The sequence below is a fragment of the Comamonas sp. GCA5 genome (assembly GCF_036541385.1).
GTDB classification, from domain to species: Bacteria; Pseudomonadota; Gammaproteobacteria; order Burkholderiales; family Burkholderiaceae_C; genus Comamonas; species Comamonas aquatica.
Window position 1 is genome coordinate 56,890 of record NZ_JAZHFR010000002.1, and the last position, 55,750, is coordinate 112,639.

General features: G+C 64.3%; 55 protein-coding genes, 4 tRNA genes and 1 pseudogene (2 of these 60 running past the window's edge). 42 read left to right on the forward strand and 18 right to left on the reverse strand.

What is annotated here, in order from left to right:
• A protein-coding gene (thiD, locus tag SJH88_RS00900; protein WP_274753345.1) for a bifunctional hydroxymethylpyrimidine kinase/phosphomethylpyrimidine kinase crosses the window boundary here: on the reverse strand, positions 1-863 show its 5' portion. The gene continues 4 nt to the left of window position 1, outside the view; only the first 863 of its 867 coding nucleotides appear in the window; it begins with the start codon at positions 861-863; its stop codon lies beyond the left edge, outside the window.
• A gap of 274 nt (positions 864-1,137) precedes the next feature.
• On the opposite strand from thiD, the gene SJH88_RS00905 reads away from it, so the two are divergent.
• The 5 genes from SJH88_RS00905 (at position 1,138) to SJH88_RS00925 (ending at position 5,482) form a co-directional block, all read left to right on the forward strand.
• Positions 1,138-2,241 (forward strand): FAD-dependent oxidoreductase, encoded by a 1,104-nt coding sequence (locus tag SJH88_RS00905; RefSeq protein ID WP_274753346.1) that lies wholly within the window; start codon positions 1,138-1,140, stop codon positions 2,239-2,241.
• 36 nt (positions 2,242-2,277) lie between these two features.
• On the forward strand, positions 2,278-2,475 hold the full coding sequence (gene thiS, locus SJH88_RS00910; RefSeq protein ID WP_045267014.1) for a sulfur carrier protein ThiS: 198 nt from the start codon (positions 2,278-2,280) through the stop codon (positions 2,473-2,475).
• A 79-nt stretch (positions 2,476-2,554) separates the two neighbouring features.
• Complete coding sequence (locus SJH88_RS00915) at positions 2,555-3,361, forward strand: thiazole synthase (RefSeq protein WP_042412950.1); 807 nt, start codon at positions 2,555-2,557, stop codon at positions 3,359-3,361.
• Positions 3,354-4,274 (forward strand): thiamine phosphate synthase, encoded by a 921-nt coding sequence (thiE, locus tag SJH88_RS00920; protein WP_274753347.1) that lies wholly within the window; start codon positions 3,354-3,356, stop codon positions 4,272-4,274. The genes SJH88_RS00915 and thiE overlap by 8 nt, the downstream gene beginning before the upstream one ends.
• Before the next feature lie 158 nt (positions 4,275-4,432).
• Entirely contained in the window at positions 4,433-5,482 is a 1,050-nt protein-coding gene (locus SJH88_RS00925; RefSeq protein ID WP_042412953.1) for a porin, read from the forward strand.
• Positions 5,483-5,755: 273 nt separating this feature from the next.
• On the opposite strand, the gene SJH88_RS00930 is transcribed toward SJH88_RS00925, so the two are convergent.
• From SJH88_RS00930 to uvrC, 11 genes are all read right to left on the reverse strand, one after another.
• Positions 5,756-6,268, reverse strand: coding sequence for a hypothetical protein (locus SJH88_RS00930; RefSeq protein ID WP_274753348.1), 513 nt, complete (start codon positions 6,266-6,268; stop codon positions 5,756-5,758).
• Between the two features lie 163 nt (positions 6,269-6,431).
• Positions 6,432-7,409, reverse strand: a complete 978-nt coding sequence (locus tag SJH88_RS00935; protein ID WP_274753349.1) for an MlaD family protein — start codon at positions 7,407-7,409, stop codon at positions 6,432-6,434.
• Positions 7,410-7,440: 31 nt separating this feature from the next.
• A complete protein-coding gene (locus SJH88_RS00940) occupies positions 7,441-8,241 on the reverse strand; it encodes an MlaE family ABC transporter permease (protein WP_274753350.1) in 801 nt (266 codons plus the stop codon).
• A 132-nt stretch (positions 8,242-8,373) separates the two neighbouring features.
• Positions 8,374-8,449: transfer RNA gene (locus SJH88_RS00945), tRNA-His, on the reverse strand.
• 55 nt (positions 8,450-8,504) lie between these two features.
• Positions 8,505-8,580, reverse strand: a tRNA-His gene (locus SJH88_RS00950).
• Between the two features lie 65 nt (positions 8,581-8,645).
• Entirely contained in the window at positions 8,646-10,547 is a 1,902-nt protein-coding gene (locus SJH88_RS00955) for a SurA N-terminal domain-containing protein (RefSeq protein ID WP_274753351.1), read from the reverse strand.
• Between the two features lie 316 nt (positions 10,548-10,863).
• Positions 10,864-10,939, reverse strand: a tRNA-Val gene (locus SJH88_RS00960).
• Between the two features lie 59 nt (positions 10,940-10,998).
• Positions 10,999-11,074: transfer RNA gene (locus tag SJH88_RS00965), tRNA-Val, on the reverse strand.
• 18 nt (positions 11,075-11,092) lie between these two features.
• On the reverse strand, positions 11,093-11,365 hold the full coding sequence (locus SJH88_RS00970) for an HU family DNA-binding protein (protein WP_043387285.1): 273 nt from the start codon (positions 11,363-11,365) through the stop codon (positions 11,093-11,095).
• A 297-nt stretch (positions 11,366-11,662) separates the two neighbouring features.
• Positions 11,663-12,232 (reverse strand): CDP-diacylglycerol--glycerol-3-phosphate 3-phosphatidyltransferase, encoded by a 570-nt coding sequence (pgsA, locus tag SJH88_RS00975; protein WP_045267020.1) that lies wholly within the window; start codon positions 12,230-12,232, stop codon positions 11,663-11,665.
• Between the two features lie 65 nt (positions 12,233-12,297).
• Positions 12,298-14,241 (reverse strand): excinuclease ABC subunit UvrC, encoded by a 1,944-nt coding sequence (gene uvrC, locus SJH88_RS00980; protein ID WP_274753352.1) that lies wholly within the window; start codon positions 14,239-14,241, stop codon positions 12,298-12,300.
• Between the two features lie 200 nt (positions 14,242-14,441).
• Between uvrC and earP the strand changes: the two genes are divergently transcribed.
• From earP to SJH88_RS01020, 8 genes are all read left to right on the forward strand, one after another.
• Positions 14,442-15,542 (forward strand): elongation factor P maturation arginine rhamnosyltransferase EarP, encoded by a 1,101-nt coding sequence (gene earP, locus SJH88_RS00985; RefSeq protein ID WP_274753353.1) that lies wholly within the window; start codon positions 14,442-14,444, stop codon positions 15,540-15,542.
• A 162-nt stretch (positions 15,543-15,704) separates the two neighbouring features.
• Positions 15,705-16,259: an elongation factor P gene (gene efp, locus SJH88_RS00990; RefSeq protein WP_042412962.1), complete on the forward strand. Its 555-nt coding sequence runs from the start codon at positions 15,705-15,707 to the stop codon at positions 16,257-16,259.
• Between the two features lie 347 nt (positions 16,260-16,606).
• Positions 16,607-20,446, forward strand: coding sequence for a trifunctional transcriptional regulator/proline dehydrogenase/L-glutamate gamma-semialdehyde dehydrogenase (gene putA, locus SJH88_RS00995; RefSeq protein ID WP_274753354.1), 3,840 nt, complete (start codon positions 16,607-16,609; stop codon positions 20,444-20,446).
• Positions 20,447-20,553: 107 nt separating this feature from the next.
• Positions 20,554-21,675 carry a branched-chain amino acid ABC transporter substrate-binding protein gene (locus tag SJH88_RS01000; protein WP_154163414.1) on the forward strand — a complete coding sequence of 374 codons (1,122 nt, stop codon included), beginning with the start codon at positions 20,554-20,556 and terminating at the stop codon, positions 21,673-21,675.
• Between the two features lie 128 nt (positions 21,676-21,803).
• Entirely contained in the window at positions 21,804-22,733 is a 930-nt protein-coding gene (locus SJH88_RS01005) for a branched-chain amino acid ABC transporter permease (protein WP_274753355.1), read from the forward strand.
• Positions 22,730-23,821, forward strand: coding sequence for an ABC transporter permease subunit (locus tag SJH88_RS01010; protein ID WP_274753356.1), 1,092 nt, complete (start codon positions 22,730-22,732; stop codon positions 23,819-23,821). Before SJH88_RS01005 ends, SJH88_RS01010 begins: the two co-directional genes overlap by 4 nt.
• Complete coding sequence (locus SJH88_RS01015) at positions 23,818-24,675, forward strand: ABC transporter ATP-binding protein (RefSeq protein WP_274753357.1); 858 nt, start codon at positions 23,818-23,820, stop codon at positions 24,673-24,675. The genes SJH88_RS01010 and SJH88_RS01015 overlap by 4 nt, the downstream gene beginning before the upstream one ends.
• A complete protein-coding gene (locus tag SJH88_RS01020; protein WP_274753358.1) occupies positions 24,668-25,399 on the forward strand; it encodes an ABC transporter ATP-binding protein in 732 nt (243 codons plus the stop codon). The genes SJH88_RS01015 and SJH88_RS01020 overlap by 8 nt, the downstream gene beginning before the upstream one ends.
• 107 nt (positions 25,400-25,506) lie before the next feature.
• Here the strand turns inward: SJH88_RS01020 and SJH88_RS01025 are convergent, their stop codons facing one another.
• Together SJH88_RS01025 and acs are read right to left on the reverse strand one after the other, a co-directional pair.
• Positions 25,507-25,989: a LapA family protein gene (locus tag SJH88_RS01025; protein WP_274753359.1), complete on the reverse strand. Its 483-nt coding sequence runs from the start codon at positions 25,987-25,989 to the stop codon at positions 25,507-25,509.
• Positions 25,990-26,163: 174 nt separating this feature from the next.
• Positions 26,164-28,158 carry an acetate--CoA ligase gene (gene acs / locus SJH88_RS01030; protein ID WP_274753360.1) on the reverse strand — a complete coding sequence of 665 codons (1,995 nt, stop codon included), beginning with the start codon at positions 28,156-28,158 and terminating at the stop codon, positions 26,164-26,166.
• A gap of 197 nt (positions 28,159-28,355) precedes the next feature.
• Here acs and SJH88_RS01035 point away from each other — a divergent pair, with 197 nt between their 5' ends.
• The 6 genes from SJH88_RS01035 (at position 28,356) to SJH88_RS01060 (ending at position 36,295) form a co-directional block, all read left to right on the forward strand.
• A complete protein-coding gene (locus SJH88_RS01035; RefSeq protein WP_274753361.1) occupies positions 28,356-28,982 on the forward strand; it encodes a TIGR00645 family protein in 627 nt (208 codons plus the stop codon).
• A 543-nt stretch (positions 28,983-29,525) separates the two neighbouring features.
• Positions 29,526-30,860: a glycine betaine/L-proline ABC transporter ATP-binding protein ProV gene (proV, locus tag SJH88_RS01040; RefSeq protein WP_274753362.1), complete on the forward strand. Its 1,335-nt coding sequence runs from the start codon at positions 29,526-29,528 to the stop codon at positions 30,858-30,860.
• Positions 30,853-31,962 (forward strand): glycine betaine/L-proline ABC transporter permease ProW, encoded by a 1,110-nt coding sequence (gene proW, locus SJH88_RS01045; RefSeq protein WP_274753363.1) that lies wholly within the window; start codon positions 30,853-30,855, stop codon positions 31,960-31,962. The genes proV and proW overlap by 8 nt, the downstream gene beginning before the upstream one ends.
• Positions 31,963-32,038: 76 nt before the next feature.
• Positions 32,039-33,055 carry a glycine betaine/L-proline ABC transporter substrate-binding protein ProX gene (proX, locus tag SJH88_RS01050; RefSeq protein WP_210929064.1) on the forward strand — a complete coding sequence of 339 codons (1,017 nt, stop codon included), beginning with the start codon at positions 32,039-32,041 and terminating at the stop codon, positions 33,053-33,055.
• 124 nt (positions 33,056-33,179) lie between these two features.
• Positions 33,180-33,869, forward strand: coding sequence for a DUF3334 family protein (locus tag SJH88_RS01055; protein WP_043387255.1), 690 nt, complete (start codon positions 33,180-33,182; stop codon positions 33,867-33,869).
• 167 nt (positions 33,870-34,036) lie between these two features.
• Positions 34,037-36,295: a sensor domain-containing protein gene (locus SJH88_RS01060; RefSeq protein WP_274753364.1), complete on the forward strand. Its 2,259-nt coding sequence runs from the start codon at positions 34,037-34,039 to the stop codon at positions 36,293-36,295.
• Between the two features lie 73 nt (positions 36,296-36,368).
• Here SJH88_RS01060 and SJH88_RS01065 read toward each other — a convergent pair whose 3' ends face one another.
• Both SJH88_RS01065 and SJH88_RS01070 read right to left on the reverse strand, forming a co-directional pair.
• Positions 36,369-36,902, reverse strand: a complete 534-nt coding sequence (locus tag SJH88_RS01065; protein WP_274753365.1) for a YgjP-like metallopeptidase domain-containing protein — start codon at positions 36,900-36,902, stop codon at positions 36,369-36,371.
• A 56-nt stretch (positions 36,903-36,958) separates the two neighbouring features.
• Entirely contained in the window at positions 36,959-37,594 is a 636-nt protein-coding gene (locus SJH88_RS01070; RefSeq protein WP_274753366.1) for a DUF6806 family protein, read from the reverse strand.
• Between the two features lie 824 nt (positions 37,595-38,418).
• Here SJH88_RS01070 and SJH88_RS01075 point away from each other — a divergent pair.
• Positions 38,419-38,619, forward strand: a complete 201-nt coding sequence (locus SJH88_RS01075) for a hypothetical protein (RefSeq protein WP_042412989.1) — start codon at positions 38,419-38,421, stop codon at positions 38,617-38,619.
• 61 nt (positions 38,620-38,680) lie between these two features.
• Here SJH88_RS01075 and SJH88_RS01080 read toward each other — a convergent pair whose 3' ends face one another.
• Positions 38,681-39,712: a phage portal protein gene (locus tag SJH88_RS01080; RefSeq protein WP_274753367.1), complete on the reverse strand. Its 1,032-nt coding sequence runs from the start codon at positions 39,710-39,712 to the stop codon at positions 38,681-38,683.
• Entirely contained in the window at positions 39,712-41,595 is a 1,884-nt protein-coding gene (locus SJH88_RS01085) for a terminase large subunit domain-containing protein (protein WP_420921702.1), read from the reverse strand. The genes SJH88_RS01080 and SJH88_RS01085 overlap by 1 nt, the downstream gene beginning before the upstream one ends.
• Positions 41,596-41,747: 152 nt before the next feature.
• Between SJH88_RS01085 and SJH88_RS01090 the strand changes: the two genes are divergently transcribed.
• The 22 genes and pseudogenes from SJH88_RS01090 to SJH88_RS01190 form a co-directional block, all read left to right on the forward strand.
• On the forward strand, positions 41,748-42,605 hold the full coding sequence (locus SJH88_RS01090) for a GPO family capsid scaffolding protein (RefSeq protein ID WP_274753368.1): 858 nt from the start codon (positions 41,748-41,750) through the stop codon (positions 42,603-42,605).
• 48 nt (positions 42,606-42,653) lie between these two features.
• Positions 42,654-43,679 (forward strand): phage major capsid protein, P2 family, encoded by a 1,026-nt coding sequence (locus tag SJH88_RS01095; RefSeq protein ID WP_274753369.1) that lies wholly within the window; start codon positions 42,654-42,656, stop codon positions 43,677-43,679.
• A 64-nt stretch (positions 43,680-43,743) separates the two neighbouring features.
• Positions 43,744-44,487, forward strand: a complete 744-nt coding sequence (gene gpM / locus SJH88_RS01100) for a phage terminase small subunit (protein ID WP_274753370.1) — start codon at positions 43,744-43,746, stop codon at positions 44,485-44,487.
• 105 nt (positions 44,488-44,592) lie between these two features.
• The gene (locus SJH88_RS01105) at positions 44,593-45,078 is read left to right on the forward strand and encodes a head completion/stabilization protein (RefSeq protein WP_183303708.1); all 486 of its coding nucleotides are present in this window, start codon (positions 44,593-44,595) and stop codon (positions 45,076-45,078) included.
• A gap of 3 nt (positions 45,079-45,081) precedes the next feature.
• Complete coding sequence (locus SJH88_RS01110) at positions 45,082-45,291, forward strand: tail protein X (RefSeq protein ID WP_183302934.1); 210 nt, start codon at positions 45,082-45,084, stop codon at positions 45,289-45,291.
• 2 nt (positions 45,292-45,293) lie between these two features.
• Positions 45,294-45,500 (forward strand): hypothetical protein, encoded by a 207-nt coding sequence (locus SJH88_RS01115; protein ID WP_183303709.1) that lies wholly within the window; start codon positions 45,294-45,296, stop codon positions 45,498-45,500.
• Positions 45,497-46,045 (forward strand): lysozyme, encoded by a 549-nt coding sequence (locus tag SJH88_RS01120; RefSeq protein ID WP_274753371.1) that lies wholly within the window; start codon positions 45,497-45,499, stop codon positions 46,043-46,045. The genes SJH88_RS01115 and SJH88_RS01120 overlap by 4 nt, the downstream gene beginning before the upstream one ends.
• The gene (locus SJH88_RS01125) at positions 46,042-46,602 is read left to right on the forward strand and encodes a lysis system i-spanin subunit Rz (protein ID WP_274753372.1); all 561 of its coding nucleotides are present in this window, start codon (positions 46,042-46,044) and stop codon (positions 46,600-46,602) included. Before SJH88_RS01120 ends, SJH88_RS01125 begins: the two co-directional genes overlap by 4 nt.
• The gene (locus tag SJH88_RS01130; RefSeq protein WP_274753373.1) at positions 46,586-47,089 is read left to right on the forward strand and encodes a phage tail protein; all 504 of its coding nucleotides are present in this window, start codon (positions 46,586-46,588) and stop codon (positions 47,087-47,089) included. The genes SJH88_RS01125 and SJH88_RS01130 overlap by 17 nt, the downstream gene beginning before the upstream one ends.
• A 3-nt stretch (positions 47,090-47,092) precedes the next feature.
• Positions 47,093-47,251, forward strand: a pseudogene (locus SJH88_RS19730) (phage virion morphogenesis family protein); the annotation flags it as partial.
• An 83-nt stretch (positions 47,252-47,334) separates the two neighbouring features.
• Complete coding sequence (locus SJH88_RS01135) at positions 47,335-47,724, forward strand: phage virion morphogenesis protein (RefSeq protein ID WP_274753374.1); 390 nt, start codon at positions 47,335-47,337, stop codon at positions 47,722-47,724.
• Between the two features lie 75 nt (positions 47,725-47,799).
• Positions 47,800-48,492 carry a phage baseplate assembly protein V gene (locus tag SJH88_RS01140; RefSeq protein WP_274753375.1) on the forward strand — a complete coding sequence of 231 codons (693 nt, stop codon included), beginning with the start codon at positions 47,800-47,802 and terminating at the stop codon, positions 48,490-48,492.
• The gene (locus SJH88_RS01145; protein ID WP_274753376.1) at positions 48,492-48,791 is read left to right on the forward strand and encodes a GPW/gp25 family protein; all 300 of its coding nucleotides are present in this window, start codon (positions 48,492-48,494) and stop codon (positions 48,789-48,791) included. Before SJH88_RS01140 ends, SJH88_RS01145 begins: the two co-directional genes overlap by 1 nt.
• A 34-nt stretch (positions 48,792-48,825) precedes the next feature.
• A complete protein-coding gene (locus tag SJH88_RS01150; RefSeq protein WP_274753377.1) occupies positions 48,826-49,674 on the forward strand; it encodes a baseplate assembly protein in 849 nt (282 codons plus the stop codon).
• The gene (locus SJH88_RS01155) at positions 49,667-50,287 is read left to right on the forward strand and encodes a phage tail protein I (RefSeq protein WP_274753378.1); all 621 of its coding nucleotides are present in this window, start codon (positions 49,667-49,669) and stop codon (positions 50,285-50,287) included. Before SJH88_RS01150 ends, SJH88_RS01155 begins: the two co-directional genes overlap by 8 nt.
• Positions 50,284-51,837, forward strand: coding sequence for a phage tail protein (locus SJH88_RS01160; protein ID WP_274753379.1), 1,554 nt, complete (start codon positions 50,284-50,286; stop codon positions 51,835-51,837). The genes SJH88_RS01155 and SJH88_RS01160 overlap by 4 nt, the downstream gene beginning before the upstream one ends.
• On the forward strand, positions 51,834-52,376 hold the full coding sequence (locus SJH88_RS01165) for a hypothetical protein (RefSeq protein WP_274753380.1): 543 nt from the start codon (positions 51,834-51,836) through the stop codon (positions 52,374-52,376). Before SJH88_RS01160 ends, SJH88_RS01165 begins: the two co-directional genes overlap by 4 nt.
• Positions 52,377-52,515: 139 nt before the next feature.
• Positions 52,516-53,709 (forward strand): phage tail sheath protein, encoded by a 1,194-nt coding sequence (locus tag SJH88_RS01170; RefSeq protein WP_042413015.1) that lies wholly within the window; start codon positions 52,516-52,518, stop codon positions 53,707-53,709.
• A 30-nt stretch (positions 53,710-53,739) separates the two neighbouring features.
• Positions 53,740-54,249, forward strand: a complete 510-nt coding sequence (locus SJH88_RS01175) for a phage major tail tube protein (protein WP_183304000.1) — start codon at positions 53,740-53,742, stop codon at positions 54,247-54,249.
• A 75-nt stretch (positions 54,250-54,324) separates the two neighbouring features.
• On the forward strand, positions 54,325-54,660 hold the full coding sequence (locus SJH88_RS01180; protein WP_274753381.1) for a phage tail assembly protein: 336 nt from the start codon (positions 54,325-54,327) through the stop codon (positions 54,658-54,660).
• A gap of 14 nt (positions 54,661-54,674) precedes the next feature.
• On the forward strand, positions 54,675-54,803 hold the full coding sequence (locus SJH88_RS01185; RefSeq protein ID WP_183303991.1) for a GpE family phage tail protein: 129 nt from the start codon (positions 54,675-54,677) through the stop codon (positions 54,801-54,803).
• 6 nt (positions 54,804-54,809) lie between these two features.
• On the forward strand, positions 54,810-55,750 hold part of the coding region annotated (locus tag SJH88_RS01190; protein WP_274753382.1) for a phage tail tape measure protein (this coding region is incomplete at its 3' end). Its footprint extends 1,501 nt past the window's final position; 941 of 2,442 annotated nt are visible.

Consider the following 55,750-nt stretch of genomic DNA (forward strand, 5'->3'; position numbering starts at 1 on the left):
CCCCTGAACACCAGTTGGGCCTGCGGCGCAAAGCCGTGGTTCAGGGGGCCATGACCCCGCCCGGTGTACACCTCGGCCCCGGCGGCGATGGCCCCCAGGATGTAGCTGCGGGCGCTTTCCACCGCCGCCGGCAGCGGCAGACCACGCGCCAGGTAGGCAGCAATCGCCGAGGACAGGGTGCAGCCTGTGCCATGGCCGTTGTGCGTGGGAATGCGCTGCGAACCCAGCTCCTGGCGCGCGCCGTCGCGACCGGCCAGCAAGTCCACCACCCAGTCCCCTGGCAGGTGCCCGCCTTTGAGCAGCACCTGCTGCGCGCCCATGTCCAGCAAGGCCTGGGCGGCGGACGCCATGTCCGCCACATCGGCGATCTTGCGGCCAATCAGCCAACCGGCCTCATCCAGGTTGGGGGTGATCACGCTGGCCAGCGGAAACAGTTCACGCACCAGCACGGCCACGGTTTCATCGTGGATCAGCTTGTCGCCACTGGTGGCCACCATCACCGGGTCCAGCACCACGTTCGCAATCCCGTAGCGGCGGATGGCATCGGCCACCACCTGCACGATCTCGGGTGCATGCAGCATGCCGATCTTGACGGCGTCCACCCCGATGTCCTGCACCACGGCGTCGATCTGCGCCTGCAGCATCTCGGGCGGAATGCCATGGATGCCGCGCACGCCCAGCGTGTTCTGGGCGGTGATGGCGGTGATGGCCGTCATGCCGTAGCAGCCCAGGGCGCTGAAGGTCTTCAGGTCGGCCTGGATGCCGGCGCCACCGCCACTGTCCGAGCCGGCGATGGAAAGCACGCGCGCATAGCGCGGAAAACGGGGGGATGCACTGCCGTGTGGCAGGGGTTGCGTAGTCATGGCAAAAATTATGACCCAAGCCAAGGCTTGTTCACGCACTGGCGCCGCTGTTCCTGCCCTTGTGCTGTAATTGCCGCTTGCGGACGAAACAGGGGTGTCCCGCTGCCACCGGCACCGTGCCGGCGCAGTGCGCGACTGAGAAACACCCTAGGGCCCTGCGCCCCGTTACCCGATCCAGGTCATGCTGGCGTGGGGAGTTTCCACAGAGCAGCAGCCGCACGGCTGCGATGCCCGTTTTGTCCTTGGCGACACTTACCAACGGGAATTCCTCACCATGCTCGCTTTGACCACACCTTCGCACATTGCCATCCTGGGCGCCGGCCTGATGGGCCGTCTTCTGGCACTGGAGCTGGCGCGCGAGGGGCATCGCGTCGAGGTGTTCGAAGCCAAGGGCCCCGAGGGCGATGGCGCCGCCGCGCGCGTGGCCGCCGCCATGCTGGCCCCGCTGGCCGAATCGGCCATCACCGAACCCGGTGTGGTGCGCATGGGCCAGTACGGGCTGACCCGCTGGCCCCAGCTGATCGCCCAGCTGGACGCCCCCGTGTACTTCCAGCAGAACGGCACGCTGGTGGTCTGGCACCGCCAGGATGCGGCCGATGCGCAGCGCCTGTGCGGCCTGTTCGAGAAGAACCGCCGCCTCAACCCCAGCCTGCCCGCGCTGGAGAACCTGGATGCCCAGCGCCTGCCCCAGGTCGAGCCCGCCCTGCAAGGCCGCTTCAACCAGGGCGTCTACCTGCCCGGCGAAGGCCAGCTGGACAACCGCCAGCTGCTGGCCGCGCTGGAGCAGACACTGACCCGCCTGGGCGTGGCCCTGCACTGGCACACCCCGCGCGAGACCACCGACTTCCAGCCCGGCACCAGCGGCCAGCCCGACCTGGTGCTGGACTGCCGCGGCCTGGGCGCACGCACGCAGTGGAGCGCGCTGCGCGGCATCCGCGGCGAGGTGGTGCGCGTGCACGCCCCCGAGGTGACGCTGCAGCGCCCCACGCGCCTGGTGCACCCGCGCTACCCGCTGTACATCGCACCCAAGCAGGACCACATCTTCGTCATCGGCGCGACCGAGATCGAATCCGACGACATGGGCCCGGCCAGCCTGCGCTCGGTGATGGAGCTGCTCAGCGCGCTCTACACCGTGCACTCCGGCTTTGCCGAAGCGCGCATCCTGGAAATTGCCACCCAGTGCCGCCCCACCCTGCCGGACAACCTGCCCGCCCTGCGCTGGCTGGACGAGCGCGTGCTGCAGGTCAACGGCCTGTACCGCCACGGCTACATGATCTCCCCCGCCATGCTGGACGCCACGCTGCAGCTGCTGCGCACGGGCAGCGCGGCGCTGGCCGAGGACTTCGACGTGGCCGTGCACGCCCCCATGCTCGCCTGAGCACCGCGCTTCGCCGACAATACGGGCCTTTTGCTTATGAACATCACCATCAACCAGCAGGCAGTGCAACTGCCCGACCCGGCCAATGTGGCCGACGCCGTGGCCCACTGGCAGGCCCAGCCACCGTTTGCGGTGGCGGTGAATGCCGAGTTCGTGCCCAAATCGCTGTACGCCACGCGCCAGCTGGCCGAGGGCGACCGCCTGGAAATCATCGCCCCCGTGACGGGCGGTTGAGGGTCCGGGGCACCGCTTCTTCATAAAATCAGCTACCAGCGCTTGTCTATCAAGCGCTGGCAGCTATCAAAATTTAGCCATGAGCACACCTACCCCCGCCGCAGACAGCCTGGTGCTGTACGGCCAGACCTTCCAAAGTCGATTGCTGCTGGGCACATCGCGCTACCCCTCGCCCGCCGTGCTGGAAGCGGCCGTGGCCCGTGCCAAACCCGCCATGGTCACCGCCTCGCTGCGCCGCCAGGGCAGCAACGCCGCCGAAACCGGCGCCAGCTTCTGGGAGCTGCTGCGCCAGCTGAACGTGCCCGTGCTGCCCAACACCGCCGGCTGCATGACCATCCAGGAAGCCGTGACCACGGCCCAGATGGCGCGCGAAGTGTTCGACACCCCGTGGATCAAGCTGGAGCTGATCGGTGACGACTACACCCTGCAGCCCGACACGCTGAACCTGGTGGAGGCCGCCTCCCTCCTGATCAAGGACGGCTTCCAGGTGCTGCCCTACTGCACCGAGGACCTGGTGCTGTGCCAGCGCCTGGTCGACGTGGGCTGCCAGGCCGTCATGCCCTGGGCCGCCCCCATCGGCACCGGCCGCGGCCCCGCCAACCCCTACGCCATGCAGGTGCTGCGCGAGCGCCTGGACGTGCCCCTGATCGTCGATGCCGGCCTGGGCCGCCCCAGCCACGCCTGCCAGGTCATGGAGTGGGGTTTTGACGGCGTGCTGCTGAACACTGCCGTGGCCCTGTCCGAAGACCCTGTGCGCATGGCTGGCGCCTTTGCCGACGCCACCCAGGCCGGCCGCGACGGCTACCTGGCCGGCGCCATGGCCGAACAGACCGCCGCCCAGCCCAGCACCCCCGTCCTGGGCACACCGTTCTGGCACCATGACTGAGTTGCACATCCCCGCCATGGCCCAGGCCATCGTGGACGCCCACAGCGCCACCTTCGCCCCCGACGAACAGCGCCTGCCGGCCCAGCCCACGCCAGCGGCCACCCGCCAGGACCCCGCCTATCTGGCCGCACTGCAGGCCTGCAGCGCGCTGGGCTTCATCGCCATCGACGCCGAATGCCTGGCCCAGGCCTGGCAGCGGCAGAGCGTGCGCACCGGCAGCTTTGACGCCCACTGCTGGCCCTGCGACCCGCAGGACTTCAGTCTGGCCGGGGCAGATCCGCAACTCGCCTTCCCGCCCTGCCCGCGCGCGCTGGGGCTGTATGGCGTGCTGCCCACGGCCGAGTGGGTGGGCCGCATGGCCCGCGCCGGCGTGCCCACGGTGCAATTGCGCTTCAAGAGCGATGACCAGGCCGCCATCCGCCGCGAAGTACAGGCCGCCGTGCAGGCCGTGCAAGGCACCGGCGCGCGCCTGTTCATCAACGACCACTGGCAGGCCGCCATCGATGCCGACGCCTACGGCATCCACGTCGGCCAGGAAGACCTGGACGCCCTGGAAGGCGCACAGCTGGACGCCATCCGCGCCAGCGGCCTGCGCCTGGGCGTCAGCACCCACGGCTATGCGGAGATGGTGCGCGCCCATGCCGTGCAACCCAGCTACATCGCCCTGGGTGCCGTGTTTCCCACCACGCTCAAGAAAATGGCCACGGCCCCGCAAGGCGTGGCCCGCCTGCAGGCCTATGTGCGCCTGATGCAGCAGTACCCGCTGGTGGCCATCGGCGGCATCGCGGCCGAGCAGTTCCCGGCCATCCTGGCCACCGGCGTGGGTTCCATCGCCGTGGTGCGCGCCCTGGTGAATGCCCCCGACCCTGATGCGGCCGCGCAACAGTTGCTGGCTTTCATCCCCGCGTCATAAGCCGTTCATCCAGCGCCGCCGCAGCGCCCCGCCCCACGTCCCGCACACTGGCACAGCTTGTGCTTTGTATACAAAGCAGCACTTGGGTGCCGCCCGTGCACCTGAAGTGGGCAATCGGCTGACCGCTTTTTAATTCGACCTTTTGAGGGAGTTCCTCCGTGAAAAAATCTCTGATCGCTTTTGGTGCCGCTCTGGCCTGCATGGGCGCTGCCCAGGCACAAAGCAATGTGCAACTGTCCGGCCTGGTGGACATGTACGCCGGCTCCATGAAAACCGCAGGTTCTGATCGCACCAGCCAAGTTGGCTCGGGCGGCATGACCACCTCTTGGTGGGGCATGAACGGCACGGAAGACCTGGGCAACGGCCTGAAGGTGGGCTTTGCACTGGGCGCCTTCTTCCGCGCGGACACCGGCACCCCTGGCCGCACCGACGTCGACAACTTCTTCGCCCGTGACGCCAACGTGTCGCTGTCCGGCGGCTTCGGTTCGGTGAAGCTGGGCCGCTCCATGGCCCCCAACTTCCTGCCCACCATCCTGTTCAACCCCTTCGGCGACTCCTTCACGATCTCGCCTCTGGTGCTGCACGCCAACATGAGCTTTGTCCCTTCCGCCAATTCCACAGCTGTGGATACCGGCTGGAGCAATCAGATCACTTATTCGACCCCCTCCGTGGCTGGTTTCCAAGCCAACGTGCACTACCAGTTTGGTGAACAAGCTGGCAAGTCGGGCGCTAACAATGTCGGCGCCAACCTGACCTACCGCAGCGGCCCTCTCGCATTGACCGCGTTCTACGAGCAAGCCGACATCCTGGGAACTCCATCCACTCCCACTTATACAGCTGGCAATAAGAATGAAAACTGGATGCTGGGCGGCACTTACGATTTTGGCGCTGCCAAGTTGTACGCCACATACGGTCAATCCGAGAAGGAAGTGGCCTCTATCCAGACCCTGGACCAAAAAACCTACAGCCTGGGCTTGGATGTTCCGGTTACCAAGGCCGGTACGCTGAAGCTGGCCGCCGCTTACTCTGACCGCGATTACAGCGCCCAGACTGACAACAAGCGCACCACCGTGACGCTGGGTTACGACCACTTCCTGTCCAAGCGCACCGATGTCTACACTGCCGTGATGTATGACAAGCTGAGCTTTGATGGTGCCAAGAACGAAACAGGCACCAGCGCTGTCATTGGTATTCGCCACCGCTTCTAAGCGCAGCAAGCCCCCCCAAAAAAGCGCCCACTCGGGCGCTTTTTTTCATGGTGATTATTCTGAAAAGTGAGCGCATACCGCTCGACTTGAAAGGCTTTCAGAACCCAACACCATCAAGAAGCTTGCTCGGCGCGCGCGAGCCGCTCACTTCTTTGAAAACCCCAAGCACCGATTGCAGCCCAGCGGTGGCAAGCGAGCCGACCACCACAACCCTGCCGCCAATGCCCTCAGACCCGCACACGCGGTGCCTGTGCTCCAACCGTCGCTCCACGCTCAGCGTCCGTCTTCCTGCAACACCTGCAGCCGCAACTGCAAGGCCTGCACCTGGGCGGCATCGCCGGCCTGCTCGGCCAGCCGCTGCTGCACCAGCAGCCACGCCAGGGCGGCCTTGCGCCAGCCCTGGGCAGAAGCCAACGCGGCCACCTGCGGCACAGCAGCGGGCGCCAGCCGCCCGGCGCGCAAGGCCACGCCGGCCGCAGTCAATGCGGACAAAGGGTCCTGGGTTGCGGGCAGCTGCACCACCGGTGCGCTGGCCAGCAAGGCCTGGGCCGTGGCCTGCTGGGCGGCAGGCAGCAGGCCCACATCGTCCGGCGTGTGCCGGGCCTGCAGGTAGCGGGCATAGGCCTGCTCCGCCGGCGCCGCACCGGCCGCATACCGCTGGTAGCGCGGGCAATCGGTCGGCGCCACCACCGCTGCCTGGACGGCACAGTGCAGCAGCGCCACCCGGGCCATGGCCGCCGGCTGCCCGGTGGCCGCCACTTCGGCAAAGGCCTTGCGCCACTCCATCTCGCCACGCGGCGCTGGCCCTGCAGGTCGGCCTGCACGGCGCGCTGTGTGGCCGACTGCGCCTCCAACGCCCAGTTGGGCGTCGGCGGCTGGCTGCTGCAGCCTAGCAACCCTCCCAGACCCAGCACGCCGGCCCACACCCACCGTCCTGCACGTTCCGCGTTCATGGCAGCTCCACCTTTCCATCCTTGGCAAACGGCCACTTGCGCTGCAGCTCCGTCAGCAGGTCTTCCACCTTGCGCAAATTGCTTTCGACTTCGTTGCGCAGCTGGCCGATGTCGGTGCTCGCCTCCTGCACATTGGCACTGATGCCCTCGGCATTCGCCAGCACCGCATCCAGCTTGCGCAGGCTGGTGCGGGTATCGGCCAACACCAGGTTCAAGGTCTGCACCGTGGTGCGCAGTTGCGGCATCAGACCGTCCGCATCGAACACCTGCTGGTCGGTGCGCTGCACCACCCGGTCCATGCGCGCCAGCAACTGGTTGGCGCGGTCCAGCATTTCCACCGTCTTGCGCGCGTTCTCGGGCGTGCCCAGCAGCACCTCCATGGCGCCGCTGTCGCCGTTGAGCTTCTGCCCCAGCAGGCGCACTTGCTCCAGCGACTGGCCCAGTGGCGAGTCGCGGGCCGTCATCAGGCTGAGGTTGTTGAGCAGCTCCTTGGCCATGGCCACCATCTGGGGGATTTCCGCCGTGGCATCGCCGCGCAGCACGGGGCGCTCTGCCCCGTCGTGCAGCGGGGGATCCTGCAGCATGCCGCTGTAGGCCTTGATGGTGGTGCCACCCACCAGGCCCTTGACCAGGGTGAAGACGCTGGATTCGCGCAGCCAGTGCGCATCCTTGCGGGGCACGGTCACCAGAATGCGCACGTTGCCGTCCGGGGCCAGCTCCAGCTTACTGACCCGCCCGATCGGGAAGCCGGAAAACGTCATGTCCATGCCGACCGTCACGCCCTCCGAATCGTCCGAGGTCAGCACCAGGCTCTGGGTCGGCTCGAATGCACCGCGCGCATACAGCAGGTACAGCGCCGCCCCGACGATCAGAGCCAGTGTCAGCAGCAGCAAGGCTGCGGCCTTGCGCTCCAGGTGGCTGACGGCGCGCAAGGCGGCGGTGTCTGCCGCCGCGGGGCGTTCGGAAGGTGGCATGCGTGGCTCAGACAAAATGGTCCCTTCGGATTCAGTAGTAATTGCCCATCAGCGAAGTCAGCTCGATCAGCAGCAGCACGGCAAACATGCGTGCCAGGCCGGAAAGCTCGCCCCCAGGGCGGATGTCGTGGTGTGTGGGCCGGGCATACAGTCCCGTCGATACCGGGATGATGGCCACGGCCAAGCCAAACAGCCAGGTCTTCAGCACAAACAGCAGGGTCACCGAAGGGTTGAACACCTGACCGAACATGCGCGTGTAGCCCGGCAGGCCGGCCCAGGTGAAACCGTACACGCCCAGGTAGGCCGTGACCAGGGCCACCACGCAAGACAGCGCAGCCAGGGTCACGCTGGCGTACAGGCCCGCAACCACGCGCGGCAGCACTTCCACCCGGATGAGGGCCTCGCCGCGCTGCTCGCGCGCCGCCCACTCGCCCGATTGGCGCATCAGCGCCAGCTCCGTGGCATTCGGGATGGTGCAGCGCATCGCCACGAACAAGGCCGCCGTCAGCGGAATCAACTCCAGCACCAGCACGCGGATCACCATCTCCAGCGCATAGCGCGACAGGCCGTAGCTCAGCGCCGTGACCACCACGATGCGGGTGATCACCAGGCAGATCAGTGCCGCCAGCAGCGTGAACCCCAGCAGAATCGGTGCGGTATCCCGGTACATGCGCCGCAAGATCGGGCGCAGGGCATGCCCGCGGTAGGTCGACGGTGACAGCAGCAGCACCCCCACCACGGCCCCCAGATAGCCAATGCGGCCCCAGGCCACCACCATGTCGCGCGCGGCCCGCCAGATGCGCAAGGAAAAGGACGAAGACTGGGAACCCATGCCCTGCATGATAGGCAAAGCCCGCCCATTCACCAATCCAGGCCATGGTCTGCCAAGGCGCCGGATGACCTGCCTGGCCAGCGCAGTACAGACAACAAAAAAGCCTGCATCTTGCGATGCAGGCTTTTTATTTGGGGTGGCTGATGGGGCTCGAACCCACGACAACAGGAATCACAATCCTGGACTCTACCAACTGAGCTACAGCCACCGTAGAGGGATGAAAAAACCCGCCTCTCGCAAAGCGGGTTTTCACTGTCAAATTTTGGGGTGGCTGATGGGGCTCGAACCCACGACAACAGGAATCACAATCCTGGACTCTACCAACTGAGCTACAGCCACCGGAAGAGATTTGTATTGTAGCTTGTTTCCAAGCCCTCAAAAGGAAAGCAAGATGTTTTTCTTACTCAGGGCCGTGCAACCTTGATTTGCACATCGAACTTCTTCTTCAGCAGTTCGTAATACGCCGCGCCTTCTGCAGTGCCAAACAATTGTACATACTGCATGGAGGCCTGCTGATTAAAGTCGGCAGTTCTTCCTGCCTGACCCACGATCCGGTTCACCTTGACGATGGCGTAGCCGGCATCGCCCAGGCTGACACCTTCCCAAGCCGGCAAGCTGTCGGTCTTGGCCTGCAGCGCCGCATCCAGCACCTGGCGGGGCATGCCGACCGGGTTGTCGCGCGACACCACCACCGCAGGCAGCAAGCCCTGCGCCTGGGACGCATCGGCCTTCCACGCCTGGAGCTTGGCCTCACCCGCTTCGCGGGCCAGCACGGCAGATTGCTGCTGCACGTACAGGGTCTTGACGCGATCGGTCACGTCCTCCAACGCCAATTGCTTGGCAGGCTGGTAGTTCACCACCCGGCCGGACACCATCTGGTTCGAGCCCAGATCGATCGCATCGGTATTGCGCTTGTGATCGATGCTGTCCGCCGCAAACAGGGCTTGCAGGAAGGCGGGATTGGCCAGTGGACCTTCGACACCTGGGCGGGGTTCGCGTGTCACACCATCGGCCATTTGCAGCTTCAGGCCCAGCTTATCGACCACGGGCTGCAGGCTGTCCGACTGCTCGTACACCGTATTGGCAAACAACTCGGCCACTTCCGCGTACTTGCGCTGGGCCTGCTGGTCCTTGAGGTCGTTGACGATCTTCTCGCGCACTGCGGCAAAGCTGGGCACGGCCGGCAACTTGACATCCGTCACCTGGATCACGTGAAAGCCGAACTCGGACTCCACCACATCGCTGATCGCACCCTTGGCCATGCTGAACGCGGTTTGTTCAAACTCGGGCACCATGGCACCGCGCCCAAAGAAGCCCAGGTCCCCGCCCTGGGGGGCCGAACCTGTGTCCTGTGACTCGGCCTTGGCCACAGCGGTGAAGCTGGAAGGATTGGCCTTGACCTTGTCAGCAATCGCCTGCGCTTTGGCCTTGGCCGCATCGCGCTCGGCAGCCGACATGGTCTTGGGCGCATTCACCAGAATGTGGCTGGCACGTCGCTCTTCCTGACCACCTGCCAGACGGGCCGCATTTTCCTTGTAATAGGTTTGCAGATCCGCCTCGTTGAGCTCGATGCTGTCACGGACCGACTTCAGGTCCAGCACCACATACTCCACACGGGCCTGCTCGGACTGCTGAAACTTGGCGGTATTCGCGGCATAGAACGACTTCAGCGCCTCATCGCTCACCTGCACCTTCGCCACATAGTCTTGGGGCTTGAATTGCGCCACCTGGATTTCGCGGCGCTGCAGGAATGCATCCATCGCGGCATTCGCCACCACCGGTGTGGCCAGGGCCGTATTCATGACATTGCCCACCACCTGCCCTACCGACATGTCGCGGCGCAGCGAGGCCTCATAGGCCTCGGGGGTCATGCCTTGCGCTGCCAGCAAAGCCCGGTAGCCTTCGGCATCCAGGCTGCCGTCCGGCTTGCGCAGATTGGCAATCGCGGGAATGCCCTGCAGGGTGCGCGCCAATGCGGCATCGCTGGTCACCAGGTGCATTTTTTGTGCAGCGGCCTGGAACACACGGTCACGCACCATGCGCTCAAGGGTGGCGTAACGCGCCTCGGGCGAGTCCAGCAACTTGGCATCGATGCCGGGGTTTTCTGCCCGCAGACGATCACTCTCAACGCGGTGCGTGTTGTCCCAGTCGTTCTGGGTGATGTCCTGCCCGGCCACCCGTGCCACTGTCGGGCTGGCACCCGAAAAGTAGCTCTGATCGATACCGACAAAAATGAACGAGGGAATGATCAGCAAGAACAACAAGATCATGACGAACTTGGAATGCTTGCGGATTGATTCGAGCATAGTCAATCTTTCTGAGGATGCATAAAAAAAGGCGAACTTGCGCTCGCCTTTTACGAATGATGCGTGCCCCGCTCCAAGCACTGGACGGGCATCCTGTGAGGACGCATAGATTCACTGCTGCACACACCACTCGCCATAAGGAAACCCAAAGATTCTACCCTTTGATTGACACGCGCCTTCAGCGATTGCACCGCATCGGCCACGGACAATCGCGCCACAGATTCCCGTGGCGCTGCGCTGCATTGATCCGCGCCAATGCCAGCCACCAACAAAAAAAGCACCGGGATTGCTCCTGGTGCTTTTTGCCACGATGAAGTGGTGGGTGCTAACGGGGTCGAACCGCTGACCTACGCCTTGTAAGGGCGCCGCTCTACCAACTGAGCTAAGCACCCCACTGATCTTGAAATAAAAAAGCATTTAGAAAAATCTAAATGCTTTTTTATACAGTGGGTGGTGGGTGCTAACGGGGTCGAACCGCTGACCTACGCCTTGTAAGGGCGCCGCTCTACCAACTGAGCTAAGCACCCCACTGCCGAAAACCTGGATTAGTTCAAAGCGTCCTTGAGGGCCTTGCCGGGACGGAACTTAGGCACCTTGGCGGCCTTGATCTTGATGGTATCGCCCGTACGGGGATTGCGACCTGTACGTGCAGCACGCTTGCCAACGGCGAAAGTACCAAAACCCACCAAGGAAACTGTGCCACCCTTCTTCAGGGTTTTCTTCACTGCGTCGATTGTGGATTCCAGGGCGCGGGCAGCCGCAGCCTTGGAAATATCGGCGTTGTTAGCAATGTGCTCAATCAGTTCAGTCTTATTCACAAGATGCCTCTCGAGAAATGGTTGTTGGAGCGCCTTTGTGACCAAGCCTTCCCAAAAAAAGGCTCAGCACCCATAGGGGTGCCTGTCAGCGTTAGGCGAGATTCTAGACAGGTTTGCCTAGCATTTTGGCGAAACAAACGTTTTTTTTCATGCACGCAGGCGGGGTGACTTTCCGCATTGACAAGCACTGCCATGTGACGAAGCAAACAGCCACTTTTGTACACCGCCGCAAGGGCCGGGGCAACCCACCAAGCGCCGAGGTGTGCCTTCGGCGCTTCAGTGGATGCATGCATGCATTCAGTGCTTGACCCGGCGGCGGATTTCCGGAATGGCTTTCTGGAGGTAGTAGACCATGGACCAGACGGTCAGCACCGCCGCCACCCAGATCAGCACCTGGCCCCACAAGCGCGTATCCAGCACGCCCAGCAAGCGGCCGTCAAACAGCAGGAACGGAATGGCCACCATCTGCACCGTGGTCTTGACCTTGCCGATCATGTGCACGGCCACGCTCTTGCTGGCACCGATCTGCGCCATCCATTCGCGCAAGGCCGAGATGGCGATTTCCCGGCCAATGATGATCAGCGCCACGAACACATCGGCCCGCTGCAGGTGGACCAGCACCAGCAGGGAGGCGCAGACCAGGAACTTGTCGGCCACCGGATCCAGAAAGGCACCGAACGAGGACGTCTGGTTCAGCTTGCGCGCCAGGAAACCATCGAGCCAGTCGGTGGCGGCAAACACGATGAACATCAGCGCCGCAACCAGGTTGCGGGTCTCTGGCGCCAACGGCGCATAGAACACCCCGACGATCAGCGGGATCGCGACGATGCGCGTCCAGGTCATCAGGGTGGGAATGGTGAAGAACATGGCCGCGATTGTGTCACGGCTGACGCCGCTTGCATGCAAGCCTTGCGCGGCGGCCACCGCCGTCCTCAGCGCAGCGCACGGTAAATGTCTTCGGCCAGGCTGGCCGAGATGCCATCGACCGTCATCAGGTCCTCGACGCTGGCATTGGCCACGCCGCGCACGCCGCCAAAGCGCTGCAGCAGGCGGGCTCGCCGCTTGGGACCGATCCCCGGAATATCCTCCAGCTTGCTCTGCCCCACGCGCACCTTGGCACGCTGCGCGCGCATGCCGGTGATGGCAAAGCGATGGGCCTCGTCGCGGATCTGCGCCACCAGCATCAGCGCGGCGGAGTCGTGCCCCAGGTAGACCTTGGCCCGGCCATCGGCAAACACCAGCTCCTCCAGCCCCACCTTGCGGCCCTCGCCCTTTTCCACGCCGACGATGCGCGACACATCCAGCCCCAGCTCGGCAAACACTTCGCGCGCCATGCTGACCTGCCCCTTGCCGCCATCGACCAGCACCAGATCGGGCAGGCGCGGTGCGCCGGGCTCGGGCTCGGCCCCACCCGCGGCCTGCAGGGCCTGGGCCACCGGCGCATAGCGGCGGTGCAACACCTGGCGCATGGCGGCATAGTCGTCGCCCGGCGTGATGCCCTGGATGTTGAAACGGCGGCACTCGCTGTTCTGCATCTTGTGGTGGTGGAACACCACGCACGAGGCCTGCGTGCTCTCGCCCGCCGTGTGCGAGATGTCGAAGCATTCGATGGACAGGGCTTCCAGGTTGTCCTGCGGCAAATCCAGTGCCTCGGCCAGCGCCCGGGTGCGCGCGTGCTGCGAGCCTTCCTCGGCCAGCAGGCGTGCCAGCTGGATGGCGGCGTTCTGCTCGGCCATCTCCAGCCAGATGCGGCGCTGCTCGCGCGGCTGCTGCACGGCCGTGACCTTGTAGCCTGCCTGCACCGACAAGGCCTGCAGCAACTGCACGTCCACCGCCTCGCTGACCACCAGCACCGGCGGCGTGGGCACGTCGATGTAGTGCTGCGCCAGGAAGGCCTCCAGCACCCGCGCCTCCACCGTGCGCGGCTGCACCTCGTCCTCCGAGGCGTAGACGCCCATGGCGTCGTCCAGCTGCGAGGGGAAGTACGCGCGGTCCCCCAGGTGCCGCCCGCCGCGCACCATGGCCAGGTTCACGCAGGCACGCCCCCCCTGCACCTTGACCGCCAGGATGTCCACATCCTTGTCGTCCGTGGTCTCGATGGCCTGCTGGTGCAGCACCGTGGACAGGGCACTCATCTGGTTGCGGATCTCGGCGGCCTTTTCATACTCCAGCCGGTCGGCGTGGGCCATCATGCGCGCCTCCAGCTGCTGCAGCAGTTCCTGGGTTTCACCGCGCAGCATGGCCTCGGCGTTGCGCACGTCGGCAGCGTAGTCCTCGGGACTGATGTGGCCCACGCAGGGGGCCGTGCAGCGCTTGATCTGGAACAGCAGGCAGGGGCGTGAGCGGTTGGCGAACACCGTGTCCTCGCAGGTGCGCAGGCGGAACACCTTCTGCAGCAGCTGGATGCTTTCCTTCACCGCCCAGGCGCTGGGGTAGGGCCCGAAGTAGCGGTGCTTCTTGTCGGTGCTGCCGCGGTAGTAGGCGATGCGCGGAAAGCACTGGCCCGCATAGCGGCTGGTGTCGCCGTCGTGCGCCGCCACACCGGTGAGCTTGAGGTAGGGGTAGCTCTTGTCGTCCCGAAACAGGATGTTGTACTTCGGGTGCTGGGTCTTGATGAGGTTGTTTTCCAGCAGCAGCGCCTCGGCCTCGGAGCGCACCACCGTGGTCTCCAGCCTGGCAATCTTGCTGACCATGTGGCCGATGCGCGTGCCGCCATGGTCCTTCTGGAAATAGCTGCTCACCCGGCGCTTGAGGTTGCGCGCCTTGCCCACATACAGCAGTTGGTCCGCCGCATCGAAATAGCGGTACACGCCAGGCAAAGCCGGCAAGGCTGCCACCTGGGCCAGGATTTCGGGAGAGTGCTCGACACTAGACATGGCGTGATTGTGGCGCCTGGCGCGCACCGGCACAGCGCACTTGCAAATAAATAGCTGTGAGCGCGCACTGCACAAGGGCTGGATGCCAATTTCACTGCAAACTTGTCACACACCCCAGCCATACGCCCTGCACCGATTACGGGCAACGGCCTGCTGGCTGGGCTAGCATCGCCCCTCTTTGCCGCGCCTTGTCCTTGCCCATGCCTATCCCCCCCTCTTCCGCCGCCCCACAGCCCCTGCACTGGGACATCTTCTGCCGGGTCATCGACAACTATGGCGACATCGGCGTGTGCTGGCGCCTGGCGGCCGAGCTGGGCGCGCGCGGCGTGCCGGTGCGCCTGCGCATCGACGATGCCTCGGCCCTGGCCTGGATGGCACCGCAGGGTGCCCCGGGCGTGCAGGTGCTGGCGTATGACGCGGCTTATGTGGAGCATCCCGCGGTGGTGATCGAGGCCTTTGGCTGCGAAGCCCCCGCGCCCTACCTGGCTGCGCTGTCGCAGCACCATGCGCACTGCCACGGCCACCAGTTGCCGCGCCCCGTGCTGGTGAACCTGGAGTACCTGTCGGCCGAAGACTATGTGGAGCGCTGCCACCGCCTGCCCTCGCTGATCATGTCGGGCGAAGGCCGGGGCCTGACGCGCTGGTTCTTCTACCCCGGTTTCACCGCGCGCACCGGTGGGCTGCTGCGTGAGGCCGACCTGCTGCCGCGCCAGGCGCAGTTCGACCGCACCGCCTGGCGCCAGGCCCACGGCCTGGGCGATGGCGACTGCGCCATCTCGCTGTTCTGCTATGAGCCGCTGGCGCTGCCGCAACTGCTGGGCCAACTCGCCCACCCGGTCGCAGGCTGGCAGCCGCGCCTGCTGGTCACCCCCGGCCGCGCCACGCAGGCGGTGCAGGCACAGGCGGGCGCACAGGCCTTGCAGCCGCGCTACCTTCCGCCGCGCACACAGGCCGAGTTCGATGCCATGCTGTGGGCCTGCGATCTGAACCTGGTGCGCGGCGAAGACTCCCTGGTGCGGGCGCTGTGGGCGGGCCAGCCCTTCGTCTGGCACATCTACCCGCAGGACGACCAGGCCCACCACGCCAAGCTCGATGCTTTCCTGGACTGGCTGCAGGCCCCTGCCAGCCTGCGGGCTTTTCACCACGCCTGGAACGGCATGCGCGACGCGGCCAGCCTGCCCACCCTCACCCCGGATTTACTGCAGGAATGGCGCCACTGCACCCAGCAGGCACGCGCAAATTTGCTGCAACAAGCCGATCTGATCGCACAGCTGCAACCGTTTGCAGCGGAAAAAAGCTAAAATCTCGCCTTTGCCTCCTCAGAGCGGTTGTGCAGCCTTGCGCAACCCCGACCTTTTGGACGGCTCCCGCCGCGGAACATGCGGCAGGCCTTATCGCTTTTTTCAGAAGCGCCTTGCTTGCCTGCCGTGTTGAGCGGCTCCACCCAACCAGCTAAGCAAGCTATGAAAATCGCTCAAGAAATCCGCGCCGGCAATGTGATCATGTTCGGTAAGGATCCCATGATCGTTCTGAAGACCGAATACGCCCGTGGTGGCCGTGGTGCAGCCACCGTGCGCATGAAGCTGAAGTCGCTGATCGGCAACTTCGGCACCGAAAACGTGTTCAAGGCCGACGACAAGATCGACAACGTCATCCTGGACAAGAAGGAGTGCACCTACTCCTACTTCGCCGACCCCATGTACGTGTGGATGGACGATGAATTCAACCAGTACGAAGTCGAAGCCGAAAACATGGGCGACGCACTGAACTACCTGGAAGACGGCATGGTGGCTGAAGTCGTGTTCTACGACGGCAAGGCCATCTCCTGCGAACTGCCCACCACCATCGTGCGCGAAATCACCTGGACCGAACCCGCCGTCAAGGGCGACACATCGGGCAAGGTGCTCAAGCCCGCCAAGATCGCTACCGGCTTCGAAGTGGCTGTGCCCCTGTTCGTGTCGCAAGAAGACAAGATCGAAATCGACACCCGCACCGGCGAATACCGCAAGCGCGTGTAAGGCTGGCGCCGCCCCACGGCGGCCCATCCTGCCCAAAAGGCTTCCTGCGGGAAGCCTTTTTTATGGATGAACCATCAAAAATAAGAGCTGCCGGCGCTTGCATATCAAGCACTTCAGCTATAAAACCATCTAAAAACCTTCAATCATCAACGCTACCAGCTCCTCTTTTTAAAAGACCTCCTGTACCAGTACCACCTGGCACGCTTCCTACAGTTAACCCTTTCAAGTGATTCGGTTGCACCAAAACAGAGACAGGTAAACCCCAGTATCTGACTTGGTTGCACCTTTCTAGAATCGCGCCACTTCACAAACAACGTGCACAGGTTCTTCCAGGGAGCAACACGGATATGGCCACCACCACCATCGGCATCAAAGTTGACGAATTGATGCGAGACCGGCTTAAAGCGGCAGCCCAGCAATTGGGTTGCACCCCACATTGGCTGCACAAGCAGGCGCTGCACAGCTACCTGGAGGCCATCGAGCTGGGCAAGCCCCTGCCGGAGTTGCAATACCTGGGTAGCTCCCAGCCCGGCGGCGAGTTGCTGGAGCCCGAGGCCCTGGCCGATGCCAGCCAGCCCTATGCGCCGTTCTATGCCCTGGCCCAGGACGTCCAGCCACAAAGCGTGCTGCGCGCCGCCATCACCGCCGCCTACCGCCGCCCCGAGACCGAGTGCATCCCCCTGCTGCTGGCCCCCGCCACCAGCACCAACCCCACGGGCGTGGCCCAGCTGGCCACCCGCCTGGTGCAGGCCCTGCGCGACAAGCGCCAGAAGAAGACCAGCGGCGTCGAGGCCCTGGTGCAGGAATACTCGCTGTCCAGCCAGGAAGGCGTGGCACTGATGTGCCTGGCCGAGGCCCTGCTGCGCATCCCCGACCGCGCCACGCGCGATGCCCTGATCCGCGACAAGGTCAGCAAGGGTGACTGGAAGTCGCACACCGATTCGCCCTCTGTGTTCGTCAATGCCGCCACCTGGGGGCTGATGATCACCGGCAAGCTGGTGGCCGTGCACAGCGAGCAAAAGCTCAGCTCGGCCCTGACCCGCCTGATCGCACGCGGTGGCAAGCCGCTGATCCGCCAGGGCGTGAACACCGCCATGCGCATGATGGGCGAGCAGTTCGTCACCGGCCAGACCATCGCCGCCGCGCTGGCCAACAGCCGCAAGCTGGAGGACAAGGGCTTCCGCTACTCCTACGACATGCTGGGCGAGGCTGCGACCACCGAGGAAGACGCGCTGCGCTACCTGCAGTCGTACGAGCAGGCCATCCACGCCATCGGCCAGGCCTCGCAAGGGCGCGGCATCTACGAAGGCCCCGGCATCTCCATCAAGCTGTCGGCCCTGCACCCCCGCTACAGCCGTGCCCAGCGCGAACGCGTGATGCAGGAGCTGTACCCACGCCTGCTGAAGCTGGCCGAACTGGCCCGCCAGTACGACATCGGCCTGAACATCGACGCCGAGGAAGCCGACCGCCTGGAAATCTCGCTGGACCTGCTGGAGCAGCTGTGCTTCGCGCCCTCGCTGGCCGGCTGGAACGGCATCGGCTTCGTGGTCCAGGCCTACCAGCGCCGCGCCTTCTTCGTGCTGGACTGGATCATCGACCTGGCCCGCCGCAGCAAGCACCGCCTGATGGTGCGCCTGGTCAAGGGCGCCTACTGGGACAGTGAAATCAAGCGCGCCCAGGTGGACGGGCTGGAAGACTACCCCGTCTACACCCGCAAGCTGCACACCGATGTGTCCTACCTGGCCTGCGCACGCAAGCTACTGGGTGCCCCCGAAGCCATCTTCCCGCAGTTCGCCACGCACAACGCCCACACCCTGGCCAGCATCTACCACATGGCGGGCAACAACTACTACCGCGGCCAGTATGAATTCCAGTGCCTGCACGGCATGGGCGAAGGGCTGTACGAGGAAGTGGTGGGCGACATCGCCCAGGGCAAGCTGGCCCGCCCCTGCCGCATCTACGCCCCCGTGGGCACGCACGAGACACTGCTCGCCTACCTGGTGCGCCGCCTGCTGGAAAACGGCGCCAACAGCTCCTTCGTGCATCAGATCGGGGATGAGACGGTGGACATCGCCCAACTGGTGACCGACCCCGTGGCAGCCGCCCAGGCCCTGTCGCCCCTGGGCCGCCCGCACGACCGCATTCCCGCCCCGGCCCAGCTGTATGCGGCCCAGGGCCGCAGCAACTCCTCCGGCCTGGACCTGAGCAACGAACAGCGCCTGGCATCCCTGTCGGCCGCCCTGCTCAGCAGCAGCGCGCCGTGGCGGGCGGAACCCGCCCACGCGGCCCATCTGCCGGCACAGCCCGTCAACAACCCGGCCCACGCCGGCGATGTCCTGGGCGAAGTGCGCATGGCGGGCGCTGCGGAAGTGGCCCACACCATGGCCCAGGCCCAGCATGCGGCCCCCATCTGGCAGGCCACGCCAGTGCAGGCGCGCGCCGAGGCCCTGCTGCGTGCGGCCGACCTGATGCAGGCCCAGCTGCAGCCGCTGATGGGCCTGCTGTGCCGCGAAGCCGGCAAAACCCTGCCCAACGCCATCTCCGAGGTGCGCGAAGCCATCGACTTCCTGCGCTACTACGCCCAGCAGGCCGTGCAGCACCTGAACAATGGCAGCCATCGCCCCCTGGGCGTGGTGGTCTGCATCAGCCCCTGGAATTTCCCGCTGGCCATCTTTGCCGGGCAGATTGCCGCGGCCCTGGCCGCCGGCAACGTGGTGATCGCCAAGCCGGCCGAACAGACCAACCTGATCGCCGCCCAGGCCGTGGCCCTGCTGCACCAGGCCGGCATTCCCGAGCATGCGCTGCAGTTGCTGCCCGGCGATGGTGAAACCGTGGGCGAAGCCCTGGTTGCGCACCCGAGCACCAATGCCGTGGTGTTCACCGGCTCGCACCCTGTGGCGCAGCACATCCACCGCCGCCTGTCGCAGCGCCTGGGCAGCCACGGCAAGCCCGTGCCGCTGATCGCGGAAACAGGGGGCATCAACGCCATGGTGGTGGATTCCTCGGCCCTGTCCGAGCAGGTGGTGGGCGATGTGCTGATGTCGGCCTACGACTCGGCCGGCCAGCGCTGCTCCGCCCTGCGCCTGCTGTGCCTGCAGGAAGACAGCGCCGACCACGTGCTGCGCATGCTGCGCGGCGCCATGCAGGAATTGCGCGTGGGCAACCCCGACCAGCTAGCCACCGACGTCGGCCCGGTGATCGATGCCCAGGCCCGGGCGGACATCGAGGCCTACATCGAACAGATGCGCAGCCAGGGCCACACCGTCACGCGCCTGGAGCTGCCTGCCGAATGCCGCCACGGCCACTTCGTGGCCCCCACGCTGATCGAAGTCAGCCGCGTGCAGGACCTGAGCCGCGAAGTCTTCGGCCCCGTGCTGCACGTGCTGCGCTATGCCCGCAAGGACATGGATGCCCTGCTGCAGGACATCAACAGCCTGGGCTTTGGCCTGACCTTTGGCGTGCACACGCGCCTGGATGAAACCGTGGCCCATGTGTCCGAGCGCATCCATGCCGGCAACATCTACGTCAACCGCAACATCGTGGGCGCCGTCGTGGGCGTGCAGCCCTTCGGCGGCGAGGGCCTGTCGGGCACCGGCCCCAAGGCGGGTGGCCCGCTTTACCTGTTCCGCCTGCTGGCCCAGGCCCCGGCGCTGGAACAGCTGCCAGTGCTGACCGCACGCGGCCCCCAAACCCTGAACGTGGCGGCCGGCCAGCAGGTGCTGCTGGATGGCCCCACGGGCGAGACCGACCAGTACCTGCTGCAAGCACGTGGCGCCATCTGGTGCCTGCCCTTGACCGTGGACGGGCTGCAGGCCCAGTGGCAGGCCTGCCAGGTCACGGGCAACACCCTGCTGCTGCAGGACACACCCGCGCTGCGCGCCCTGGTCGCCCAATGGCAGCAGGCCCAGCCGGCGGCGCAAGCCGCAGCCCTGCACTGGGCGGATGCAGCACAGATTGCACAATTACCGCTGCAGGCGGCGCTGGCAGAAAGTGACATCGATGCGCTGCTGCCGCTGCAGCAGCAACTCAGCGCCCGCAGCGGTCCGCTGCTGCTGGTGCAGGGCCTGACCACCGAAGAGATCCGCAGCGGTGAACGCTACCGCCAGGAACGTTTATTGCGTGAGATCAGCATCAGCACCAACACCACAGCCGCTGGCGGCAACGCCAGTTTGATGATGGTGGGTTAAGCCCGCATTCCCCTGGGCCCACAGCCTTCCTACAGTCCTCTTTTTCACCCACCAAGGAGCAACGCAGCATGACATTTTCTCCATCCTTCAAGACCGTGGCCAGCACCATGGCCCTGGCCTGCGCTTTCGGCGGCTTGATGAGCGCCGCCCACGCAGACACCACCGTGCGACTGGGCTTCGCCGCCCCGCTGACCGGCCCCCAGGCCCATTACGGCGAAGACATGCGCAACGGCCTGTTGCTGGCGCTGGAAGAAGCCAACGCCAAGGGCATCAAGCTGGACGGCGACAAGGCCAAGTTCGTGCTGGTCTCCAAGGACGACCAGGCCGACCCGCGCACCGCCGTCCAGGTGGCGCAGCAGATTGCCGACGACAAGGTGCAAGGCATGCTGGGCCACTTCAACTCGGGCACGACCATCCCCGCATCCCGCGTGTACAACGAAGCCGGCATCCCACAGATCGCCATGGCCACGTCGCCCGAGTACACCCTGCAAGGCTATGACAACACCTTCCGCATGATGACCAGCGACACCCAGCAAGGTGCAGCCGTGGGCGTCTTCATGGTGAAGGACCTGAACGCCAAGAAAGTGGCGATCATCGACGACCGTACCGCCTATGGCCAAGGCCTGGCCGACCAGGTGATCCAGGCCGTCAAGCGTGCCGGCGGCACCGTGGTGGCGCGCGAGTACACCACCGACAAGGCCAGCGATTTCACCGCCATCCTGACCAGCATCAAGGCCAAGGGCGCCGACGCCATCTTCTTCGGCGGCCTGGACGCGCAGTCCGGCCCGATGCGCCGCCAGATGGCGACACTGGGGCTGAAGCAGCCCCTGGTGTCTGGCGAAATGACCCGCAGCGACACCTTCCTGAAGCTGGCCGGTGAAGCCGGCAATGGCACCTACGCCTCGCTGGCCGGCGTTCCCCTGAAGACCATGGCCCAGGGCGAAAAGTTCGCCGCGGCCTACAAGGCCCGCTTCAAGGCCGACCCCGGCGTCTATGCCCCCTATGCGTACGACGGTGCCTGGAACATGATCACCGCGATGGAACAGGCTGGCTCCGCCAAGGCAGCCAAGTACCTGCCCAAGCTGGCAAGCCTGAAGCGCAGCGGCGCCACCAGCGCCAACATCGCCTACGACAAGAATGGCGACCTGAACGAAGTGGCCGTGACCATCTACACCGTCAAGGGCGGTAAGTGGGAAGAAGTGAAGACCATCGTTGATTCGGCCAAGTAAGCGCCAAGGGCGCTGCAACCCACTCGGGGTGACAGCGCCCTCCCCCCAAGCAGCCCCGCTGCTGACCTCGGTCTTGCCCCGCGGCAAGGCCATTTTTTCCGACTGACCACGCCCAAGGCGCGCCTGTCATGGATATTTTTCTGCAACAAATCATCAACGGCCTGACGGCGGGCAGCGTGTATGCGCTGGTCGCGTTGGGCTACACCATGGTCTACGGCATCATCGGCCTGATCAACTTCGCCCATGGCGACGTGGTCATGGTCGGCGCCATGATCGCCACCAGCGTCGTGCTGGCACTGGTCGGCCACTATGGTGACGTCTCTGTGTTCGTGGCCGTGGGCGCTGCCCTGGTGGTGTCCATTCCCGTGTGCATGGCCCTGGGCTGGACGGCCGAACGTATCGCCTACCGCCCACTGCGCCGCGCACCCCGCCTGGCCGCACTGATCACGGCGATCGGCGTGTCCATCATCATCCAGAACGTGGCCATGATGTTCTGGGGCCGCAACTATCTGAACTTCCCACACATCATCGAGCCCAGCGTGCTGCAGCTCGGTGATGCGCGACTGAGCATGCTGCAGATCGCCATCATGCTGGGCTCGGCCCTGATCATGGTGGCCTTGCTACTGCTGGTGCACAAGACCCGCCTGGGCATGTCCATGCGCGCCACGGCACAGAACCGTGAAGTCGCAGGCCTGATGGGCGTGAACATCAACACCGTCATCTCGGCCGCCTTCCTGATCGGCTCGGCCCTGGCCGCCATCGCCGGCGTGATGATCACCAGCTATTACGGCGTGGCACAGTACACCATGGGCTTCATGCTGGGCCTCAAGGCCTTCACGGCCGCGGTGCTGGGCGGCATTGGCAACCTGGGCGGCGCCATGCTGGGCGGCCTGCTGCTGGGCCTGATCGAGGCCCTGGGCTCCGGCTATGTCGGCAGCCTGACCAATGGCGTCTTCGGCAGTCACTACCAGGACGTCTTCAGCTTCATCGTGCTGGTCGTGGTGCTGATCTTCCGTCCCTCGGGCCTGCTGGGCGAACGTTCGGGAGACCGCGCATGAACCACACACTTGCTTCCAAAGACCGCACGCCGGTCAAAGTCTGGCTGGGGGCATTCGCCATCGGTGCCGTGCTGCTGATCCTGCCCTTCTTGCTGGGCGCGACCGCCGGCCAGGGCTGGATCCGCATCCTGAACTTTGCCCTGCTGTATGTGATGCTGGCCCTGGGCCTGAACATCGTGGTGGGTTTTGCCGGCCTGCTCGACCTGGGCTACATCGCCTTCTACGCCGTGGGCGCCTATGCCTGGGCCCTGCTGGCCTCGCCCCACTTCGATTTGCACCTGCCCTTCTGGGTGGTCCTGCCGATCGGTGTGGCGCTGGCAGCGATGGCGGGCATCGCGCTAGGCTTTCCCGTGCTCAAGCTGCGCGGGGACTACCTGGCCATCGTGACGCTGGGGTTCGGTGAAATCATCCGCATCTTCATGAACAACCTGGATGCGCCGGTCAACATCACCAACGGCCCGCAAGGCATCAACCGCATCGACACCATCAAGGTGGGTGAATGGGCGTTGGGCCGTCCGGAGACCATCCTCGGGTTCCGCATCACCGGCCCCGAGAAGTACTATTACCTGCTGATGGCGCTGGTGATTCTGATCATCTTCGTGTGCATCCGCCTGCAGAACTCGCGCGTTGGCCGCGCCTGGGAAGCCGTGCGCGAAGACGAAATCGCCGCCAAGGCGATGGGCATCAACACCCGCAACATCAAGCTCATGGCGTTTGGCATGGGTGCCAGCTTTGGCGGTGTGGCCGGCTGCCTGTTTGCCTCGATGCAGGGTTTTGTCAGTCCCGAGAGCTTCGGCCTGAGCGAATCCATCGCCATCTTGTGCATGGTGGTGCTGGGCGGCATGGGCCATGTGCCGGGCGTGGTCGCCGGCGCCCTGCTGCTGTCGATCTTTCCCGAAATCCTGCGCAATGTGGTGGTGCCGATTCAGCAGACCCTGTTTGGCGATGTGCTCGTGGATCCCGATGCGATCCGCATGCTGCTGTTCGGTATCGCGCTGGTGGCCGTGATGATTTTCCGCCCCGAAGGGCTGTGGCCCTCGCAGGTGCGCAAACGTGAACTCAACCGTGGCAAGGAGCAGAAAGCATGAGTGCAGTGCCACCCACTTCCAGCACAACCCCGCTAGAGCCCTTGCTCGTCGCCAAGGGGCTGAGCAAACGCTTTGGCGGCCTGCAGGCCCTCAAGGACGTGAGCTTCGAGATCCGTAAGGGTGAAATCTTCGGCCTGATCGGCCCGAACGGTGCCGGCAAGACCACGCTGTTCAACGTGATGACGGCGCTCTACATCCCGGAGTCGGGCAGTTGCCTGTTCAACGGCGTCGAGCTCACCCGCCTCAAGCCTTACCAGATTGCCGCGCAAGGCATGGCGCGGACCTTCCAGAACATCCGTCTGTTCGCCTCGCTCACGGCGCTGGAGAACGTGATGATCGGCCAGCACCTGCGCACCAAGGCCGGCCTGTGGGGCGCGGTCACGCGCAACCAGGCCACCCGCGCCGAAGAGGCACGCACGGAAGCGCGCGCCCTGGAACTGCTGAACTACGTGGGAATTGGCCATGTGGCCAACGAAGTGGCGTCTTCGCTGTCGTACGGCGACCAACGCCGCCTGGAAATTGCCCGCGCCCTGGCCACCGGCCCCTCGCTGCTGGCACTGGACGAGCCTGCAGCCGGCATGAACCCGTCGGAAACCGTGGTGCTGCGCGCGCTGATCGAGAAGATCCGTGATGACGGCATCACCGTGCTGCTGATCGAGCACGACATGAAGCTAGTCATGAACATGTGCGACCGCGTGCTGGTGCTGGAATACGGCCAGGTCCTGTCCTATGGACAGCCCCACGACGTGCAGCACGATCCACGCGTGATCGAAGCCTACCTGGGCAAGGGCGCCGCACAGGATCCGCTGCTGCATCCCCCAGCCACCCCACAGAACCCGTCCACCCATGATTGAAGCCACATCCTCGACCCCTTTGCTGGATGTGCGCGGCATTGATGTTGCCTACGGCGGCATCCGCGCCGTGCGCCAGCTGAATCTGCATGTCCACCCTGGCGAGCTGGTGGCCCTGATCGGCGCCAACGGCGCCGGCAAAAGCACCACGCTGCGCGCCATCTGCGGGCTAGTCCCGCTGGCGGCTGGCAGCATCCATTACCAGGGCCAAAGCCTGGCGGGCCAGCCCGTGCACAGCATGGTGCGCCAAGGCCTGGTCATGGTGCCCGAAGGGCGCGGCATCTTCCCGCAGCTGACGATCGAAGAAAACCTGTACATGGGGGCCTACACCCGCACGGACAAGGACGGTGTGGCCCAGGACCTGGAAGGTGTCTTCACACGCTTTCCGCGCCTGGCCGAACGCCGCAAGCAAACCGCGGGTACCCTCTCGGGCGGCGAGCAGCAGATGCTGGCCATGGGCCGGGCCATCCTGTCCCAACCCAAACTGCTGTTGCTGGACGAGCCGACCATGGGCCTGGCACCGATCATGGTGGACAAGATCTTCGAGGTGATTGCCGACATTTCGCAACGCGGCGTGACCATCTTGCTGATTGAGCAAAACGCCCGCTTGGCGCTGGAAGTGAGCCAGCGCGGCTATGTGCTGGAGTCGGGGGAGCTCACACTGCAGGGACCGGCGCACGATCTGCTGCACGACCCCAAGGTGCGCGCCGCCTACCTGGGCGAATAAACGCCCTCCACGGCACGACCACAGGCTTCCCGACGGAAGCCTGTTTTTCATTCACGGTCTTGTTGGTGGGGCCTTGGTCCGTCGCTCCAACCGCCACTGCCCGAGATTCAAAGCCTGGGCGCTTGCGGCGCTGGCGCAGTTACCGTGTGGCGCAACTGCTGTTCCAACTGGCCCACGTAGGCCGCCGTGCTGTTGTCGCTTTCCTGCGCACGGGCCTGCAGGTGGGCCTCCAGCGTGTCGATGCGGTCCATCAAGCGCCGCTCTTCCTCCTGGTGCAGACTCTCTATCGCCGCCCGCAGCTCGGTGAACCGTGAGGCTTCCGCCTTGTCGGCCAGCTCACGCTGGGCGTGCATTTCCTTGGCGTGCGCGCGTGCCTCCAGCAACCAGGCCCCCTGCATTGCGATCACATACGCAATGAAGACGATGGCCATCAGGGCCGTCAAACCCACCAGGATCAAGCCCAAGGGGATGTCCACCGTGGTGAAGCCCAGGGATGTGGGCACCGTTTGTGCCAGGTACGAAAAGTTGAAGAAGCCCAGAAAGCCGATGATCAAAATGATCAAGGTCAGCAGTGCAATGCGAGATTTCATGGTGGTTACCTTTGCGCTGTTTTGCCTGTGTTTGTACCGCAACTGGTCGCACCCGTTCGCCAGCGTGCGGCACATTCAGGCTCAGCCCTGCTCCTACACGCCGGCATAAAAAAGCCACCCGAAGGTGGCTGGCAGGCGCACAGCACCCACCGGGCAGCAAGCCCGGCCCATCTCTCAGTTGGTCTTGGCCAGCTGCTCCAGGATGGCGGGATTTTCCAGCGTACTGGTGTCCTGGGTGATCGACTCGCCCTTGGCGATCGAGCGCAACAGTCGGCGCATGATCTTGCCGCTGCGGGTCTTGGGCAGGTTCTCGCCAAAGCGGATGTCCTTGGGTTTGGCGATGGGGCCGATTTCCTTGGCCACCCAGTTGCGCAGCTCGTTGGCCAGGGCCTTGGCTTCCTCGCCGGTGGGCACGGGGCGCTTGAGCACCACGAAGGCGCAGATGGCTTCCCCGGTCAAATCATCGGGACGCCCCACCACTGCGGCTTCAGCCACCAGATCGGTTTTTGCCACCAAGGCAGATTCGATCTCCATGGTCCCCATGCGGTGGCCAGAGACGTTCAACACGTCGTCGATACGGCCGGTGATGCGGAAGTAGCCTCGGTCTTCGCTGCGTACCGCGCCATCGCCGGCCAGGTAATAGCCCTTGAGTTCTTCGGGGAAGTAGCTCTTCTTGAAGCGCTCGGGGTCGCCCCAGATGTTGCGGATCATTGACGGCCAGGGCTTCTTCACCACCAGGATGCCGCCGGCACCGTTGGGCATGTCGTTGCCGGACTCATCAACGATGGCAGCGGTGATGCCGGGCAGCGGCAGCGTGCACGAGCCAGGCACCAGCGGCGTAGCACCGGGCAGTGGCGTGATCATGTGGCCGCCGTTTTCGGTCTGCCAGAAGGTGTCCACGATCGGGCAGCGCTCGCCACCGATGTGCTTGTAGTACCACATCCAGGCTTCGGGGTTGATGGGTTCGCCCACGCTACCCAGGATGCGCAGCGACGACAGGTTCCAGTTCTTGGGGTGCACCTTCTCGTCGGACTCGGCGGCCTTGATCAGCGAACGGATGGCCGTAGGCGCGGTGTAGAACACCGTGCAGCCATGGCGCTCAATCATCTGCCAGAAGCGGCCGGCGTTCGGGAAGGTGGGCACGCCTTCGAACACGATCTGCGTGGCACCCGCCGCCAGAGGTCCATAGGCCACATAGGTATGTCCAGTGATCCAGCCGATGTCGGCCGTGCACCAGAACACATCGCTGTCCTTCATGTCGAAGGTCCAGTTCACCGTCTGGCGTGCCCACAACATGTAGCCACCCGTGGAGTGCTGCACGCCCTTGGGCTTGCCCGTGGAGCCGCTGGTGTAGAGGATGAACAGCGGGTGCTCGGCCCCAACGGCCACAGGGGGACAATCGGTGCTTTGGCCATTCAGCAAGGCCGCGAAGGTGATGTCACGGCCCGCCACCATCTTGCAGGCCGTCGCCGTTCGCTCATACACCAGCACATGCTTGACGGCTTCGCAGCCGCCCATAGCCAGGGCTTCGTCCACAATCGCCTTGAGCGGCAGCTCTTTGCCACCACGCATCTGGAAGTTGGAGGTGATCACGGCCGACGCACCGACGTCCACAATCCGTTCCTGGACGGCCTTGGCCGAGAAGCCGCCGAACACCACGCTGTGCGTCGCACCGATGCGGGCACAGGCCTGCATGGCCACCACGCCCTCGATCGTCATGGGCATGTAGATCAGGACGCGGTCGCCCTTCTGGATGCCCAGTGACTTGAGTCCATTGGCGAATTGCGCCACGCGCTGCAGCAGTTCGCGGTAGGTGACCTTGGTGACCTGGCCGTCATCCGCCTCGAAAATGATGGCGGTCTTGTGCTCGACCGCAGTGCCCATGTGCTTGTCCAGGCAGTTCGCGCTGGCATTCAGTTCGCCATCGGCAAACCAGCGATAGAACGGTGGGTTGCTTTCGTCGAGCACCTGGGTGAAAGGTTTGCTCCACACCACGTTCTCACGCGCCAGGCGTGCCCAATAACCCTCGTAATCCTTCTGGGCCTCAGCACACAAGGCCTCATAGGCCGGCATGCCGGAGATACGGGCATTCTTTTGAACCGCCTCCGAAGGAGGAAACACGCGGTTTTCCACCAATACGGACTCGATCGCAGAGCTGGGTGCATTCATGGTTTTGTCTCCTTGCTATCTGGTGATTGTTGGGGCAAATGTCGGTTTCAGCACTTACATACCACTGACGTCCCCCAGTCGATTAGTCAAGCAAAAATAATGGCTTAGCTAGGGTTTCCCCTGGGGGCAGCACATACAATGCCTGCCCGGCGCGTTGGCGCCTTTTTTGTCTTCTTTCCTTTCAACCACCCACCATCATGGCCTCCTTAGACCCTTATTCTGAGTCGCCTGTCTCCACCCCACCCAACTCGCCCATGCGCCCCCTGCCCAGTCTGATCTTTGCCAGCCGCTGGCTGCAATTGCCCCTGTACCTTGGACTGATCGCAGCCCAAGGCGTGTATGTCTGGCACTTCCTGTTGGAGTTGTGGCACCTGATTGAGGCCGCCTTTGGCAGCCAGACGGCGCTGCAGGCCCTGATCCACAACATCGGCTACAAGCCCGAGGCCCCCATGACAGGCCTGAACGAAACCATCATCATGCTGGTAGTCCTGGCCCTGATTGATGTGGTCATGATCTCCAACCTGCTGATCATGGTGATCGTCGGCGGCTACGAAACCTTTGTGAGCCGCCTGGGCCTGGACAGCCACCCGGACCAGCCGGAATGGCTGGACCATGTGAATGCCTCCGTGTTGAAAGTCAAGCTGGCCCTGTCCATCATCGGCATCAGCTCCATCCACCTGCTCAAGACCTTCATCAACGCCGGCAACTACGATGTCAAAGTGCTGATGTGGCAGACCATCATCCATGCGGTGTTCCTGCTCAGCGCTTTGGCCATTGCCTACACCGACAAGCTGATCCACAGCAACCACCACCCCAGCCACTGAGGCATTTGCCCCTCAATCCTGCCAAGCCCGGAGCCTCAACTCCGGGCTTTTTGCTTTTATCGGCTTTTGACACCGGCTCGCAGCCGCTTGCCACCAATTGCCAGCGGATATCGCCAGGGCTTTCGCCAAAGCATGCGGAAACTCTTGACATCCATATGCCGAATAGTTAGAATAAGCAGCTTATTAACAACCTGCCATGCAGGTAATCCGAATCTTGACGGCTCGGATTAACCCGGCAGCTGCCTGTTTCCGCAACAGTGCAACTGCCACAGCGCCGAACTTTCGGCCCTGATGCACGGACATGTTTGGATCATGTGGCGCGCCTGTCGGTGCGCGGCCTCTGCCCTCTCTTGCGGCCCTTGCGCACCTTTCAGCGTGCCATTCGGGCCCAGTCTAAAACCCTCATGACGGCCAGGTTGCTGCAACCCGGCCCGTGCATCGGTCGGCATGACTTTCGGCTTCGCGTGTAGGCCGTCCAAGCCTCGCTTGTGACGCGGCTGCACTGTGTGTAACCCCCAAGAACAATTCAAGGGAGAACAACCAGTGGCCAAACAAATTCGCATCGAAAACGTCTTCAAGGTCTTTGGCGATCAGCCAAAACAGGCCTTGGAGCTGGTGCGCCAAGGGCTTTCCAAGCAACAAATCCTCGAACGTACCGGTCAATCGATTGGTGTGTTCGACGCCGACTTCACCATCGAAGCCGGGGAGATCTTCGTCGTCATGGGCCTGTCCGGCTCCGGCAAGTCGACCCTGGTGCGCATGCTCAACCGTTTGATCGAGCCCACCAGCGGCCGCATCGTGGTGGACGGGCAGGACATCAACGGACTGAACGACCAGGACCTGCGCGCGCTGCGCCGCAAGGACATCTCCATGGTGTTCCAGTCCTTCGCCCTGATGCCGCACATGAGCGTGCTGGACAACACGGCCTTCGGCCTGGAGATGGCCGGCGTCGACAAGGGCACGCGCCAGAAAGCCGCCCAGGAAGCCCTGGAGCAAGTCGGCCTGGGTGCCTGGGGTGCCAGCTACCCGGACGAGCTGTCCGGCGGCATGCAGCAGCGCGTGGGCCTGGCCCGCGCCCTGGCCTCCGACCCCAGCATCCTACTGATGGACGAGGCGTTCTCCGCCCTGGACCCTATCATCCGCACCGAGATGCAGTCCGAGCTGCTGCGCCTGCAGGAATCCAAGCGCCGCACCATCGTCTTCATCTCGCACGATCTGGATGAGGCCATGCGCATCGGTGACCGCATTGCCATCATGAAGGACGGCCAGGTCATCCAGGTCGGCACGCCCGACGAAATCCTGCGCAGCCCGGCCAACGACTACGTGCGCAGCTTCATCAAGGGCGTGGATGCCGCCGCCGTGTTCAAGGCGTCGGACATTGCGCGCCAGGCCCTGACCATCGTGTCCGAACACAACGATCGCGGGTGCCGCGCGGCACTGCGCCTGATCGAAGACTCGGACCGCGACCACGCCTACGTGCTCAACGCCCGCCGGCGCCTGCTGGGGGTGGTCTCCGCCCAGTCGCTGCGCGACGCCCTGCATGGCCGCGAGGGCATGCTGGGCCTGCAGCACGCCTTCATCGACAACGTGGTGCCGATCGATGCCGCGACGCCGGTGGCGGACCTGTTCGGCCCCATGGCCTCCGCGCCCTGCCCGCTGCCGGTGCTGGGCGAGGACCGCAAATTCCTGGGCGTCATCAGCCGCACCACCATGATGCGCTTCCTGGACCGCGACACCCCGCCGGTGCCACCGCCACAACCGGTGCAGCCGCCCGTCACGCTCAACCCCATGTTCCCCACGGGGGAGGCGGACACCCCCGCGATGCTGCACGAGCATTCGGACGCGCCCGCCACCGACAAGGAGAACAAGCATGAGTGAAGTGAACCAGAACGCCGCCACCCAGGATCCCTGGAGCACCAGCGCCGCGCCCGCCGCCGATCCCTGGTCGGCCGCCAGCACCCCGGCCACTGCCACCGATCCCTGGGGCGCCGCAGCCGCTGCGCCCGATGCTGCTGTGCCCGCCACCGACTGGCTGGCCAGCCCGGCCAGCGCCACACCCGACGCACCGCTGTCCCTGTGGGAGCAACTGCAGACCGATGGGCTGCCGATCGAGGCCTGGATCAACCAGGGCCTGGGCTGGGTGGTGGACAACTTCCGCCCCTTCTTCCAGGCCGTGCGCGCCCCGATCGATGCCACCCTGTCGGGGGTGGAACAACTGATGCTGGCCCTGCCCTGGCCGCTGCTGACCCTGTTCGTGGCCCTGGTGGCCTGGCAGTTTGCCGGGCGCGGCCTGGCGATCGGCACCGCGCTGTCGCTGATTGCGATTGCGGCCCTGGGCATCTGGCCCGAGGCCATGGTCACCCTGTCGCTGGTGCTGACCTCGCTGGCCTTCTGCATCGTGATTGGCCTGCCGCTGGGCGTGCTGATTGCCGCCAGCGACCGCGCCCAGCGCTGGACGCGCCCGGTGCTGGACGCCATGCAGACCACACCCGCCTTCGTCTACCTGGTGCCGGTGGTGATGCTGTTTGGCATCGGCAACGTGCCCGGGGTCATCGTGACCATCATCTTCGCGCTGCCGCCGCTGGTGCGCCTGACCAACCTGGGCATCCGCCAGGTCCGCCCCGACCTGATCGAGGCCAGTCGCGCCTACGGTGCCTCGCCCTGGCAGTTGCTGTGGAAGGTGCAACTGCCGCTGGCCATGCCCAACATCATGGCCGGCATCAACCAGGCGCTGATGCTGTCGCTGTCGATGGTGGTGATCGCTTCCATGATCGCCGTCGGCGGTCTGGGCCAGATGGTGCTGCGCGGCATCGGCCGCCTGGACATGGGCCTGGCCACCGTCGGCGGCCTGGGCATCGTGCTGCTGGCCATCGTGCTGGACCGCATCACCCAGGCCATGGGCGAACCCCAACGTGGCGGCCTGCGCTGGTGGCACCGCGGCCCGCTGGGCTGGTTGCTCAAGCCCCGCAAAAATTCCTGAAACGATAGCTGCCTGCGCTTATTCCATGAGCGCAAGCAGCACTTTTGACCTATTTTTCAACCAGGAGGACGAGACCATGACATCCATCACCCACGCCACGCGCACCCTGGCTGCTGTCGCTGCCAGCACCTTGGCCCTGAGCTGCCTGAGCGTCCAGGCCAATGAACGGCCGGGCCAAGGCGTCAAGGTGCAGCCCCTGAAGAGCTCCATCGCCGAAGAAACCTTCCAGACCCTGCTGGTCGTGAAAGCCCTGGAACAGCTGGGCTACGACGTGCAGCCGATCAAGGAAGTCGAGTACCCCACGGCCCACCTGGCCATCGGCAATGGTGACGCCACCTTCATCGCCTCGCACTGGAACCCCCTGCACGCGGATTACTACAAGAACGCCGGCGGCGATGCCAAGCTGTACCGCAAGGGCGTGTACTCCGACAATGCCGCCCAGGGCTACCTGATCGACAAGAAGACTGCCGACGCCTACAAGATCACCAACGTAGAACAGCTCAAGGATCCCAAGATCGCCAAGCTGTTCGATGCCGACGGTGACGGCAAGGCCGACCTGACCGGCTGCAACCCTGGTTGGGGCTGCGAAGCCATGATTGAGCACCACCTCGACGCCTACAAGCTGCGCGACACGGTCACGCACCAGCAGGGCACCTACTCGGCCCTGATCGCCAACACCATCACGCGCTACAAGGCCGGCCACCCCATCCTGTACTACGCCTGGACCCCGTACTGGGTCAGCAACGTGCTGCAACCTGGCAAGGACGTGGTCTGGCTGGAGGTGCCCTTCTCCTCAGCCCCGGGCGCACAAAAGGGCGTGGACACCAAGCTGCCCAACGGCAAGAACTACGGCTTCGTGGTGAACAAGCAGCACATCGTGGCCAACAAGGCCTGGGCCGAGCAGAATCCTGCCGCGGCCAAGCTGTTCGAGGTCATGCAAGTGCCCGTGGGCGACATCAATGCCCAGAACCACATGATGAACCAGGGCCAGAACAAGCCCGCGGACATCGAGCGCCATGTCAACGGCTGGATCAAGGCCCACCAGTCCACCTTCGACGGCTGGCTGCAACAGGCCCGTGCCGCAGCACGCTGATTTCAGGAGGCTTCGGCCTCCTTTTTTGATGCACCCCACCTGCGTCGTCCGCGGGTGTGGGCAGCCGGGAAGAATGCGCCCATAATCGGTCACCCTCTGTTACCCAGCCTCCCTTCACATCCCCATGAGCGACACCCCTTCCCTGGTGCAAGGCACTGACGAACTTCTGGTCAGCCTGTGCAACTCCGTCACACGCGTCCTGAACGTCGCCACCACCTGCCACATCCAGTATTCCGGCATGGTGCAACGCATCAAGAAAACCTACCTCAAGCCCGATATCGGCTGCTTCGTGCTGTTTGACGGGGGGTTCTCCGGCCTGGTGATCATCAACTTCTCGGCCGCAGCCGCCATGGAGCTGTACCGCAGCTACCTGCTGAACATGGGCATGTCGGAAAGCGATCTGGCCAGCTCCCACACCTCGGATGAAGTCAGCAATGTGATGGGCGAACTGATGAACCAGGTGGTGGGCGACTTCACGGGCAAGGTGCGCCGCGAACTGCAGACCCACATCACGCAGAACCAGCCCAAGATGCTGGTGCTCAACAAACAGGTGCAACTGAGCGTGGATGCCAATCTGGACAACCCGGAAGCCCGCCGCGTCACCTTCTACACCGCCAGCAACAACATCTTCTATCTGGAACTGGCCGTTGACAGCACCGAATTCATCAAGCTGCACGACTTTGATGCCGCCGAGGTGGTCGATCCCGACGCCATCATTGCCCAGGCCGCACAGCCCAGCCGCGCCGCCAGCAGCGCCGCCGCCGATACCGCCGACGTGGAAACCGAGGCCTTGCTCAAATCCCTGGGCATGTAAGCTGCCATCTGGCCCCGTGCCCAGCCCCGCCATGCGGGGCTTTTTTGATGCATGGGCCGTGAACAACCACGCTGCAGGCCCCAGGTTTGCATTTGCGCAAACACCACACACGGCCAATTTGCAATAATTTGTGTCGATTCTTTTTCCATCTCCTCTCTACGTCTGCCATGTCACTGACCTTGGATGCGGTCCAGCAAAGCTCCAGACTTGCGACCGCACATGCCGATCTCGAGCGCTTATTGCGCGAGCAGCAGACCTTGCTGGACAGCGCGGGCGTTGGCATTGCCTTCATCAAGCACCGCGTGGTGGCCCGTTGCAACCACCATTTCGCCAAGATTTTTGGCTTTGCGCACTCGCAGCAGGCGATCGGCATCAGCAGCACCACCCTGCATGCCTCGCGGGAAGATTTCAAGGCCCTGGGGCGTGCCGCCGTAGACAGCCTCATTGATGGAAAAACCTTCAAGACCGAACGCCGGCTGCGACGCCGCAGCGGTCACCTGTTCTGGGCCAGCCTGACCGGCCACCTCATCAACCCGACGGCCCCGCAGGAAGGCTCCATCTGGATCATTGACGACATCGATGAAGAATGCCGTCGCAAGGCCCTGCTGACCGCCACCCTGCGCGAGAAGCAGTTACTGTTCGAGACCGCGGCCGTCGGCATCGTGTACTGGCGCCGCGGCACCCCCAGCCGCTGCAACCCGCACCTGGCCAGCATGCTGGGCTACGAGGCCGAAGAGCTGATCCAGCTCGCGAATGTGCCGGCGACCCTGCGCCATGCCACCTCGCCCCTGGAAGTCTTGAGCGAGGTGGCCGCCAGCAGCCACGGCAACTTCGAAGGTGAAATCACCCTGCGCCACAAGCAGGGGCAGCTCATCGAATGCGAGGCACGCAGCCGCTGGGTGGACCCGCTGGACCACAGCCAGGGCGAAGTCTGGATCCTGGTGGACATCACCGAACGCAAGCACATCCAGGCCATCCTCACACAGACGCAGGCCGAGCTGGAAAGCCTGGTGCACGAACGCACCAACGAACTCAGCGTCACCATCCAGACCTTGCACCAGGAGGTGGAAGACCGCAAGCGGGTGCAGGAGCGCATCCACTGGATGGCGCACTACGACCCGCTGACCGGGCTGCCCAACCGGGCGCTGCTGGCAGAGCGCAGCAAGGCCGCGATCGCTACGGCCCAGGCCAACAGCAGCCCTCTGGCAGTGATCTTTCTGGACCTAGACCGCTTCAAGCACGTCAACGACTCGCTGGGCCACAAGGTGGGCGACGCCCTGCTTGAGCAGATCGCCAAGCGCCTGCGGGCCGTGGTCCGCGAAAAAGACACCGTGGCCCGCCTGGGCGGCGATGAGTTCGTGCTGCTGCTGCCCGGCGCCAACGCCCAGGGCGCGGCCCGCGTGGCCGGCAAGTTGCAGGAAGCCTCGCGCCAGCCCTACCAGATCGGCCACCACGAACTCAGCATGGCCCCCTCCATGGGCATCGCGCTGTTTCCGCAGGATGGACAGGACATCGACAGCCTGACGCAATCTGCCGATGTCGCGATGTACCACGCAAAACTGGAGGGGCGCAACACCTACCGCTTCTTCACGCCGCAGATGCATGCCAAATCGGTGCGCGCCCTGCAACTGGAAAACGCCATGCGCCGGGCGCTGGAGCGCAATGAGTTCACCCTGCACTACCAGCCACAAATCTGCCTGCACACCGGGGAGATACGCAGCGTCGAAGCCCTGCTGCGCTGGCAACAGGCCGAGCTGGGCGCCATCTCTCCAGCCGAATTCATTCCGGTGGCCGAAGACAGTGGCCAGATTCTGCAGATCGGGGAATGGGTCCTCAAGAATGCCATTGCGCAATTGCAAGCCTGGCACCAGGCAGGCTTCCCGCACCTGAAAGTGGCGGTCAACCTGTCGGCCATCCAGTTCCACCAGCCCCAGTTGCCAGAGCTGGTGGGGCGTATCCTGCAGGAGTCCGACATTCCCGCCACCGCCCTGGAGTTGGAGTTGACCGAGGGCGTTGCCGTGCACGACCCCCAGGCGGCCACCCAGACCATGGACGCCCTGCGGGAGCGCGGCGTCTGGCTGTCGATGGACGACTTCGGTACCGGTTATTCATCACTGAGCCAGCTCAAACGCTTCCAGATCTACAAGCTCAAGATCGACCAGTCGTTCGTGCACGACCTGGACCATGACAGCAACGATCGCGCCATCGTGAGCGCCATCATCCGCATGGCACAGGCACTGGGCATGCAGACCACAGCGGAAGGCGTGGAAACCGCGGCCCAGCTGGAGTTCCTGCGCGAACAAGGCTGTGATGAGGCCCAGGGCTACCTGTTCAGCCGCCCCCTGCCAGCGTCGCAGATTCACGCGCTGCTGAGTTCTTACCAACCCTGGATGACACCCCAAGCGTCGAACACACAGGCGCCTTGAACGCCGTTTGCCCCTAACAGCACAGGCACCCCATGCCCTTGCAGGCCGGACTGGCAGTCGACGGACAGAGCGGTCAGGGGCTGGCTTCCAGCGGCGCCCATAGGCGCGGACCGCCGGCATCCAGGTGCGTCAGGTACACCCGCACCTCGAATTCCAGCTGGTGGTACTCAGGCTCCAGGTGGCAGCACAAGGCATAAAAATTCTTGTCGTGATCCGGTTCGCGCAAATGCGCCAGCTCATGGGCCACGATCATTTTGAGGAACGGTTCGGGCATCTGCTTGAACAGCGATGCGATCCGGATCTCGTGCCGCGTATTCAAGCGCCCGCCCTGCACCACCGCCTTGCGGGTGTGCAGGCCCAAGGCATTGCGCATCACGTGCAGCTTGTTGTCATACGCCACGCTGTGCAGCACGCCCGCCTTGCGCAGGCGTGAGGTCTTCAGCGCATCCACATAGGCATACAGCGCCTTGTCCGAGCGCAATGCATGGGCCTGCGGATGGCGACGCCGCAGCCACTGTTCAATGCCCTGCGGCACAGCCAGCAACTGGGCCACCTGCTGCTGCAGCCCCGCAGGGTAGACCTGCAGATAGGGCAATGAAGATGCCACCAAAGTGCCTCAAGAAAAAACCCGGCACAGCCGGGTTGGGTGGATCAGAGAAAGTGTCAATGCAAATGGCGTGGACGACGACCACCACTGCCCCCGCCATTGCGGGGACCGTTGTTGCCACCGCGGGGGGGCAGCTTGCCGATTTCCAGCGAGCTGATCAGGCTGTCGAAGCGCTGCATGAACAGCTTGTCGATTTCGGCCACGACACCCACCAGCTCGGAGGCATCGAAGTGACGCTCCATGGTGTGAATCACGTCCTGCACCAACATGTCACGCTGAACTTTCATGATGGCAGCAGGATTGGGCCCCACAAACAGCATCACGAAGTCATCGCGGGCCTCGTCGGAGCGGTCGCCATCCTCCTCGTCGAACTCGGCATCGTAGAAGGTAACTTCAATGGCCGCACCCGTTTCGGCCAACTCGTTCAGTCCCATGCACACGTCGTCCAGGGACTGTCGGAAGTCCTCGTCACCAGACACCGTCCAGCACATTTGCAAGAGCGCATCCTTGGTGTTGAACTGAATGCCCGGCTCTTCTTCATACGCACTGGCCGCACCAGCCGCCAAAGAGCGTGCCCCGGCATACGACCACAGCGGCTTGAGCGCTTCCTGCAACTGATCAAACGTCACATCTGCACGCAGTTGCACCTGTCCATGCACATGGATTTCAAAGGGCGCGTTATAGCTTGGCATTGTTTTCTTCACACGAGCGTGCGCCTGCAAGACGCAGACACACAAAATAATCTGTTGAGGATTGTCGCACGCCTACCCACCCTCACCGAGCGATCTGCAGATTGCCCGCAATTTCCACCTGCACACCACGAGCCACCACATGGTAAAGATGCCGTGACACGCAAAATGTTCCCATCTCGCATGGAAGCAGCAAGGCCTCATGGCGATGCGGCCAGCGTGTCGGCATCACTCGGTGATGCGCCACCTCCTTCAAACACACCAGGTTCTCGCCTCCATTTGTGAAGGCAGCCCTAAATTGAGAAGGGAAAATGGGAAATGGGGACGCACACAAGCGTCTGCAGCGACCGTTGACGCAAAAAAAGGCCCTACTGGGGCCTTGGCTGGTTTGGCCTGTGCAGATTGCCGCACAGCTTTGCATGTTCGTGGTGCCCCGGGCCGGGATCTACACACAAATAAAATCAATATCTTGACACCAATATGCGTAATAAATGCGTAACCGGAATCAGCAATTCAAACAATACCGAAGCATGCTGATTAATACCGAATATCACCGCTGATTATATTCATCTCGTGGAAGCTATTAATTAGATATATATCCGTCGAATCCCGTCGGTTGCTAGATCCCAAAACTTGCGCGGCAAGTACTGATGGGCTTGGTTGTAGGAACTGCTGACAGTGCCGTCGAAAGCGACACACGAAGCGGGCGGGCGAGGCGGGGTCTCGAGCGCGCGCTGAGGGGGGCTGAGCAGGCACCACGATATGTCTTGCGCACAGTGTGTTACAGCCCATATACTGTATGCGCATACAGTATTGAGCAGGTGACCATGCCTACAGAGAGCAAGCACAAGATCCAGAAAGAGATTGATCAGGCCAGTGAGCGCGTTGGCGCGTTGTGTGAGCTTCTTGAAGCAGCGCAGCACAACAAGGTGAGTGCGTCCTGTATCCACTCCATCCTTAAACCGATCGCGCGACAGCTGGACCACGCTGCAGGCGCGATTGCCGACGCATCGCTGAACCACCAGTAGCCAGGCCCATACAAGCAAAAGCCCCGCAGTGCGGGGCTTTTGTTTTGGCGGGGGCTGCTGCTTACCTCAGCTCTTGCGCCTGGGGCTCGTCCACTCCGGGCAACCTGTAGGTGTCAAAGCGGCAGATCTCCTCCCCCGCAAAATCGTTGATCGCCGCGGCAAGGTGGGTCTGCAGGGGCTGGATCTCGTTGCGGGCAAACACCCGCGCCGCGTTGACCACGTTGCCAAAGCCCGCCGCATTGCCGGGCACAACGCCGATCAGCTCCGGCGGCACCCGGTGCGCGGCCAGTTGGTCATCGCGGCTGACGTTCTTGATGTTCAGGAATTCGTCTTTGGCCGTCGCCTCTCCGATGGGGATCAGCTTGATGCCGTCCTTCTCCCCTTTCGGACTGTGAAAAAACAGGTTGCGAAAGTTGCCGATCCCCTTGCTGCTCTTGAGGGCGGTGCGCAGGCTGTCCACGTCTGCCTGGTTGGGGCTGGGGTCCGTCATGTACAGGATGAAACCCGCGTGGCTGCCGTTGGTGTAGTAGCGCCGGCGGAACAGCGTGGCCGATTCGTTGAGCAGGCTGGACTGCAGCGAGGCCAGGTACTGCGGCACCCCATAGACCTCCTGGTCCACGTCCGGGTCCATGATGTGGCAGATGCTGCCGCGGCGGAAGGTGTGCACCTCGTTCCACTTGGGCATGAAGCCAAAGCGCTGCAGATCCCGATGCCGCCGCGTGTACTTGGCCAGGCTGTGTGTCAGCTGCATGCCGCTGCCCAGCACGTTGCGCGGCTGCTCCAGGTAGGCGTTGGCAAACACCAGGTAGTCCTTGCACACCTTCAGCATGGTGCTGCGGCTCAGCATGGGGTGCGGCTTGAAGGTGCTGGCCAGCACCTGGGCCTTGAACTGGATGGCACTGGCGTGGTGGACACCCGCCCGCAGCATGCGCGACAGGCCGTCAGCGCTGATGGGCATCTCGTACCACTCGTTGTGGATCAGGTTGCACTCGAAGTAATCGAACAGCTCCCGACGATCCAGCACGGCCTCCGGATCGCCAAAAGTGAATGCCTCCATCGCCTGGGGCGCTGCTACGGTCGCCGAATCGGTCATCAGAAAATCTCCAAAATCACGCCGCCCTCGGCCATGCCGCCCACTGCGGCTGCCTCCAGGGGCTCGTTGTCCAATGCATTCATGCAGGCCCAGGCCAGGTCGGCGTGGCCGGTCTCGTCGCTGCGGCCGCTGGCATAGGTCACGCTGCGCCCGCTCGCGGTCATCTCGCGCTTGATAGCCATGAAGCTGCGCTGCAGGTCCACATCGCCCGCATCAAACTGCAGGCGCCCGCCGCGGATCACGCTTTGCGCCTTCAGCACCAGGCGGGTCTTGACCTCCACGCTGTATTGCAGCGCACGTGCCGCGGGGAAGAACTTCTGCACGATCTGGAACACCCCGGTGCCCAGCCCCGTGGTGTCGATCGTGATGTGCTCCACGTGGTACTTCTCGGTCAGCTTGCGGATCACTTCCGCCTGGGCTTCAAAGTCCGCCCCCTTGAACTGCATGCGCTCTAGCACCCGGAACGCACCGCCGGGTTTGTCGGGCGGTGCCAACACCACCAGGCCTGCCGCATCGCCTGTGTGGCTCGGGTCGTAGCCGATCCACACCCGCTTGAACGCAAACGGCCGCAGCGAAAACGGTTTCCAGTCAGTCGCCCAGGCTTCCCAGCTGTCCACATGGCAGCGCATCAGCTCAGTCAGCGGGAAGACGGCGAACGATTCGTCCACAAACCCGCACATCAGCAGGTTGTCCCATTCGTCGTCGCTGTACTCAAACCGCAGCTCGTCCAGGTCGAACAGGTCGCACCCGCCGGCCGCGGCATCCAGCACCGTCACGATCTGGCGCCAGATCTTGTCTTCGCCCGTGAAGCCGCCCGCCAGGCGGTCATGACTCAGGTCCAGCTCGATGCGGTCGGCCTTGGCCCGCTTCTTGTTGATGCGACTGCCGCTCCAGAAGGCATAGGCCTGGTGCTGCAAGCTGCTGGGCGTGCTGAAGTAGGTCTTGCGCCACTTCTTGTGCATGGCCATGCCGCTGGCCACCTTGTTGAGCTGGTCGAACGACTGCGTCCAGAAGAACTCGTCAAAGTAGAAATTGCCGTGGTAGCCCTGCGCCGTGCGGGCGTTGGTGCCCAAAAAGTACAGCGTCGCCCCGTTGGGCAGAACGATGGGGTCGCCCTTGAGCTCAATGCCCAGCACCTCTTTGACAAAGGCCAGGATGTAGCCGCGGAAGATGTGTGCCTGCGCCTTGGAGGCTGACAGGAAGATCTGGTTGCGCCCGGTCTCCAGCGCATCAATCAGCGCCTCGCGGGCAAAGTACCAGGTGGCGCCGATCTGGCGGCTTTTGAGGATGGCGCGGGTGCGCTCCTGGCTGTTGCGCCACCAGGTCAGCTGGTACTGAAACAGGCTGTCAATGAAAGCGGACTTCAGCTTCTCCAGCCCCTCTTCGCCCCCCAGCTGGTTGCTGCGGTCCGGGTGCCGCTTCGGGCCGGCGTTGCGGGCATTGATGTTGGGGTTCAGGTCGCTTTCCTTGCCCGTCTCCGCGTACTTGTGCACCCGGGCCAAGCGCTCCATCTGGCGACCCAGCAGGTCAATTTCCTTGAAGTCGCCGCCGGTCTTGTTCTCCTTGTTGATCAAGGTGCACAGCCGCATCTCCAGCGTGCCCTCCACCCGCTCCACCGCCTTGGCTTTGTCCCAGCCATCGGCCTGCTTCCACTCGTGCACCGTGGTGCGCGGCACGTCGATGTGTTCGGCAATGTGCGTCACCCGCCAGCCCATCCAGTACAGCGCCCGGGCTTTGCGGCGCTTGTCCTGGGTGGGGTCGGTCAGCGCGTGCAGCACATCCAGCTGCGCCGTTTCCGGGGCTGCAGCTTCGGTGGTGGGGAAGGGAAAAGGGTTGTGCTGGCCTTGGCGCAAACGCGCCTTGCGGCCTTCAGTGGCTGGCATACCCGCCAGTTTGGGCATGCATTCGCGCGCGTGCACCTACGCGTTTATGTAGCACGCGGCGCTACATGGCAAAGCGTTTGCCGCTGACAGGGGGTCGGTCAGACCATAGAGGCTACCGCTGCAAAGCCCCCTGCAACCAACCCCGAACGAACATGCCCAAAAAGTCCAAATGGTTCCGCGTGGCCACCGAAGGCGCCACCACCGACGGCCGCGCCATCGAGCGCAGCTGGATCGAGCAAATGGCCAAAAACTTCAGCCAGGCCAAGTACGGCGCCCGTGTGTGGATCGAGCACATGCGCGGCCTGCTGCCCGACAGCGCCTTCGCGGCCCAGGGCGATGTGGTCGCCGTCAAGGCCGAGGCGGTCGACGACGGCAAGCTGGCCCTGTTTGCCCAGATCAAGCCGCTGGAATCGCTGGTCGCCATGAACAAGGCCGGCCAAAAGCTCTACACCTCGATCGAGGTGGACCCCAACTTTGCCGGCACGGGCGAAGCCTACCTGGTCGGCCTGGCCGTCACCGACAGCCCTGCCAGCCTGGGCACCGAGCTGCTGCAGTTTGCCCAGCAGCACCCCGCAGCCAGCCCGCTGGCCCACCGCAAGACCAACGCCAACACCCTCTTCACGGCGGGCCAGGAATTCACGCTGGAGCTGGAGGAAGCCACGCCACCCACCACCGCGCCAGCGGACCCCAGCGTGTTTAACACCGTCGTGGCTGCATTTGCCAAGGCCCTGGGATTGTCTGCAGCCCCTGCAGCGTCCACGCCCGCCACGCCGGCCGCAGCAGCTCCTGCGGCTTTCACGGCCGAGCAGCAGGCGGGCGTCGCCCAGGCATTGGAAGGCCTCAAAGCCTTCGGCCAGCAGCAGATTGCCGCCATGGATGCACTGCGCGGCGAGTTCAGCGCCCTCAGTGCCAAGCACTCCGAGCTGGTCACCAAGCTCAGCCAGCAGCCCGCGGACCCTGCACGCCCTGCCGCCTCCGGTGGCCAAGGCCAACAGCTGGCCGAGTTCTAAGCCAACGCCCCACCCACACACGCAACCTATTTTTTGAAGGAACGCACCATGCGTAACGAAACCCGCAAAGCCTTCAACGGCTACCTGGGCCAGATTGCTGCCCTCAACGGCCTGGCGGTCGGCGATGTCTGCAACAAATTCAACGTCACACCCACGGCCCAGCAGAAGCTGGAAGTCAAGCTGCAGCAGTCCAGCGCCTTCCTGGGCCGCATCAACATCATCGGCGTGACCGAGCAACTGGGCGAAGCCCTGGGACTGGTGGCATCGAGCACCATCGCAGGCCGCACCAACACCAGTGGCAACGGCCGCCGCTCTGGCCGCGATGTGACCGGCCTGGAGAAGAACGAATACGTCTGCAAGCAAACCGACTACGACACCTTCATGCCCTATGCCAAGCTGGACGCCTGGGCCAAGTTCCCCGACTTCCAGACCCGCATCAGCAAGGTCATCGTGGACCGCTGCGCGCTGGACCGCATCATGATCGGCTGGAACGGCACCCACGCTGCCGCAGACACCGACCGTGAAGCCTACCCGCTGCTGCAGGACGTGAACATCGGCTGGCTGGAAAAGATCCGCACCAAGGCACCCGACCGTGTCATGACCGGAGGCGAAGTCGCCGGCAAGATCACCTTTGGCCATGCCGATGCCGACTACAAGAACCTGGATGCCCTGGTCTACGACGCCCGCATGACGCTGGTGGGTGAGGCGCACCGCGAAGACCCCGACATGGTGGTCATCGTGGGCAGTGACCTGATGCACGACAAGCTATTCCCCCTGGTGGCCAACAACGACGCACCCACGGAACAGCTGGCGGCCGACATCGTCATCAGCCAGCGCCGCCTGGGCGGCATGCAGGCCATGGTGGTGCCCTACTTCCCGGCCGGCAAGGTGCTGATTACCAGCCTGGACAACCTGTCCATCTACTACCAGGAAGGCGCCCGCCGCCGTGCCGTGCTGGAGAACCCCGGGCGCAACGGCGTCGAGACCTTCGAGTCCAGCAATGACGCCTTCGTGATCGAGGACTACGACCGCTGCGCCCTGGTGGAAAACATCCAGGAATTCGCCGCCCCCTGACCGTGGCTGAACCCGGCCGCCGCTGCCTGCGGCCGGCATCCCCACCCTACAGCGAGCACCCGCTATGCCTATGACCCCGGCACAACGCCATCGCGCACGCATTCTGGCGGCGCAAGAAGCCACCCGCGCCGCAGCGCAAGACCCGTTTGGTGGTGCCTCCGGCAGCCAGCATGAGCTGATGCTGGCCCAGCTGCACGCCCACATGCGCCTGCTCAAGGACATCCAGGCCACGGAAAAGAAGATCGAGGCCAAGCGCAAGCTGCTGCCCGAGTACTTCGAGTACCTGGATGGTGTGCTGGAGGCTGACGCCGGCGTGCAAGACCCCGTGGTGACCACCTTGCTGGTCTGGCTGCTGGATGTGGGCGAGTGGGTGCAGGCCCTGCAGGTGAGCGAGTACTGCCTGCGCCATGGCCTGGTGCTGCCCGACCGCTTCAACCGCAACGTGCCCACCTTGCTGCTGGACGAGGTCAGCGAAGCCGCCATCAAGGGCCAGCTGGCTGGGGTGGACGCCCTGGCCGTGCTGGCCAAGGTGGACGAACTCACCAAAGACCACGATGCCCACGACCAGGCCCGCGCCAAGCTGCACAAGGCCATCGGCTGGGCCACCATGGGCAAGCACGCCACGCACGACCTGAATGCCGAAGAAATCAAGGCCCTGCAGCTGGACCGGGTGCGCATTGCCCTGCCCCACCTGCAGCGCGCCATCGAACTGCACGCCCAAGTGGGCGTGAAAAAAGACGTGGAACGCCTGGAGCGCCGCTTGAAAGAGCTGCAGCCGCAAGACAGCGGCAACCAGGCCCCCAACTGAGCGTACCCCGCACCCGGACGGCTCAGGGGCTGCGGCCCGCCAGTTTCACTGCGCACCGGCCAACGCCTCTGACCACCGTCCCCTTATTCACCAAGCCCGCCCGCCATGTCTTTCATCGTCACCGCCAACCCGCCAGCCGCCCCGCAAGAAGGCACTGTCAGCAATGACGGCTTCTTCCCCGACATGAGCCCCCAGGCCGTGCGCGATGCCTGCCGCCTGGATGGCACCGTGACCAAGGAACGCCTGCTACCAGCCCTGCAGGACGCCATGCTGAGCGTCAATGCCGAGCTGCAAGCCTGGGCCGACGAACAGCGTAGCCGCTGGGGCTATGCCACCTTGGACGAGGTGCCCGCGCCCCAGGTCGGCGGCACCAGCGCCAAGGTCCTGTACTACCAGCGCGCCGTGCACTACTGCCTGATGGCCGACCTGGCCGAGATGTACCGCAGCATTGCCAGCACCCCGTCGGGCAGCGGCAAGGCCGATCGCGTGATGGAAGAGCTGGTCGTCCAGTTGGGGGACCACCGGCGCAAGCAGCGCTGGGCCATCTCGGACCTGCTGGGCGTTGCCCGCTGCACCGTCGAGCTGCTGTAAGCCATGGCCACCCAGATCCGCACCCAGCAAGGCGAAACCGTCGATGCCCTGTGCTGGCGCCACTACGGCCGCACCCTGGGTGCCGTGGAAGCCGTGCTGCAAGCCAACCCCGGCCTCGCCCGCCACGGCCTGGTGCTGCCCCAAGGGCTGCTGGTGCTGATGCCGGATCTGGCGGCCGCCCCCACCAAAACCACCGTCACGCTCTGGGAGTGAGCATGAGTAAGCAAGAACTACTGCATTCCACCGCCGTCGAAGCCGCCAAAGGCACACCGCCGGTCATCGTGACCGCCACGGCACAAATCAATGCCTGGACCGGTGCAGACGTCATCACTTTTCTGACCATCACCTATCTGGCGCTTCAGATCCTGTGGCTGTTGTGGCGCTGGTGGAAATCCGCCAAGACCGGGCAGGTACAGCCATGAAGCAGTACTTCCCGCACCTGGGCGGCACCCTGGTCCTGGCCAGCGCTGCGCTGCTGGGCTTCCTGGGTACCTGGGAGGGCAAGGCCCAGTACACCGTGTACGCCGACAAGTTGGCCGGCGGGCTGCCCACCGTGTGCAAGGGGCTGACCCGGCATGTCACCACGACCCCGATCATCGTGGGCCAGCGCTGGAGCCCCGAGCAGTGCGAGCGCGAAGAAACCGCCGCCCTGCAGCGCGTGCAAACCGCGTTGGCCCAGTGCTTCAAGGTGCTGCCGCCCCAGTACGTGTTTGACGGGGCCAGCAGCCATGCCTGGAATTTTGGCCACCCCAGCACCTGCACCAGCCAGGCCATGGCCAGCTTCAACCAGGGCGACTGGGCCACCGGCTGCCGACGACTGTCCATGTCCGATGCAGGCCGCCCGGTCTGGAGCTTCGTCAGCCACATCGATCCCGCCACGGGCGCCAAGGTTTTCACCTTCGTCCAGGGCCTGGCCAACCGCCGCCAGGCCGAAACCAGCTTTTGCCGCCAGGGGGTGCCCGCATGAAAACCCAAGCCAAGGAACTGCTGGCCGATGCACTGCTGTACACCGTGCTGCTGGCCGCCGGTGGCTTTGCCGGCATCTTCTACGAATCGCGCAACGCCGCGGTGGCTGCCCAGCAAGAGCTGCAGGACCTGCAGCGGCGCACCGCCATCACCACCGCCTGGCTGCGCGGCGAGCGCACCGCCAGCGAAACCCGCATGCAGGCGCAGATCAGCGCTCTGCAATCCCAGTTGAGCCAAGAGCAAGGCCAAGCCAATGAAAAACACCACACCCATGTCGCTGGCGTGCGTGCTGGCACTGTCAGCGTGCGCGTCCCCATCGTGCCCGCCAGCTGTCAGTCCGCTGGACTTCCAGGCGCCGGCGTTTCCAGCGCTGAACCTGCAGCCGCGCACGCCCAACTTGACCCAGCGGCAGCAGCAGATCTTGCAACCATCACCCACGAAGGTGATGCCTCCATCCGTGACCTCAACTACTGCATCGCCCAATACAACGCCGTCAAAGACGCCCACGACGCCTGGCGGCTGAAGCTGGAGGGCATGGCCCATGCGCAAACCCCCTAGCCTGCGCGACCACCTGACCGCCGCCCTGCCCGAGTACCGGCGCAACCCGGAAAACCTGCTGATGTTTGTGACCGGCGGGCATGTGGCGACCACCGGCACCGCTGCCTTGGGCTGGCAGTGGCAGTACCAGCTGCGCCTGGTGTTCTGCGACTTCACCGGCCATCCGGATGCGGTGATCGGCCCCACGCTGGTGTGGCTGCGCGCCCACCAGCCTGACCTGCTGCACCACCCCGAGCGGCAAAAGCAGGCCATCCAGATCCAGGCCGAATACCTCAACACCCAGGCCATGGATCTGGTGCTGGACCTGCAGCTGTCCGAAAGCGTCAGCGCCCGCCCCGTGTCACAAGGGCCGGCCGGGGCCTTTGAGCTGGTGCACCGGCTGGAGCCCCCCTGCCTGGACGGCTTGCCACACGATGCCGTGACCGCCCTGTACCTCAACGGTCAGCAGCTGGCCGCGTGGCCGCCGGTGGATGTGGTGGGGAAATAAGTCATGGATGATCTGGAAAGACTGGAAGACTGGCTGACCCCGCTTACCAGCCAACTTGAGCCGCAGTCCCAAAAGCGGCTTGCCCGCTCGATTGCAACAGAGCTGCGCAAAGAAAACATTCAAAACATCCGGCGCCAAATGGGGCCGGATGGTGTTCGCTGGGAGCGAAGAAAAAAACGAGGGCAGCAGCAAAGCCCATTCGCTACTTCTACAGGGCGAGAGATGGGCATGAGCGTGAAATTGAGATGTCCAGTTACCGTGATGACGGTGATCGCATCGTTGGCTATGACAAGGAAGCTGGTGGTATCAGAACCATGCTCAAGCAGGGCATGTTGCGCTCCATGTCTGCACGTTACCCGGCTGGAAATTCTGCCCAAAAACGCCGTGCGCAGTACATGCTGACTGGGTTTGCCAGAAACCGGTTCATGCGCATTCAGTCCTCTTCAAAAGAGGCATCTGTATTCTTCGGTGGCCGCGCTGAACAATTGGCGCGCATCCACCACTTTGGTTTGCGAGATCGTGTGGCCCCGGGAGGCGCTGAATACGACTACCCGGCGCGAGAGTTGCTTGGTATCAGCAATCCTATGCGTGAGCGAATCTCGGGGATGATCATCAACCATCTGGCTGAATCATGAGCTTGTTTGTGTAGCACGCGCCGCTACATGCGCGCGCGCTGGCGCGTGCGTGAGTGCTTGGGCACCATCCCTGGCATGTTCACACCCCCCGAACTCAGCCCGGTTGAGCTGTACCGCCTGATTGCCAACATGATCCGCACCGGCCGCGTGGAAGACGTGCGCGCCGGAAGCCCCGCGCGCTGCACCGTGCGGCTGGGCGAAGAGCTGGTCACCACCTGGGTGCCCTGGTACGCCCTGGCCGCGGGCGGCGCCGGACAGACACGGCACTGGCGCACCCCAGCCCACGGTGAGCCCTGCGTGCTGTTGTCGCCCGAAGGCGACCTCAACCAGGCCATCGCCTTCCCTGGCCTGTTCAGCACCGACATGCCACAAGGCGCCGCCAGCGCTGACGTGGAACGCCACGACTTCAACGGCACTGATTTTTGGGAACACCACCGCCCCACGGGCACCCTGCGGTTTGAAATCACCACCGCAATCGAGCTGCAAGTGGGTGCTTCACTGCTGCGCATCACCCCCGAAGGCACCACGCTGACCACCCCGGATTACAAGGTGGACAGCCCGAACACAGAGTTCACCGGTGCAGTGACCGTGCAAAAGCTGCTCAGCTTCAACGGCGGCATCGCCGGCAAAGCCAGCGCCGGTGGCAGCAATGTCGTTCAGGGTGGCATGCAGTTCGAGGGCGGCCAGATCACGCACAACGGCAAGCGCATCGACGATGGTCACACCCATTCCGACCCGCATGGCGGCAATACGGGAGTGCCCAACTGATGGACCGCACCACTGGCCGGCGCATCGCCGGCATTGACCATGTCCGGCAATCCGTTGCCGACATCCTGACCACCCCGCTGGGCAGCCGGCTGGAGCGGCGCAACTACGGCAGCCTGCTGCCCAGCCTGATCGACCAGCCTGACAACGCCCACACCCGCTTGCGCTGCTACGCTGCCATCGCCAGCGCACTGATGAAGTGGGAGCCACGCCTGCGCGTCACCCGCGTGGGCATGACCGCCGGCGACCGACCCGGCCAGGCCACCGTGGATCTGCAAGGCGACTACCTGGCCAGGCCGTGAGCCTGTCCGCGGCATTACAGATGCGGGGTTCGGCATGAGTGTGGACTTCTCGCAGCTGCCAGCCCCCAGCGTCGTCCAGCCCCTGGACTTTGAGGCCGAGTTTGGCCGCCTCAAGGCCCTGGTGGTGCAAGACATGCCCGAGCTGGCCGAAGTCCTGGAGCTGGAATCCGAGCCCGCCACCAAGCTGCTGCAGCGCTGGGCATATGAGAACGTCGCCATGCAGGCCCGCATCAACGACAGTGCCCAGGCCTGCATGCTGGCCTATGCCGTGGAGGAAGACCTGGACAACGCCGCTGCCAACAACGGCGTGCAGCGCCTGGCGGGCGAGACCGATGCCCAACTGCGCCGCCGCGCCCAGATGGCCTTTGAGGGGCTGACAGTGGCCGGCAGCAAGGGCAGCTACATTTTTCACGCGCTGAGCGCCGACGCCCGCGTACTGGACGCCATGCCGCTGACACCCACTGCGGGCACCGTGCGGGTGGTGGTGCTCAGCACCGAGGGCGACGGCACCGCCCCGCAGGATCTGCTGGACACCGTCAAGGCTGTACTGAGCCCCGACGACATGCGCCCTATGAACGACACCGTGGAGGTGGCCTCTGCCGAGGTGCTGCCGTTTGCGGTGGATGCGGTGCTCTACCCCTACCCGGGGCCTGTGGTGGCCACCGTGCTGGAGCGTGCGCAGATGGCACTGGCCGAGTACCTGGCCCGCTGCCGCCGTCTGGGCTATGACGTCACGCGCAGCGGCATCACGGCCGCGCTGCATGTCCAGGGGGTGCAACGGGTGGAGATCGCTTCCCCCGCCGCTGACATTGCCGTGGCGCCGCACCAGGTAGCCCACTGCACCGCCATGAATGTGACCCTGGCCGAAGGCACCTATGTCTGAGGCCCACCTGCTGCCCCCCAACGCCACGCCGCTGGAACGCGCCATGGCCAAGGCCGCCCACCTGCCACACCGCCCGGAAGTCATCCGCCAGCTGTGGAACCCCAGCACCTGCCCGCTGCCTTTGCTACCGTGGCTGGCATGGGCCTGGAGCATGGACGAGTGGGACCCCGCCTGGACCGAAAGCCAGCAGCGCGCCATGGTGGCCGATGCCCGGCGCCTGCACCGCAAGAAGGGCACCGCCTGGGCCGTGCGCAATGCACTGCTGCGCAGCGGCCTGGAAAGCGTGCGGGTGATTGAGCACCCGGCAGGCGCCGGCCACTGGGCCGAGTTTGATGTGGACGTGGCCGTGGTGGACCGGCCCTTGACGCAATCGGCCATGGATCGTGCCGCGGCCTTGATCGAAGAGAACAAGGCGCAGCGCTGCGTGCTGCGCACCCTGCGCACTTCGATGCAAAGCCGCGGCGCCCTGCACATCGGCATCCAGCTGCTGGCAGGAGACACCACCACCGTTTACCCACTGCAGCCCCAGGACATCCAGTCCCCGGCTGTGACCACCGCCTGGGCATTCGCGGCCCATGACGCCATCACCACTACCGTCTACCCCATGCCATGAGTAACTTCTACACCATCCTCACCAACATTGGCGCCGCGCTGCACGCCAACGCCCAGGTGCAACAAACCACCGTCCCCTGGACCCACATGGCCCTGGGGGACGGCAACGGCAATCCCGTGGTGCCCCAGCAAACGCAAACCGGCCTGGTGCGTGAAGTCCACCGCCTGCCCATCACCAGCCTGGAGCAACACCCGGACAATCCCAACTGGATCGTGGTGGAAGCCGTGGTGCCCAGCGATGTCGGCGGCTGGACCGTGCGCGAGACGGCGCTGTACGGCGGCGCTGGTGGCGGCAGCTGCATCGCCGTGGGCAACTACCCGGCCACCTACAAACCGGTGCTGGCTGAAGGTGCCTCCCGTGAAATGGTCATGCGCATGGTGATCGAGGTCAGCAGCGTGGCCACGGTCAAGCTGGTGATCGACCCCGCCGTGGCCATTGCCAGCCGCAAGTGGGTGGAAAGCCTGGTGGCCACCCCAGCCAAGGCGGGCCTGGTCAAGCTGGCCACCGTGGATGAAGCCAAACAAGGCCTGCGCGATGATGTGGCCGTGACGCCTGAGGGGCTGGATGCGGCATTGGACGGCATTGGTGGCCTGCCGCGTTTTACGCCCTACCTGTGGGGTGGCCGAGGCGATGCCATGCCAGGGGGCGACACGCAATCGAGCGGCCAGCAACTGCTGGACCTGATGTATCCCACCATGCGCGTGGACGTGATGGCCACGCAGTTTTACTGCACGGAGGCTGAGTGGCAGGCCGACGCCTACAAGCGCGTGACGCACTGGAGCCTGGGGAATGGCGTGAGCTGGATGCGGCCACCGGACAAGAATGGCGTGCAGCCTGGCAACGTAGGGGCGTTCTACGGTGTGGGCTCTAACCCTGCAGGGGGGCTGCTGGGTACTGCATTGATTGACGCCATGCGTAATTTGAAGGGGCGCATCGGTGCGAATGCCGGAGCTGCCTACCAGTTCCTTGGCGAAGGGCCATTTGCTGATGTCTCCGGGGTGCTAGAAGTTGAATACCGCAGTGGCGCACCAATCGCAGACGGTTCGCCAAGCATTCCAAACTCAGGCGGTGCATTAATCTTCAATGCGGCCAAAGGATTGCCAGCAGGAACCACCACAGACCCGCTGACAGGCGAATTCCGCCCGCGCACTTGGTACGGCATCTGGATGATTCGGATGTACGGGCGTGTGACCAGTGCGGGCGACTTGAATGCCCCGGCGCTGAATGCGCGCATGGACATGCTCGATGCGCGGGTGGCAAGCCTGGAGGCCGGTCGCTCGTGGGTTGACGTGACCGCCAGCCGCTCCATGTCGGTCGCCTATGAAAACGTACTCCCTCACCCCAAGGAATTCGCCATCACGCTGCGGGCGACGAATGGCGTGGACTCCTGCATGGTGGTTTGCAATGACGTTGAGATTTTTAACGGTGATCCCGGAGTGGGTACGGCTTCAACGTCCACACAGGTCTACGGCAAGGTGAACCCTGGCAAGTCGGTTTCTGTGACTGGAAGTGCGGGGGTTGTTATTGGCAAATGGGTGGAATCGACATGAACACACTTCTCTTCAAAGATGCGCAGGGTGGGCTGCACTGCACAACGAAAGAGCGTGCAGAGGCGCGTGGGTTGGTCCGTGTCACCCCGGAGGAAGCGTCTGCGCTCCTGAACCCGCCAAAGTCGCTGCAAGAGCTGGCCGCCGCCGCAATGGAGGCGGTGAATGCGCAGTACATCGAGCGCATGGGCGCTGTGGCCAGCCCTTACCCGCTGCATGAGCGCGAGAGCTGGCCCATCCAGCTTGCCGAGGCGCAGACTGTGCTGCTGTACCCGGGCGGCGAGCTGCCCGAAGGTGTCACATCGACCTGGATTGACCAGTGCGCCCATCAGCGCGGCATGACGCGCCTGGAGCTGGCCCAGCGCATCGTGGCCAAGGACACAGCCTACCGTATGGTGTCGGGCTTCCTGAGTGGCGTGCGCCAGTGGCATGAGGACTGCATTGACCTGCTGCTGACGCTGGGCGAAGAGGCGCGCGACGAGCTGCAAGCCTACGACCACCTGCAGGGATGGGAGCGTGCTGAAGAGCAACTGGCCACCTAAGCCGGTCACATGGCCGCCCCAAAGCCCGCCTCGCGCGGGCTTTTTGCTGTAGCCACCGCCGCTACATGTGCGCGCGCTGGCGTGCGCGAGGGGGGCTTGGCACCCTTGAGGGGTCGCCAACTTCACCCACCCAGCGCCCATGTCTACCGAATACCACCATGGTGTGCGCGTCCTCGAATTGACCGAGGGCATGCGCACCATCCGCACCGTCTCCACGGCGATCATCGGCTTGGTTGCCACCGCATCCGACGCCGATGCGGCCACCTTCCCCCTGAACAAGCCTGTGCTGATCACCCATGCCCGCAATGCGATCGCCAAGGCGGGCAAGCTGGGCACCCTGGCCACCTCGCTGGACGCGATTGCCGAGCAGTGCCTGCCCATCTGCGTGGTGGTCCGCGTGCCCGATGGCGAAGGCGCCACCAACGAAGAAAAAGCCGCCAGCCTGACCAGCCATGTGATCGGCGGTGTGGCCGAGGACGGCAGCTACACCGGCATGAAGGCCCTGCTGGCGGCCCAGGGCAAGCTGGGTGTCAAACCCCGCATCCTGGGTGCTCCCGGCCTGTCCACCCAACCTGTGGCCACCGCCCTGGCCACGCTGGGCGAGCAACTTCGCGCCATGGCCTACTGCGGCACCTACAAGGACACCGTGGGCGATGCCATCCTGTACCGCGGCGAGTTCGGCAAGCGTGAGCTGATGCTGATCCACGGCGACTTCCGGCGCTGGGACACTGTGGCCAACGCCACCGTGGACGCCTGGTCCGAGGCCTATGCCCTGGGCCTGCGCGCCAAGATCGACCTGGACCAAGGCTGGCACAAGACCCTGTCCAACGTGGCAGTCAACGGCGTGACCGGCATCAACAAGGACATCTACTGGGATCTGCAGAACCCCGCCACCGATGCCGGCCTGCTCAACGCGGCCGACGTCACCACCCTGATCAACAAGGACGGCTACCGCTTCTGGGGCAGCCGCACCTGCAGCGACGAGCCCCTGTTCAGCTTTGAATCGGCCGTGCGCACCGCCCATGTGCTGGCCGACAGCATTGCCGATGCCCACATGTGGGCCGTCGACAAGCCCCTGCACCCCAGCCTGATCAAGGACATCCTGGAAGGCGTCAACGCCAAGATGCGCGAGCTGACCGCTGGCGGCTACCTGCTGGGCGGCCAAGCTTGGTTCGATGCCGCAGCCAACGAAGCGGCCACGCTCAAGGAAGGCCAGTCCTTCATCGACTACGACTACACCCCCGTGCCCCCGCTGGAGAACATCAATTTCCGCCAGCGCATCACCGACCGCTACTTCGCCGACTTCGCCACCCGCGTGCAAAGCGGCGGCTAAGCCCAGGCATTCAATTTCAGGAGCAACCACATGGGTATGCCATCCAAACTCAAAAACTTTGCCCTCTTCGTCGACGGCGTCAGCTGGGCCGGTGAAGTGCCCGAACTCACACCGCCCAAGCTCACCCGCAAGATGGAAGAGTTCCGCGCCGGCGGCATGCGCACCCCGGTCAAGGTGGATCTGGGCACCGAAGCCCTGGAGCTGGAAGTCACCGCCGGCGGCTGGATGAAAGACGCCCTCAAGCAGTGGGGGGCCACGGGCATCGGCGCCGTACCCTTGCGCTTTGCGGGCGCTGTGCAGAACGACGACACCGGCGAATGGAGCAAGGTCGAGATCTTCATGCGTGGCCGCTGGGAAGAGCTGGACATGGGCTCCGCCAAGGCTGGCGACGACACCGAGTTCAAAGCCAAGGCCACGCTGAGCTACTACCGCCTGGTCTGGGACGACGAAGACCTGATTGAGATCGATGCCACCGGCCTGATTGAAAAAATCGGCGGCGTCGACCTGACTGAGAAGGTGCGCCAGATCCTGGGCATCTAAGAGCCCGCCCTTCCACCGCCCAGGGGCTGGCGCCCCTGGCCCTCCCATCCATTCACCTCAACCACCCTTCCCGCTATGCAAACACCCGACACCGAACACACCACCATCGACAAGCCCACCGGCGACATCGTCACCGTCACCCTGGATACCCCCATCGCCCGCGCTGGCGGCAAGCAGATCACCGAAGTCACCCTGCGCAAACCCCTGGCCGGCGCCCTGCGCGGCGTGGCAATGGGTGACCTGGTGGCCTGCAAGTACGACGCCGTTGCTCAGGTGCTGCCGCGTGTGTCCACCCCCACGCTGTTCAAGCAGGACATCGAGAGCATGGACCCGGCAGATCTGTTCAAGCTGGGCGGCGAGGTGGTGGGTTTTTTGTTGACCAAGGAACAAAAGGCCTTCATCCCTCAGTAGACGTCACCCAGGTGATGGCAGAGGTGGCCTATTTCTTCCACTGGCCCCTCTGCAGCATGGATGCCATGCCCCTGGAAGAACTGCTGGACTGGCGCGAACGTGCCGTAGGTATCCATAACCGCATCAACGCCCCGGAAAGCTGATCCCCCATGGCTGATAAAAACTTGCGCTTGCGCGTCATGCTGGAGTTGGCAGACAAGGCGCTGGGCCCGCTCAAGCGCATCAGCCAGGGCAGCAACGAAACCGTCAACACCCTCAAGGCCGCCCGCGACCAGCTCAAGCAGTTGCAGGCGGTTCAGGGGGATGTGGCATCGTTTCGCACCATGCACACCCAGCTGGGCGAAACCGAGGCCAAGCTCAAGTCGGCCCGCGACAGCGTGCGCCAACTGGCGGCCAGCCATGCCCAAGCAGGCCCGCCCACCAAACAAATGGCTGCGGCCATGACTGCCGCCCGCAATGAAGCGGCGCAGCTGGGTGCCAAGTTCAACGGCCAACAGCAAAGCCTGCAGCGCATGCGCGACAAGCTCAGCGCCGCCGGCATCAGCACCAGCAACCTGGCAACCCACGACAAGCAACTGCGCGCCAGCATTGCCGCCACCACCCAGGACATCACCCAGCAAACCCAAGCCCTCAAAGCCCAGGCCGACATGCAGCGGCGCGCGTCCAGCCTGAAAGCCGCCCAGAACACCAACGTCGGCAACCGGGCCCAGGCCCGCGGGGCCCTGCTGGACGGCGTGGCCCTGGCCGCCACCCTGGGCGCCCCCATCAAGATGGCCATGGACTGGGAACAGCGCATGGCCGAACTGAACAAGGTGGCCAACAAAACCCCGCATGAGCTGAATGCCATTGCGGCAGCCGCCCAGCAGCTGGCCGTGGAAACCGGCGTGGCCCGTGAAGAAATCATTGGCGCCTACATCGCCGCCAGCCAGGCTGGCTTTGCCGAAAGCGAGTGGGCGCAGTTTGCTGAGGTCTCCGCCAAGATGGGTGTGGCCTTTGACACCACGGGCGAGAAGGCGGGCGAGATGCTCAAGGCCTGGCGCAGCGGCATGGGGCTGAGCATGGACCAGGCCGCTGCCCTGGCCGGCACGGT

What these genes read in the sequence shown, in the direction of transcription:
- SJH88_RS00905 (WP_274753346.1), top strand. Translation starts at nt 1,138, where the DNA reads ATGCTCGCTTTGACCACACCTTCGCACATTGCCATCCTGGGCGCCGGC.
- thiS (WP_045267014.1), top strand. Translation starts at nt 2,278, where the DNA reads ATGAACATCACCATCAACCAGCAGGCAGTGCAACTGCCCGACCCGGCC.
- SJH88_RS00915 (WP_042412950.1), top strand. Translation starts at nt 2,555, where the DNA reads ATGAGCACACCTACCCCCGCCGCAGACAGCCTGGTGCTGTACGGCCAG.
- thiE (WP_274753347.1), top strand. Translation starts at nt 3,354, where the DNA reads ATGACTGAGTTGCACATCCCCGCCATGGCCCAGGCCATCGTGGACGCC.
- SJH88_RS00930 (WP_274753348.1), bottom strand. Translation starts at nt 6,268, where the DNA reads ATGGAGTGGCGCAAGGCCTTTGCCGAAGTGGCGGCCACCGGGCAGCCG.
- SJH88_RS00935 (WP_274753349.1), bottom strand. Translation starts at nt 7,409, where the DNA reads ATGCCACCTTCCGAACGCCCCGCGGCGGCAGACACCGCCGCCTTGCGC.
- SJH88_RS00940 (WP_274753350.1), bottom strand. Translation starts at nt 8,241, where the DNA reads ATGGGTTCCCAGTCTTCGTCCTTTTCCTTGCGCATCTGGCGGGCCGCG.
- SJH88_RS00955 (WP_274753351.1), bottom strand. Translation starts at nt 10,547, where the DNA reads ATGCTCGAATCAATCCGCAAGCATTCCAAGTTCGTCATGATCTTGTTG.
- pgsA (WP_045267020.1), bottom strand. Translation starts at nt 12,232, where the DNA reads ATGTTCTTCACCATTCCCACCCTGATGACCTGGACGCGCATCGTCGCG.
- uvrC (WP_274753352.1), bottom strand. Translation starts at nt 14,241, where the DNA reads ATGTCTAGTGTCGAGCACTCTCCCGAAATCCTGGCCCAGGTGGCAGCC.
- earP (WP_274753353.1), top strand. Translation starts at nt 14,442, where the DNA reads ATGCCTATCCCCCCCTCTTCCGCCGCCCCACAGCCCCTGCACTGGGAC.
- efp (WP_042412962.1), top strand. Translation starts at nt 15,705, where the DNA reads ATGAAAATCGCTCAAGAAATCCGCGCCGGCAATGTGATCATGTTCGGT.
- putA (WP_274753354.1), top strand. Translation starts at nt 16,607, where the DNA reads ATGGCCACCACCACCATCGGCATCAAAGTTGACGAATTGATGCGAGAC.
- SJH88_RS01000 (WP_154163414.1), top strand. Translation starts at nt 20,554, where the DNA reads ATGGCCCTGGCCTGCGCTTTCGGCGGCTTGATGAGCGCCGCCCACGCA.
- SJH88_RS01005 (WP_274753355.1), top strand. Translation starts at nt 21,804, where the DNA reads ATGGATATTTTTCTGCAACAAATCATCAACGGCCTGACGGCGGGCAGC.
- SJH88_RS01010 (WP_274753356.1), top strand. Translation starts at nt 22,730, where the DNA reads ATGAACCACACACTTGCTTCCAAAGACCGCACGCCGGTCAAAGTCTGG.
- SJH88_RS01015 (WP_274753357.1), top strand. Translation starts at nt 23,818, where the DNA reads ATGAGTGCAGTGCCACCCACTTCCAGCACAACCCCGCTAGAGCCCTTG.
- SJH88_RS01020 (WP_274753358.1), top strand. Translation starts at nt 24,668, where the DNA reads ATGATTGAAGCCACATCCTCGACCCCTTTGCTGGATGTGCGCGGCATT.
- SJH88_RS01025 (WP_274753359.1), bottom strand. Translation starts at nt 25,989, where the DNA reads ATGAAATCTCGCATTGCACTGCTGACCTTGATCATTTTGATCATCGGC.
- acs (WP_274753360.1), bottom strand. Translation starts at nt 28,158, where the DNA reads ATGAATGCACCCAGCTCTGCGATCGAGTCCGTATTGGTGGAAAACCGC.
- SJH88_RS01035 (WP_274753361.1), top strand. Translation starts at nt 28,356, where the DNA reads ATGGCCTCCTTAGACCCTTATTCTGAGTCGCCTGTCTCCACCCCACCC.
- proW (WP_274753363.1), top strand. Translation starts at nt 30,853, where the DNA reads ATGAGTGAAGTGAACCAGAACGCCGCCACCCAGGATCCCTGGAGCACC.
- proX (WP_210929064.1), top strand. Translation starts at nt 32,039, where the DNA reads ATGACATCCATCACCCACGCCACGCGCACCCTGGCTGCTGTCGCTGCC.
- SJH88_RS01055 (WP_043387255.1), top strand. Translation starts at nt 33,180, where the DNA reads ATGAGCGACACCCCTTCCCTGGTGCAAGGCACTGACGAACTTCTGGTC.
- SJH88_RS01060 (WP_274753364.1), top strand. Translation starts at nt 34,037, where the DNA reads ATGTCACTGACCTTGGATGCGGTCCAGCAAAGCTCCAGACTTGCGACC.
- SJH88_RS01070 (WP_274753366.1), bottom strand. Translation starts at nt 37,594, where the DNA reads ATGCCAAGCTATAACGCGCCCTTTGAAATCCATGTGCATGGACAGGTG.
- SJH88_RS01075 (WP_042412989.1), top strand. Translation starts at nt 38,419, where the DNA reads ATGCCTACAGAGAGCAAGCACAAGATCCAGAAAGAGATTGATCAGGCC.
- SJH88_RS01080 (WP_274753367.1), bottom strand. Translation starts at nt 39,712, where the DNA reads ATGACCGATTCGGCGACCGTAGCAGCGCCCCAGGCGATGGAGGCATTC.
- SJH88_RS01085 (WP_420921702.1), bottom strand. Translation starts at nt 41,595, where the DNA reads ATGCCAGCCACTGAAGGCCGCAAGGCGCGTTTGCGCCAAGGCCAGCAC.
- SJH88_RS01090 (WP_274753368.1), top strand. Translation starts at nt 41,748, where the DNA reads ATGCCCAAAAAGTCCAAATGGTTCCGCGTGGCCACCGAAGGCGCCACC.
- SJH88_RS01095 (WP_274753369.1), top strand. Translation starts at nt 42,654, where the DNA reads ATGCGTAACGAAACCCGCAAAGCCTTCAACGGCTACCTGGGCCAGATT.
- gpM (WP_274753370.1), top strand. Translation starts at nt 43,744, where the DNA reads ATGCCTATGACCCCGGCACAACGCCATCGCGCACGCATTCTGGCGGCG.
- SJH88_RS01105 (WP_183303708.1), top strand. Translation starts at nt 44,593, where the DNA reads ATGTCTTTCATCGTCACCGCCAACCCGCCAGCCGCCCCGCAAGAAGGC.
- SJH88_RS01110 (WP_183302934.1), top strand. Translation starts at nt 45,082, where the DNA reads ATGGCCACCCAGATCCGCACCCAGCAAGGCGAAACCGTCGATGCCCTG.
- SJH88_RS01115 (WP_183303709.1), top strand. Translation starts at nt 45,294, where the DNA reads ATGAGTAAGCAAGAACTACTGCATTCCACCGCCGTCGAAGCCGCCAAA.
- SJH88_RS01120 (WP_274753371.1), top strand. Translation starts at nt 45,497, where the DNA reads ATGAAGCAGTACTTCCCGCACCTGGGCGGCACCCTGGTCCTGGCCAGC.
- SJH88_RS01125 (WP_274753372.1), top strand. Translation starts at nt 46,042, where the DNA reads ATGAAAACCCAAGCCAAGGAACTGCTGGCCGATGCACTGCTGTACACC.
- SJH88_RS01130 (WP_274753373.1), top strand. Translation starts at nt 46,586, where the DNA reads ATGCGCAAACCCCCTAGCCTGCGCGACCACCTGACCGCCGCCCTGCCC.
- SJH88_RS01135 (WP_274753374.1), top strand. Translation starts at nt 47,335, where the DNA reads ATGTCCAGTTACCGTGATGACGGTGATCGCATCGTTGGCTATGACAAG.
- SJH88_RS01140 (WP_274753375.1), top strand. Translation starts at nt 47,800, where the DNA reads ATGTTCACACCCCCCGAACTCAGCCCGGTTGAGCTGTACCGCCTGATT.
- SJH88_RS01145 (WP_274753376.1), top strand. Translation starts at nt 48,492, where the DNA reads ATGGACCGCACCACTGGCCGGCGCATCGCCGGCATTGACCATGTCCGG.
- SJH88_RS01150 (WP_274753377.1), top strand. Translation starts at nt 48,826, where the DNA reads ATGAGTGTGGACTTCTCGCAGCTGCCAGCCCCCAGCGTCGTCCAGCCC.
- SJH88_RS01155 (WP_274753378.1), top strand. Translation starts at nt 49,667, where the DNA reads ATGTCTGAGGCCCACCTGCTGCCCCCCAACGCCACGCCGCTGGAACGC.
- SJH88_RS01160 (WP_274753379.1), top strand. Translation starts at nt 50,284, where the DNA reads ATGAGTAACTTCTACACCATCCTCACCAACATTGGCGCCGCGCTGCAC.
- SJH88_RS01165 (WP_274753380.1), top strand. Translation starts at nt 51,834, where the DNA reads ATGAACACACTTCTCTTCAAAGATGCGCAGGGTGGGCTGCACTGCACA.
- SJH88_RS01170 (WP_042413015.1), top strand. Translation starts at nt 52,516, where the DNA reads ATGTCTACCGAATACCACCATGGTGTGCGCGTCCTCGAATTGACCGAG.
- SJH88_RS01175 (WP_183304000.1), top strand. Translation starts at nt 53,740, where the DNA reads ATGGGTATGCCATCCAAACTCAAAAACTTTGCCCTCTTCGTCGACGGC.
- SJH88_RS01180 (WP_274753381.1), top strand. Translation starts at nt 54,325, where the DNA reads ATGCAAACACCCGACACCGAACACACCACCATCGACAAGCCCACCGGC.
- SJH88_RS01185 (WP_183303991.1), top strand. Translation starts at nt 54,675, where the DNA reads ATGGCAGAGGTGGCCTATTTCTTCCACTGGCCCCTCTGCAGCATGGAT.